The 57,671-nt window shown below is 42.4% G+C and carries 49 protein-coding genes (1 of these 49 running past the window's edge); 22 read left to right on the top strand and 27 right to left on the bottom strand.

What is annotated here, in order from left to right; genetic code table 11:
* On the bottom strand, positions 1 to 1,826 hold the 5' portion of the coding sequence (feoB, locus tag VF675_RS05140) for a ferrous iron transporter B (RefSeq protein WP_440204873.1). The gene continues 31 nt to the left of window position 1, outside the view; 1,826 of the gene's 1,857 nt are visible here — the first part of the coding sequence; it begins with the start codon at positions 1,824 to 1,826; its stop codon lies beyond the left edge, outside the window.
* On the bottom strand, positions 1,823 to 2,083 hold the full coding sequence (locus tag VF675_RS05135) for a FeoA family protein (protein ID WP_168418377.1): 261 nt from the start codon (positions 2,081 to 2,083) through the stop codon (positions 1,823 to 1,825). The genes feoB and VF675_RS05135 overlap by 4 nt, the downstream gene beginning before the upstream one ends.
* Positions 2,084 to 2,267: 184 nt before the next feature.
* On the opposite strand from VF675_RS05135, the gene xerD reads away from it, so the two are divergent.
* The 4 genes from xerD to thrC all read left to right on the top strand — a co-directional run bounded on the left by xerD (position 2,268) and on the right by thrC (position 6,849).
* Positions 2,268 to 3,185 carry a site-specific tyrosine recombinase XerD gene (gene xerD / locus VF675_RS05130; RefSeq protein ID WP_440204872.1) on the top strand — a complete coding sequence of 306 codons (918 nt, stop codon included), beginning with the start codon at positions 2,268 to 2,270 and terminating at the stop codon, positions 3,183 to 3,185.
* 147 nt (positions 3,186 to 3,332) lie between these two features.
* Positions 3,333 to 4,148, top strand: a complete 816-nt coding sequence (locus VF675_RS05125) for a DsbC family protein (protein ID WP_440204871.1) — start codon at positions 3,333 to 3,335, stop codon at positions 4,146 to 4,148.
* A gap of 199 nt (positions 4,149 to 4,347) precedes the next feature.
* Positions 4,348 to 5,652, top strand: coding sequence for a homoserine dehydrogenase (locus VF675_RS05120; protein WP_004975708.1), 1,305 nt, complete (start codon positions 4,348 to 4,350; stop codon positions 5,650 to 5,652).
* Between the two features lie 57 nt (positions 5,653 to 5,709).
* A complete protein-coding gene (gene thrC, locus VF675_RS05115) occupies positions 5,710 to 6,849 on the top strand; it encodes a threonine synthase (RefSeq protein WP_004975706.1) in 1,140 nt (379 codons plus the stop codon).
* A gap of 120 nt (positions 6,850 to 6,969) precedes the next feature.
* On the opposite strand, the gene VF675_RS05110 is transcribed toward thrC, so the two are convergent.
* Positions 6,970 to 8,061, bottom strand: a complete 1,092-nt coding sequence (locus VF675_RS05110; RefSeq protein ID WP_131260992.1) for a serine hydrolase — start codon at positions 8,059 to 8,061, stop codon at positions 6,970 to 6,972.
* Positions 8,062 to 8,276: 215 nt separating this feature from the next.
* Between VF675_RS05110 and gacA the strand changes: the two genes are divergently transcribed.
* From gacA to VF675_RS05095, 3 genes are all read left to right on the top strand, one after another.
* Positions 8,277 to 8,912, top strand: a complete 636-nt coding sequence (gene gacA, locus VF675_RS05105) for a response regulator transcription factor GacA (RefSeq protein WP_004975702.1) — start codon at positions 8,277 to 8,279, stop codon at positions 8,910 to 8,912.
* A 40-nt stretch (positions 8,913 to 8,952) separates the two neighbouring features.
* Positions 8,953 to 10,515 carry a sensor histidine kinase gene (locus tag VF675_RS05100; protein WP_180044224.1) on the top strand — a complete coding sequence of 521 codons (1,563 nt, stop codon included), beginning with the start codon at positions 8,953 to 8,955 and terminating at the stop codon, positions 10,513 to 10,515.
* Positions 10,516 to 10,584: 69 nt separating this feature from the next.
* Complete coding sequence (locus tag VF675_RS05095; RefSeq protein WP_004975695.1) at positions 10,585 to 12,018, top strand: sigma-54-dependent transcriptional regulator; 1,434 nt, start codon at positions 10,585 to 10,587, stop codon at positions 12,016 to 12,018.
* A gap of 49 nt (positions 12,019 to 12,067) precedes the next feature.
* On the opposite strand, the gene VF675_RS05090 is transcribed toward VF675_RS05095, so the two are convergent.
* From VF675_RS05090 to lptF, 4 genes are all read right to left on the bottom strand, one after another.
* Positions 12,068 to 13,231 carry a S41 family peptidase gene (locus VF675_RS05090; protein ID WP_136144310.1) on the bottom strand — a complete coding sequence of 388 codons (1,164 nt, stop codon included), beginning with the start codon at positions 13,229 to 13,231 and terminating at the stop codon, positions 12,068 to 12,070.
* A 24-nt stretch (positions 13,232 to 13,255) separates the two neighbouring features.
* Positions 13,256 to 14,803, bottom strand: coding sequence for a 2,3-bisphosphoglycerate-independent phosphoglycerate mutase (gene gpmI, locus VF675_RS05085; protein ID WP_440204870.1), 1,548 nt, complete (start codon positions 14,801 to 14,803; stop codon positions 13,256 to 13,258).
* 145 nt (positions 14,804 to 14,948) lie between these two features.
* Entirely contained in the window at positions 14,949 to 16,019 is a 1,071-nt protein-coding gene (lptG, locus tag VF675_RS05080; RefSeq protein WP_004975683.1) for an LPS export ABC transporter permease LptG, read from the bottom strand.
* 1 nt (position 16,020) lies between these two features.
* Positions 16,021 to 17,121: an LPS export ABC transporter permease LptF gene (gene lptF, locus VF675_RS05075; RefSeq protein ID WP_004975682.1), complete on the bottom strand. Its 1,101-nt coding sequence runs from the start codon at positions 17,119 to 17,121 to the stop codon at positions 16,021 to 16,023.
* A 158-nt stretch (positions 17,122 to 17,279) separates the two neighbouring features.
* Here lptF and VF675_RS05070 point away from each other — a divergent pair, with 158 nt between their 5' ends.
* The 4 genes from VF675_RS05070 to VF675_RS05055 all read left to right on the top strand — a co-directional run bounded on the left by VF675_RS05070 (position 17,280) and on the right by VF675_RS05055 (position 20,161).
* Positions 17,280 to 18,728 (top strand): leucyl aminopeptidase, encoded by a 1,449-nt coding sequence (locus VF675_RS05070; protein ID WP_154321289.1) that lies wholly within the window; start codon positions 17,280 to 17,282, stop codon positions 18,726 to 18,728.
* Positions 18,721 to 19,128, top strand: a complete 408-nt coding sequence (locus tag VF675_RS05065) for a DNA polymerase III subunit chi (protein ID WP_131260997.1) — start codon at positions 18,721 to 18,723, stop codon at positions 19,126 to 19,128. Before VF675_RS05070 ends, VF675_RS05065 begins: the two co-directional genes overlap by 8 nt.
* Before the next feature lie 48 nt (positions 19,129 to 19,176).
* Entirely contained in the window at positions 19,177 to 19,797 is a 621-nt protein-coding gene (gene blhA / locus VF675_RS05060) for a cell division protein BlhA (protein ID WP_004975677.1), read from the top strand.
* Positions 19,798 to 19,942: 145 nt separating this feature from the next.
* Positions 19,943 to 20,161 carry a hypothetical protein gene (locus tag VF675_RS05055; protein WP_096901968.1) on the top strand — a complete coding sequence of 73 codons (219 nt, stop codon included), beginning with the start codon at positions 19,943 to 19,945 and terminating at the stop codon, positions 20,159 to 20,161.
* A 109-nt stretch (positions 20,162 to 20,270) separates the two neighbouring features.
* On the opposite strand, the gene VF675_RS05050 is transcribed toward VF675_RS05055, so the two are convergent.
* The 7 genes from VF675_RS05050 to glnK all read right to left on the bottom strand — a co-directional run bounded on the left by VF675_RS05050 (position 20,271) and on the right by glnK (position 26,468).
* Entirely contained in the window at positions 20,271 to 20,816 is a 546-nt protein-coding gene (locus VF675_RS05050) for a VTT domain-containing protein (protein WP_004975673.1), read from the bottom strand.
* A 123-nt stretch (positions 20,817 to 20,939) separates the two neighbouring features.
* Positions 20,940 to 21,599: a riboflavin synthase gene (locus VF675_RS05045; protein WP_104852910.1), complete on the bottom strand. Its 660-nt coding sequence runs from the start codon at positions 21,597 to 21,599 to the stop codon at positions 20,940 to 20,942.
* A 34-nt stretch (positions 21,600 to 21,633) separates the two neighbouring features.
* Positions 21,634 to 22,926, bottom strand: coding sequence for a DNA adenine methylase (locus VF675_RS05040; protein ID WP_178318305.1), 1,293 nt, complete (start codon positions 22,924 to 22,926; stop codon positions 21,634 to 21,636).
* On the bottom strand, positions 22,923 to 24,026 hold the full coding sequence (gene ribD / locus VF675_RS05035; RefSeq protein WP_440204881.1) for a bifunctional diaminohydroxyphosphoribosylaminopyrimidine deaminase/5-amino-6-(5-phosphoribosylamino)uracil reductase RibD: 1,104 nt from the start codon (positions 24,024 to 24,026) through the stop codon (positions 22,923 to 22,925). Before ribD ends, VF675_RS05040 begins: the two co-directional genes overlap by 4 nt.
* Positions 24,027 to 24,062: 36 nt before the next feature.
* Positions 24,063 to 24,521: a transcriptional regulator NrdR gene (gene nrdR, locus VF675_RS05030; protein WP_004975665.1), complete on the bottom strand. Its 459-nt coding sequence runs from the start codon at positions 24,519 to 24,521 to the stop codon at positions 24,063 to 24,065.
* Between the two features lie 139 nt (positions 24,522 to 24,660).
* Complete coding sequence (locus VF675_RS05025; RefSeq protein ID WP_440204869.1) at positions 24,661 to 26,067, bottom strand: ammonium transporter; 1,407 nt, start codon at positions 26,065 to 26,067, stop codon at positions 24,661 to 24,663.
* Positions 26,068 to 26,129: 62 nt separating this feature from the next.
* Entirely contained in the window at positions 26,130 to 26,468 is a 339-nt protein-coding gene (gene glnK, locus VF675_RS05020) for a P-II family nitrogen regulator (RefSeq protein ID WP_004650081.1), read from the bottom strand.
* A 276-nt stretch (positions 26,469 to 26,744) separates the two neighbouring features.
* On the opposite strand from glnK, the gene VF675_RS05015 reads away from it, so the two are divergent.
* Both VF675_RS05015 and VF675_RS05010 read left to right on the top strand, forming a co-directional pair.
* Positions 26,745 to 26,972, top strand: a complete 228-nt coding sequence (locus tag VF675_RS05015; protein WP_178865925.1) for an accessory factor UbiK family protein — start codon at positions 26,745 to 26,747, stop codon at positions 26,970 to 26,972.
* A 73-nt stretch (positions 26,973 to 27,045) separates the two neighbouring features.
* Positions 27,046 to 28,533: a YifB family Mg chelatase-like AAA ATPase gene (locus tag VF675_RS05010; protein ID WP_440204868.1), complete on the top strand. Its 1,488-nt coding sequence runs from the start codon at positions 27,046 to 27,048 to the stop codon at positions 28,531 to 28,533.
* Positions 28,534 to 28,655: 122 nt separating this feature from the next.
* Here the strand turns inward: VF675_RS05010 and VF675_RS05005 are convergent, their stop codons facing one another.
* Positions 28,656 to 29,411: a TorF family putative porin gene (locus VF675_RS05005; RefSeq protein ID WP_373687280.1), complete on the bottom strand. Its 756-nt coding sequence runs from the start codon at positions 29,409 to 29,411 to the stop codon at positions 28,656 to 28,658.
* Positions 29,412 to 30,565: 1,154 nt separating this feature from the next.
* Here VF675_RS05005 and VF675_RS05000 point away from each other — a divergent pair.
* On the top strand, positions 30,566 to 31,837 hold the full coding sequence (locus VF675_RS05000; RefSeq protein ID WP_440204867.1) for an OprD family outer membrane porin: 1,272 nt from the start codon (positions 30,566 to 30,568) through the stop codon (positions 31,835 to 31,837).
* A gap of 98 nt (positions 31,838 to 31,935) precedes the next feature.
* Here VF675_RS05000 and ppa read toward each other — a convergent pair whose 3' ends face one another.
* Together ppa and VF675_RS04990 are read right to left on the bottom strand one after the other, a co-directional pair.
* Positions 31,936 to 32,472: an inorganic diphosphatase gene (gene ppa / locus VF675_RS04995; RefSeq protein WP_004975651.1), complete on the bottom strand. Its 537-nt coding sequence runs from the start codon at positions 32,470 to 32,472 to the stop codon at positions 31,936 to 31,938.
* 124 nt (positions 32,473 to 32,596) lie between these two features.
* Positions 32,597 to 32,995: an MAPEG family protein gene (locus VF675_RS04990; protein ID WP_104852906.1), complete on the bottom strand. Its 399-nt coding sequence runs from the start codon at positions 32,993 to 32,995 to the stop codon at positions 32,597 to 32,599.
* 104 nt (positions 32,996 to 33,099) lie between these two features.
* Between VF675_RS04990 and VF675_RS04985 the strand changes: the two genes are divergently transcribed.
* A complete protein-coding gene (locus VF675_RS04985; protein WP_004975646.1) occupies positions 33,100 to 33,480 on the top strand; it encodes a hypothetical protein in 381 nt (126 codons plus the stop codon).
* A 107-nt stretch (positions 33,481 to 33,587) separates the two neighbouring features.
* Here VF675_RS04985 and VF675_RS04980 read toward each other — a convergent pair whose 3' ends face one another.
* Entirely contained in the window at positions 33,588 to 35,264 is a 1,677-nt protein-coding gene (locus VF675_RS04980; RefSeq protein ID WP_179996483.1) for an AMP-binding protein, read from the bottom strand.
* Positions 35,265 to 35,412: 148 nt separating this feature from the next.
* Positions 35,413 to 37,632 (bottom strand): DNA topoisomerase IV subunit A, encoded by a 2,220-nt coding sequence (gene parC, locus VF675_RS04975; RefSeq protein WP_096902245.1) that lies wholly within the window; start codon positions 37,630 to 37,632, stop codon positions 35,413 to 35,415.
* A gap of 329 nt (positions 37,633 to 37,961) precedes the next feature.
* Here parC and VF675_RS04970 point away from each other — a divergent pair, with 329 nt between their 5' ends.
* A complete protein-coding gene (locus tag VF675_RS04970) occupies positions 37,962 to 39,698 on the top strand; it encodes a hypothetical protein (protein ID WP_440204866.1) in 1,737 nt (578 codons plus the stop codon).
* Positions 39,699 to 39,765: 67 nt separating this feature from the next.
* On the opposite strand, the gene niaP is transcribed toward VF675_RS04970, so the two are convergent.
* The 4 genes from niaP to VF675_RS04950 form a co-directional block, all read right to left on the bottom strand.
* Positions 39,766 to 41,085 (bottom strand): niacin transporter NiaP, encoded by a 1,320-nt coding sequence (gene niaP / locus VF675_RS04965; protein ID WP_440204865.1) that lies wholly within the window; start codon positions 41,083 to 41,085, stop codon positions 39,766 to 39,768.
* 156 nt (positions 41,086 to 41,241) lie between these two features.
* Entirely contained in the window at positions 41,242 to 41,886 is a 645-nt protein-coding gene (locus VF675_RS04960; RefSeq protein ID WP_004975638.1) for a trimeric intracellular cation channel family protein, read from the bottom strand.
* Positions 41,887 to 41,951: 65 nt separating this feature from the next.
* Positions 41,952 to 42,419, bottom strand: coding sequence for a YchJ family protein (locus VF675_RS04955; RefSeq protein ID WP_178865910.1), 468 nt, complete (start codon positions 42,417 to 42,419; stop codon positions 41,952 to 41,954).
* Between the two features lie 141 nt (positions 42,420 to 42,560).
* Entirely contained in the window at positions 42,561 to 44,144 is a 1,584-nt protein-coding gene (locus VF675_RS04950) for a TerC family protein (protein ID WP_440204864.1), read from the bottom strand.
* A gap of 334 nt (positions 44,145 to 44,478) precedes the next feature.
* On the opposite strand from VF675_RS04950, the gene VF675_RS04945 reads away from it, so the two are divergent.
* On the top strand, positions 44,479 to 45,099 hold the full coding sequence (locus VF675_RS04945) for a TIGR00730 family Rossman fold protein (RefSeq protein ID WP_440204863.1): 621 nt from the start codon (positions 44,479 to 44,481) through the stop codon (positions 45,097 to 45,099).
* A gap of 151 nt (positions 45,100 to 45,250) precedes the next feature.
* Here the strand turns inward: VF675_RS04945 and VF675_RS04940 are convergent, their stop codons facing one another.
* The gene (locus tag VF675_RS04940) at positions 45,251 to 47,137 is read right to left on the bottom strand and encodes a choice-of-anchor I family protein (RefSeq protein ID WP_440204862.1); all 1,887 of its coding nucleotides are present in this window, start codon (positions 47,135 to 47,137) and stop codon (positions 45,251 to 45,253) included.
* A 183-nt stretch (positions 47,138 to 47,320) separates the two neighbouring features.
* Between VF675_RS04940 and mdtD the strand changes: the two genes are divergently transcribed.
* The 5 genes from mdtD (at position 47,321) to VF675_RS04915 (ending at position 52,549) form a co-directional block, all read left to right on the top strand.
* Positions 47,321 to 48,712, top strand: a complete 1,392-nt coding sequence (gene mdtD, locus VF675_RS04935; protein WP_178865904.1) for a multidrug transporter subunit MdtD — start codon at positions 47,321 to 47,323, stop codon at positions 48,710 to 48,712.
* 79 nt (positions 48,713 to 48,791) lie between these two features.
* Positions 48,792 to 49,583 (top strand): glycoside hydrolase family 25 protein, encoded by a 792-nt coding sequence (locus VF675_RS04930; protein WP_171501113.1) that lies wholly within the window; start codon positions 48,792 to 48,794, stop codon positions 49,581 to 49,583.
* Between the two features lie 34 nt (positions 49,584 to 49,617).
* A complete protein-coding gene (locus VF675_RS04925) occupies positions 49,618 to 50,628 on the top strand; it encodes an MBL fold metallo-hydrolase (RefSeq protein ID WP_004975617.1) in 1,011 nt (336 codons plus the stop codon).
* Positions 50,629 to 50,673: 45 nt separating this feature from the next.
* The gene (gene dinB, locus VF675_RS04920; protein ID WP_167845693.1) at positions 50,674 to 51,729 is read left to right on the top strand and encodes a DNA polymerase IV; all 1,056 of its coding nucleotides are present in this window, start codon (positions 50,674 to 50,676) and stop codon (positions 51,727 to 51,729) included.
* A 463-nt stretch (positions 51,730 to 52,192) separates the two neighbouring features.
* Positions 52,193 to 52,549 carry a RidA family protein gene (locus VF675_RS04915; protein ID WP_070154775.1) on the top strand — a complete coding sequence of 119 codons (357 nt, stop codon included), beginning with the start codon at positions 52,193 to 52,195 and terminating at the stop codon, positions 52,547 to 52,549.
* Positions 52,550 to 52,661: 112 nt separating this feature from the next.
* On the opposite strand, the gene VF675_RS04910 is transcribed toward VF675_RS04915, so the two are convergent.
* From VF675_RS04910 to VF675_RS04900, 3 genes are all read right to left on the bottom strand, one after another.
* Entirely contained in the window at positions 52,662 to 53,204 is a 543-nt protein-coding gene (locus VF675_RS04910) for a DUF2726 domain-containing protein (RefSeq protein ID WP_179991331.1), read from the bottom strand.
* A 345-nt stretch (positions 53,205 to 53,549) separates the two neighbouring features.
* The gene (locus tag VF675_RS04905) at positions 53,550 to 55,922 is read right to left on the bottom strand and encodes a YgiQ family radical SAM protein (RefSeq protein WP_440204880.1); all 2,373 of its coding nucleotides are present in this window, start codon (positions 55,920 to 55,922) and stop codon (positions 53,550 to 53,552) included.
* A gap of 192 nt (positions 55,923 to 56,114) precedes the next feature.
* Complete coding sequence (locus VF675_RS04900; RefSeq protein WP_168419403.1) at positions 56,115 to 57,311, bottom strand: MFS transporter; 1,197 nt, start codon at positions 57,309 to 57,311, stop codon at positions 56,115 to 56,117.
* Positions 57,312 to 57,671: the final 360 nt, after the last annotated feature.

Here is a 57,671-nt window from a genome sequence, read left to right as displayed (position 1 = left end):
GTCAGGAATGACATAAAGTAGGCCAAACCAAATAAATACACCGTCATAAAACTGACTGTACGCCATGAACCTGTTTCACGTTTTACGGTAGCCAAAGTTGCCAAACAATGCGGTGCATAGATAAACCACACCAACAATGACAAACCTGTCGCCAATGACCAGCCAAGTTCACCACCGCCACTAATTAAAGCGGCCAAACCCTCTGACATAGCGTCTTCATCGACTGCAGACAAGGCGTAGACTGTACCCAATGCTGCCACGACTACTTCACGTGCTGCCATGGCAGGAATCAAAGCAATTACAATCTGCCAGTTAAAACCAATGGGTGCAAAAATTGGCTGTAACACATGCCCCAACATCCCTGCAAAGCTGTAATCAATCGCAGGCATGGTCGCGCCTTCAGGCGGTTGCGGGAACGTACACAAGAACCACAATAAAATCGACAGTGCAAAAATAATGCCACCGACACGCTTTAAGAAAATTTTGGCGCGATCTAGTAAACCAATCCAAACACTTTTTAGGTCTGGAAAACGGTAGCTAGGCAACTCCATCAACAAGACATGCTCAGATTTATCTTTTTGTAAAAATTTAAGCACAAAAGATACGCCCAAGGCACTCACAATGCCCGCCATATACAGACCAAATAAGACCAGACCTTGTAAATTAAACATGCCCCATACGGTTTGATTGGGAATGAATGCTGCGATGAGTAAGGCATATACAGGCAAGCGCGCAGAACAGGTCATTAACGGTGCAACCATAATCGTGGTTAAACGATCACGTGGGTCAGCAATACTACGCGTTGCCATAATGCCTGGCACTGCACAGGCAAAACTAGACAGCAATGGAATAAAGGCACGACCACTCAAACCTGCGCTAAACATCAGCTTATCGAGCAAGAATGCGGCACGTGGCAAATAGCCCGATTCTTCCAAAATTAAAATAAACAGGAACAGAATTAAAATTTGCGGCAAGAACACCACTACACCGCCTGCGCCCGCAATAATGCCATCCACAATCAAGCTGTTTAGCAAGGGATGGCTAATGTTTTCGCCAATCACTTCACCTAGCCAGCCAAATAAACTTTCGATGCCATCCATAAACGGTGCAGCCCAAGCAAATACCGCTTGGAAGACAACAAACATCATCACCGCAAGGCTGACTAAACCGAATACAGGATGTAAAAAAATTTTATCAAGGAAGTCGGAGCGTTTGTCTTCTTGATCTACAAAGTGCACCACATCATGCAAAATGGTTTGAATACGCTGATGCTGGCTGCCTTTTAAGCCTGTCAATTCAGTCTGTGGTACCGCAAACTTACCCAAATCCAAAGCATTCATTAAATTTTGAATACCGGAATCACGCACCGCAACGGTTTCCACCACAGGTACACCCAAACGCTCAGATAGCTTTTGCGTATTAATTTGCATTCCACGGCGGCGTGCTTCATCCATCATGTTGAGCACCAATAAAATTGGACGTCCCAACTCAATCATTTCAAGCACCAAACCTAAATGCAGTTTCAGGTTGGTCGCATCGACCACACACAAAAATGCATCTTGCTGACCTTCTTCAGCAATTTTACCCTGTACTACATCACGGGTAATGGCTTCATCTGGACTGGTGGCTTCTAGGCTGTAGGTACCTGGTAAATCCAGTACACGTACCGCCTGACCTGAAGGCAAGTTGAACTGACCCACTTTGCGCTCTACGGTAACACCCGCATAGTTTGCAACTTTCTGACGTGTCCCTGTCAAATGGTTAAATAAAGAAGTTTTACCGCAGTTTGGATTCCCTACAAGTGCGATACGTAAGGGATCACTCATGCAGTTACTCCCTGCTCAATTTCAACGCGATCAGCTTCCACTTTGCGCAAGGCAAAACGGGTAAATCCCACCTGAATTAAGATCGGATCTCCACCAAAAATACCTTTGGTAATCACCTGCACAGGCGTTCCAGGCACAAAGCCCAACGTTTCTAAGCGATTCGCAACCAAATCATTTAGGGATGTTCCACCATCGGCAGTCCGAAGTACCTGACGAATGATGGCTGTTTGTTTTGCTTTGAGTTCTGACAAACGCACCGTGAAATTCCTATACTATTTTGCCCATTATATACGCAAATGAGAATAATTAACAAATAAGGTCAACTTACATTTAATGGTTTTATATCACATCGACAGGCTTACTGAATTGGATTAGAGTAGGAAATAACTATGCTTATTATCGATTTTCCCAATCAACATTGGGTTTTTTCATGTGATCACTATGCTGAACAAAAAACCGCGTATTCCTGCTGCAATTCAAATTCCAGACTCCCTGAGTTTTTTGGAAGGCTATCGCAATGATTTAATTGCACAAAGTGTGAGCCCACATACACGTAATGCCTATTTATCCGATTTAATTCAGTGCAGCGAATATGTCAGCAAACCCATGCCAGACTGGCAACATGATGACATTTCTGATGTACTCATCGAACTCACCAAACAACAAAAAAGCCCCCGCTCTATTGCACGCTGCCTGTCTGCACTACGTTCTTTTTATAAATTTTTAAGAGAGCACAAACTGCGCTCTGACAACCCTGTTGCTGCGCATAAAACCCCAAAATTAGGTCGTGCCTTACCCAAAGATTTATCTGAAGCCGATGTTGAAGCCTTAATTCACGCTCCTGACATCAACACTGCACTCGGATTACGAGATCGTGCCATGCTTGAAGTCTTATATGCTTGCGGTTTACGAGTGACGGAATTGCTGAATTTACGTTTAGAATTAATCAACCTAAAACAAGGCTATTTACGAATTGTAGGTAAAGGCAATAAAGAGCGTTTGGTGCCTATGGGACAAGTCGCTTGTGAATGGATAGAAAAATATTTAACCGAGTCGCGTCCGCAACTGTATAAAAGTGCTACCGATTATCTATTTTTAACGGTGCATGGCGGCATTATGAGCCGACAAAATTTTTGGTATGCCATTAAACGCTATGCCCTGCAAGCAGGCATTCAAGCCGAGTTATCGCCACACACGTTAAGACATGCCTTTGCCACGCACTTACTCAATCATGGGGCAGATTTACGTGTGGTACAAATGCTGCTCGGGCACAGCGATTTATCCACTACACAAATTTATACCCACGTTGCACAAATCCGTATGCAGCAATTGCATGCCCAACATCATCCACGGGCTTAAAACAAAAACGACGTCGAAGCATAAGATCTACTGAAACTTCGTCTATGAACGCAAGCCATTTATGAAATGGCAACAGACCCTAACGATCACGAATATTTTTTGTTATGCTAACGCTCTATTTTTTATGCCAACAAGAAAGGGTTGTTTATGACATTTACCCGCTCGACACTTTTGATTGCCTGTTCACTGGCAAGTGCTTTTGCAATCACCGCATGTTCAAATGCAAACAATGAAGATAAAAAGCAAACCACGCTCACCGCCAGTGCGCCTGCAACGGGTGAAGCATCAACCCTGATTGAACGCAATGCACAACAGCGTTTAAGCACGACCTTGCAGCAACATTTTAAAACTGCAGGTATCAACGCCAAAATTACCGACATTAAAGCCACTGAAGTTCCAAATTTATTTTGGGTGAGTCTTGAAGGCATGTCATCGGTCTATGCCACCAGTGATGGCAAATACATTATTCAGGGCGATGTGATCCGTTTAGGTGACAAAGAACTACATAACGTCAGTGAAAACCTGCAAGCAGGCGTGAACAAGAAAATTTTTGCTGAATTAAAACAGGAAGATTTATTGGTATTCCCTGCCCAAGGCAAAACCAAACACGTCATTTATGTATTTACCGATGTCAGCTGTCCATATTGCCATCGTCTACATGAACAAATGGATGAAATGAATGGTAAAGGCATTGAAGTCCGTTACATTGCTTGGCCGCGTGGTGAACAGCACATGCCTGCTATGGAAGCAATTTGGTGTAGCGAAGATCGTCACGCTGCCTTTAATCAGGTCATGAATGGCGCACAAATTGCACCTGCCAACTGTAAAAACCCTGTTCGTGCTCAGTATCAATTGGGCTTAAATATGGGCGTCAATGGCACACCTGCGATTTATAATGCCGAAGGCGTATATTTAGGCGGCTATCTGTCTACCGCTGAATTGATCAAGCGCTTAGACAAATAAAAATAGCGGATCTGTGGATGCTGCATCATCCCAATACACCAAGACGTAGCATCTATGAAGCCAATATAAATAACGATTTTTTATGCGTTATTTTACTTTTTTTTATACTGTGAAGATAAGTGAGATCTGCCCTAGAGTCAGCGCGTTTTTTTAGCTATGATCTAGGCTTGCTTAAAGTTATTAAAATATGGAGTGTGACGTGAAACCAGTTCGTCTGGCAATCCTCGGTCTTGGTACTGTGGGTGGTGGTGCCCTTAAACTATTAAAAGAAAATGCTGCTGAGATTAGACGTCGCACCGGTCGTGAAATTGAAATCACTTATGTGGGAACACGTCGTCCGCGTCCTGACCTAAACTTGCCTGAATCGGTCAAGCAAAGCTCCGACTTGATGGACATTGTCCGTCAACCCGATGTAGACGTGGTGGTTGAAGTGATGGGCGGTATTCACCCTGCTTATGACGTGATCATGGAAGCCATGAAGCACGGCAAACAAGTAGTGACAGCCAACAAAGCCCTACTTGCAGAACACGGCAATGAGCTATTTAAAGCAGCTGAAGACAATGCCGTACAAATTGCCTATGAAGCTGCGGTTGCAGGTGGTATTCCAATTATTAAAGTCATCCGTGAAGGTTTGGCTGCCAACAAAATTGAATGGTTGGCAGGCATCATCAACGGTACAGGCAACTTCATTTTAAGTGAAATGCGTGAAAAAGGTCGTGCATTTGAAGACGTACTGAAAGAAGCACAAGAATTAGGCTATGCCGAAGCCGATCCGACTTTTGACGTCGAAGGTATTGATGCTGCTCACAAACTGACTATTTTGGCTTCATGTGCATTTGGTATTCCACTACAGTTTGACAAAGTCTTTACCGAAGGTATTGGCAAAGTGACCGCACAAGATGTGAAATATGCCGAAGAACTCGGTTTCCGCATCAAACACTTGGGGATTGCCCGTCGTACCGATAAAGGTATTGAATTGCGTGTTCACCCAACTTTAATTCCTGAAGAAGAATTGATTGCCAATGTTAATGGCGTGAAAAACGCGGTCTTGGTACAAGCCAATGCGGTTGGTCCAACGCTCTATTATGGCGCAGGTGCAGGTGCAGGCCCAACAGCCTCTGCAGTAGTTGCAGATGTTGTTGATATTGTCCGTGACATTTCTTATACCGAAGATGGCGCAGGTACAATTCCGCAATTGGCATTTGAAGCCTTAACCGACTTGCCAATTTTAAGCCGTGAAGAAATGACCACGGGTTACTACATTCGCATTAATGCCGAAGACCAAACTGGCGTACTTGCTGATGTGACCACTATTTTAAGCCGCGCGGGAATCAGTATTGATGCCATCATGCAGCAATCACGCTTAAAAGACCTTATTCCTATCGTGATTCTGACTGACCCAGTCCTAGAATCAAAAATGGATGAAGCGTTACAACAAATTCAAGCATTGCCAACCATTCATGGCGAAATTGTGCGAATTCGTTTAGAATCGCTTGATAATTAATCGGGTGGAGGGGAGTATTTCCCCTTGCCAAGCTCTACACACAATTGGAACATCATCATGTCGAATGCCAATCGTTATACTGGTTTAGTTGACCGTTATCGTGACCGTTTACCAGTGTCTGCAACCACACGTGCAATCTCTCTAGGCGAAGGAAACACGCCACTGATTAAGCTTGAGAATATTCCACGCATTATTGGTAAAGATGTTGAAATTTATGTGAAGTATGAAGGCTTAAACCCGACAGGTTCATTTAAAGACCGTGGTATGACCATGGCAGTTACTAAAGCAGTTGAAGAAGGTTCAAAAGCCATTATCTGTGCATCTACAGGTAATACTTCTGCTGCTGCTGCTGCCTATGCTGCACGTGCAGGCATCAAAGCATTCGTTTTAATTCCTGAAGGCAAAATTGCCATGGGTAAAATGGCACAAGCGATGATGTACGGTGCCATCACCATGCAAATCCGCGGTAACTTTGACGATGGTATGCGTCTAGTTAAAGAAGTTGCTGACCAAGCACCTGTGACCATTGTGAACTCGATCAACCCTTACCGCCTACAAGGTCAAAAGACCATTGCGTATGAAATTGTAGATGAGTTAGGTCGTGCACCAGATTACCACTGCTTACCTGTAGGTAACGCAGGCAACATTACTGCACACTGGATGGGTTATACCGAAGCGGTTGCCAACCAATCTGCCGATCAATTCGAGCAAGTGGTTTATGACGCAGCAACGGACAAATTCACAGGTCCAAACCCTGAAGGTCGCCCAATCATGGTGGGTTATCAAGCATCTGGCGCTGCACCATTCTTACGTGGTGCGCCTGTAGAAAACCCTGAAACTGTTGCAACTGCAATTCGTATTGGTAACCCACAAAGCTGGAATCATGCTAAAGCCGTTGTACGCGATTCAGAAGGTTGGTTTGATGAGCTAACTGATGCTGAAATCTTAGAAGCACAACGCATGCTTTCAATGTATGAAGGCGTATTTGTTGAGCCTGCATCTGCTGCGTCTATTGGTGGTGCAATGCGCGACATCAAAGCAGGTAAAATCAAAGAAGGTTCTGTGATTGTATGTACCGTAACAGGTAACGGTCTGAAAGATCCTGACACTGCAATGAAACAATGTGCAGATGCGGTGATGCTCTCTATTGATGCTACAATGCAACAAGTAAAAGACTCTATCCTTTCAAACATGTAAGTTTTGAATCGTGATCAAAAAAACCTGCATTAGCAGGTTTTTTTGTGTTTGGAATTATGCAACTTTAACGGAAGTTGAGTCATACGATTGATAACTCAACGCTCCAAGCTGAATGTGCTCTTAAATACGTTTAGGTAACTGGCTTGCCCAACTCATTAAGCGAGTTGCATCATTGGTACGTGCTTGTGAAGTATCTGCACCCAAAAGCACCACCACTGCAGGACGGTTATTCAAAGTGGTATGCATCACCACACAACGCCCTGCTTCATTGATATAGCCTGTTTTAGACAGATTAATATTCCAACCACCATTACGTACCAGTGCATTGGTATTGTTAGATTTTAAAACACGATAACCCAAGTTAAAGTCATAGGTTGGCGTGGTTGAGAATTGGCGAATCAAACCATATTGCGAAGCGGTGCTGACCAAAATACCCAAATCACGCGCAGAAGATACATTACGTGGGTCTAAGCCTGTTGCTTCGGTAAAACGGGTAGAATGCATGCCCAATTCACGCGCTTTAGCATTCATTGCGGCTACAAAGGCATTTTTCCCACCTGGATAAGTACGTGCCAACGCTGCTGCTGCAGGATTTTCAGATTTCATTAATGCAAACAGTAACGCTTCGGCACGGTTTAACTTGTCGCCCACACGCAAAGTTGAGCTTGAGTTTTTACCTGCTGCACCTGCAAAATCAATCGATTGCAAAGTGATTTGTTCAGACATATTCAAACGTGCATCAGAAGTCACCACGGCAGTCATCACCTTGGTCACAGATGCAATAGGTAATGCCACATTGGTATTTTTGCTATACAGCACTTCACCTGTTTGCGCATCCATCACCAAAGCCGCACGTGCATTAACTGATGGTTGGTTGCTATAAGCAGAGGTATCTAAAATACGGACTGTTTTAGGCGCAGTGGAAGCAGGTGCAACACCATTGCTACTACGCACTGTAGTGGTAATTTTCGTTGAACCTGGCGGAGTAGGTTCAGCAACATAGCTCTCTGGCGCAGCCTGAGCGCTCGCACTGGTACTTTCCAGATCACCATTTAAGAATTGATCGGCTTGCTCCGAAGACCAACTTAAGGTCGCCTGACCGTCGCTCCCAGAGGAAGGATTGATGACAAGTTCAGCAAAACTGACAGAACTTAGGCTGAACATCATAGATGCGACCAGCACATGCATGAACGACTTCTTAGAATTTTTCACGACTGCTTACTCAACTCAGGGAGGTAAGATACATTTGCGTATTACCTCAAATATGCCTTACATTTAAAAATACAACAATGAATCGTTTTTGACACCATATTGTGCAGAACTTTTCATTCTAGATTAAGAATAGCATTGCTAATTTTGTCGTTTCATTGCAAGCTAATTTTGCTTTATGTAACAAAAAAGATGATTTTTTCAAAGGGAGAGTGTAGGTGATCACAGTTTTAGTAGTCGACGATCATGAATTGGTACGTACTGGGATTTGCCGTATGCTCGAAGACCATGCCGATGTGCAGGTGATTGGACAAGCTGAATCGGGTGAAGAAGCGATTACCTTAGTGCGTCAGCATCATCCCAATGTGGTGTTGTTAGATGTGAACATGCCTGGGATTGGAGGCGTAGAAACCACACGTCGTCTATTGCAAACTGCACCAGACACTAAGGTCTTGGCGGTGAGTGGTTTGGCAGAAGAACCCTACCCTTCTTTATTGCTGAAAGCAGGTGCAAAAGGCTATATCACCAAAGGCGCACCTGTCAGTGAAATGGTACGTGCCATTAAAAAAGTCATGCAGGGCGGTAAATACTTCAGTGCCGACATTGCCGAACAACTGGCAAGTTCATACTTATCTGACACACAACAATCGCCTTTTGATAGTCTTTCAGAACGTGAAATGCAAGTGGCGATGATGGTGGTGAATTGTATTAGCGCACAGGAAATTGCCGATAAGTTGTTTGTCAGTGTAAAAACCGTAAATACCTATCGTTACCGTATTTTTGAAAAATTAAATATTGATAGTGATGTCAAACTGACTCACCTTGCCATTCGTTATGGACTGATTAAACCCTAAATTTTCAACGCTGTTGATGCACAAATAAGACCTTTACGATATGCCAGATTTAAAACAACATTCTGAGTTAAATCAGTATCATCTTGGCATGTGGTATGGTACTTACCGACTGCTGATTGCCTTTTGTTTGCTGCTGATTACCCTACTCACCTTTCAGCAGCTTGGCACACAATATCAGCACCCGGGTTTATATCTGTATACCTTGGTCTGCTATTTTATTTTTAGCTGCCTGCAACTGATCAGCTATAAATATATTCCTTTTAAAAGCACGCAACAACTGACCCTGTTTTTTGCAGTCGATATTATCGCGCTCAGTAGCCTGACTTTTGCCAGCGATGGCCCTAATTTATATTTAAGTCTGCTGTTTGCGATCACGATTTTTGCAGCATCACTCTTGCTGCAAAAGCGTAAAGCCTTAGCCATTACCCTCATCGCGATGATTATGGTGATTTACCAACACTTTGTTGGGAGTTTGCTGGACTTTTCATCGCTAAATAATATTGGTCAAAGTGCGCTATTGGCATTTTTATTTTGGGTGGTTTATGGCAGTGGACGTATTGCAGTACGGCGTTTCCAAATTTTAGAAAATCTAAATTTTTCGCAATCTTTGGAATTAAACCGCCTACAAAATATCAACCGTTATATTTTAGAACAAACCGAAATGGGCTATTTGGTTTTAGATGAAAATTGCTATGTCGTCCTCAGTAACCCTGCAGCCTGTCATCTGTTGGGGATTCATCCTAAATATGCGCACGCGACCTATCCATTGTATAAAATTCAGCCCGATTTATTTGATCTGTTCAAATTTGATCAATTGCAAGATGGAGAAAAATTTCAATTCGAGTCGCAACTAAGTCATTTTCATGTGCATATTCAGGTACAAAAACTCAAAGTGCCACATCAAACGCTGACTTTATTGGCGCTGCAGGATGGACGTAAAATCAATCAGCAAGTCCAGCAACTCAAATTAGCCGCCTTAGGACAACTCTCTGCCAGTATTGCGCACGAAATTCGCAACCCGTTGGCAGCCATTGTACAAGCCAACAATTTATTTACAGGCAGTGATGCTGCACAGCAACAATTGCTGTCGGACATGATCAGCAAACAAGCGACACGGATTGATAAGATTATTCACGACACGCTGAGTATGGTCAAAAATAAACAAACCACGCCTGTCGCGATTCAGCTCAATCAATTTTTGCCACAATTCATTCAGGAAGATTTACCTGATGCAGCGAGTCAAATTCAGCTTACACTGACCGAACCACTGAGCATCCAGTTTGATGAATCACAGTTTCGCCAAGTGCTGATTAACCTGATTCGTAACGCCATTCGACACAATGCTGCACAGCAGCCCATTGAGATTACGGCCTATCCGCAAGCAACTTATATTTATATTGATGTGCGGGATTTTGGTGCAGGTGTCGCCAGTCAAGATCTCCTCTATCTGTTCCAGCCATTTTTCAGTACCGAAATCAATGGAACTGGTTTAGGATTGTATCTATCGCATAGTTTTTGCGAGGCGAATCAAGCCAAGCTGAGCTATGTAGAACAAGAACAAGGCGCATGTTTCAGGATGAAATGTCTACGTGCCATTGAATAAACGCGATTGATATTGGATCAATCTTGTTGCTGTGGTTTTGATTTAATTTTGTGTGGTTTTGGGGAAAATATGCACGCTGTTCAACCTTTGGTTTTATTGGTCGATGACGAAGAAGACCTTTGTACCCTCATGCAGATGACTTTGGCACGTATGGGGATTCAAACCCATGTCGCGTATCGTTTAGCACAAGCCAAGCAATTATTGGCAGAACATCAGTACGATGCTTGCTTAACCGACTTAAACCTGCCCGATGGCAATGGCTTGCAACTGGTTGAATGGATTTCCGAACAATATCCGAATGTACCTGTTGCCGTATTGACCGCCTACGGCAATATGGATATTGCGATTGCTGCTTTAAAAGCAGGTGCATTTGACTTTGTCAGCAAGCCTGTCAATCAAATACATTTACAGCAACTCCTTGAAAAAGCACTGAATAAACCTTTCGACACCACCGATCATCACAGCCAAGATCAGCTTGAATATAAAATGTTGATTGGGCAGTCTTTGCCTATTCAACAATTGCGCAGCACCATCAAAAAAATTGCGCGCTCGCAAGCGCCTGTATTTATTACAGGCGAATCGGGTACGGGGAAAGAAGTTGTCGCCAATTTGGTTCACCGTTTAAGTAACCGCAACGAAGGACCATTTATTGCAATTAACTGTGGTGCAATCCCCACCGAACTCATGGAAAGCGAGCTATTTGGACACAAAAAAGGTAGCTTTACAGGAGCGACTCAAGACAAACAAGGTCTGATTCAATCTGCACATGGCGGCAGCTTATTTTTAGATGAAATTGCCGAACTGCCACTGAGCATGCAAGTCAAACTGCTGCGTGCCGTTCAGGAAAAGCGCATCCGTCCTGTGGGTTCAGATAGTGAAATTGATGTCGATTTTCGTGTGATCAGCGCCAGTCATCAGGACTTAGAAAGTTTGGTTCAGCAAGGACGTTTCCGTCAGGATTTATTCTTCCGTATTCACGTGATGGATTTGGTCTTGCCTGCCTTGCGTGAACGTGGACAAGATATTCTGTTATTGGCAGACCACTTCATTCAAAAAGTTGCACAAGAATGGGACATTCCTGCCAAACAACTGACACCTCGTGCCCAGCAATTTTTATTAGAACAGTACTATCCAGGTAATGTGCGTGAGTTACGCAATATTATTGAACGTGCCATTACCCTGAGTGATGATGATGTTATTGATCTCAAACACTTACAAACCGCACCCTTGCGCCAATTCAGTATGAGCAATACAGCAACCACTGAATCACAACCTACAGCAGAAACACCACAGCAGATCGTGACAGATGTATTGCTGACAGGACGCAAACTGCCTGAAGAAGGTTTAGAAGCCTACTTGGAAAAAGTAGAAAAAGACATTTTACTGAATGCGCTGCACCTGACCCACTGGAACCGTACGTTGGCAGCAAAAAAATTGGGCATGTCTTTCCGTTCTTTGCGCTATCGTCTGAAAAAGTTTGGATTAGATACTGAAGATGAGTAAACGCTAAACAATGAAGACTGTCTAAAAATACGTGTTACTCAGATGAGACTTAACGGCGGCTCAGCAGTAAATCTGCCACATGCTCAAGATAAGCCTCTTCTTTCATTTCAGGACTTTGAATATATTGCTGATTCGGCTGAATCCCAACCCCTTCAATCATTTGCTCGCGTGGGGTGTAATAATGCGAAACCGTCATTTGTAAGGCAGCACCATCGCTAAGTGGGAACAGTTTTTGCACCACCCCCTTGCCATAACTTTTTTCGCCCATCACCCAAGCGCGTGAATGGTCTTTTAAAGCACCGGTAAAGACTTCTGCCGCAGATGCAGAGCGATGATTAATCAGTACTCCGACTTTTAAATTTTGAAATTCAAAGCTAGGTAACGCCTGAAATTGTTGATCGCCTTCAGAACGACTTTTGGTCGATACAATCACACCCTGATTTAAAAATAAATCGGCAGATTCCACCGCAGCAGACAGTAAGCCTCCTGGGTTATTACGCAGATCAATCAATACGGCTTTTAAGCGTGGCGTGCTATGTTCTTCAATTAAGCGTTTAATTTCATTGGCGGTGTCTTGCTGAAACACACGTACTTTTAACAACAAGACCTGATTAGAAAGCATCTGCGCCTGAATATCGGTTTCTACTTTTTTGTTGCGTACCAACATAATTTCAGGCTGATTGGCTGCACGTTGTACGCTTACAGTCGATCCCACTGAGCCTGTGAGCAGGTTATTGACCTGATCTGCACTCAGCTTTTTCAGTTCTTGGTTATCAATTTTAAATAGGCTGTCGCCATTCTTCAGCCCTTGTTTAGCCGAGTCGGCATTGGCACTTAAATTTTGAATGACCCAATGTTGCTGGGCAGCGTCATAGCGCAAAGTAAAATCAACCGAGGCCAAGTCGCCTTCGGTATATTGTAAAAGTTGTTTATATTCTTCAGCAGTTAAATAGCGTGAATAACGATCTAAACCGCTCACCAAGCCACGAATGGCTTGCTGAAACAAGGCATCATCACTTTTTTCAGTCACATAGTTGTCTTTGACAATGCCATAGATTTGCACAAATTCCTGTATCGACTCTACAGGCACATCGACATAGTCCTGTTGTAGTGTAGGGCCATCTAACTCCAAATCTGGCGCAGCCCAAACACTCGAATGACTGGCACACAACACGCTTGCCAACACAACCGCATAAATTTTGTGAGCCGTCATTCCATCATCTACCTGTCTCGAGGGTTATGCCTGTAGGCGAATTAAGTTGCGACCTTGCATATCTGCAGGCACTGGCAATTGCATCAAATTCAATAGAGTTGGTGCAACATCTGCCAACACACCACCTTCCAAAATGGTGGCCTGAGTTGGGCCTACATAAATGAATGGCACCAATTCAGTGGTGTGCTGAGTATGTACCTGACCACTGTCATAGTCTTGCATTTGCTCGACGTTACCATGGTCAGCGGTAATAATCATGTGACCTTGTTTCGCCATCACCGCTTCATAGACACGACCCAAACAGGTATCTACTGCTTCAACTGCTTTGACTGCTGCATCAAACACACCAGTATGACCGACCATATCGCCATTGGCATAGTTCACTACCAACAAATCATATTCACCTGAATTAATGGCTGCAACCAGTTCATCAGTCACTTCATAAGCGCTCATTTCAGGTTTTAAGTCGTAGGTTGCTACGTTTGGCGATGGAATCAGGATACGTTTTTCACCCGGATATTCATCTTCACGACCACCACTAAAGAAGAACGTCACGTGTGCGTATTTTTCAGTTTCAGCAATACGCAATTGTGTTTTGCCCAAGTCTGATAAATATTCACCAATCGAGTTTTTCAAATCTTCTGGCATGTACGCCACTGGCGCAGCAATGCTGGCTTGATAACGGGTCAGCATCACAAATTTAGACAATTGCGGCACAACTTTACGTTCAAAACCAGCAAAATCCTGTTCCACAAAGGCTTTGGTCAATTCACGTGCACGGTCAGCACGGAAGTTCATAAACACCACGCTGTCGCCATCTTGAATTTTGGCAATTTCACCAATACGGGCGGCTTTAACAAACTCATCGCTTTCATCTGCCGCATAAGCCGCTGCCAAGCCTTCAACCGCAGTTGCCGCAGTGCGTACTGCCTCACCTTCGGTAAGTAGACGATAGGCTTGTTCTACACGATCCCAACGGTTGTCACGATCCATCGCATAGTAGCGACCAATCAGGCTGGCAATGCGCCCCTGATTTGGATATTGTGCAAATAATGCGTCCAGTTTTTCCAAAGAAGGCTGCGCGCTTTTTGGTGGCGTATCACGGCCATCTAAAAAGGCATGTAGATAAACTTTTGCACCACGTTTTAATGCCAATTCTGCCATCGCCACGATATGATCTTCATGCGAATGCACACCGCCTTCAGACAATAAACCAAGCAGATGCACTGCACCGTTGGCTGCTTTGGCTTTTTCTACCGCATCGACCAACACTTCATGTTCAAAGAAAGCGCCTGTACGAATGTCTTTGGTAATACGGGTAAAGTCTTGGTACAACACACGTCCTGCACCCAAGTTCATGTGACCAACTTCAGAGTTACCCATTTGACCATCTGGCAAGCCCACATCTTCACCTGAACCAGAGATCAAACCATGCGGATGCTTTTCCTGCATAGCAGTCAAATTTGGTCGTTTCGCTGCTAAAAACGCGTTGTCTTCGACCGCTTCGCGATGACCCACACCATCCATAATCACCAATACGTGAGGGATTTTGCCAGCAGTTGCATCCGCCATAATCAATACTCTTTTTCGTCTACAAATTAATCATGCTATCTTAACGAATTTTGCGTCAAGACTCTATGTTCAGAAGATGGTTTCCGCCACTGATTCAGATAGGTTTACCCAATCATACGGAAAAAGCAGCAGCATCGGCCCGCACTTAACGCGCACGATGCAGTAAGTAACCGCCGATGACAAACATCAGAATAATAGGAATAAATACGAACCACGCAGGCGATGGTGCATAGACCAAGCTGGCATAGCCCAAGAAATCCTGTAAATAAAAGAAGGTTAAGCCGACAAATAAAGCAATCACCAAACGGAAACCCATAGATTGCTGACGTAACGGCCCAAAAATAAAGGAGCAAGCAATCACCACCAAAGCAATCAGCGCAAAGGGTGCACCAAGTTTTTGCCAGAACGCCAGTTGGTAGGTTTTGGGTACTTGGCTGTATTCATGCATATAACTCATGAAACTGACCAATTGACTTGGGGATAAATCTTCAGGGTCGATGGTGACCATGTGCACATATTTCGGTTGCAATGCTAAAGCCAAAGCCTGTTCGCTGTTTTTAGCTAAAGTCGCGTTGCCCGCCTGCAAAATATCCATCTGTTCAGTTTGATTGAGCAACCAACTACCGTCTTTAACAAACTGTCCCTGATCTGCAGACAATGTACCACGCAAGCGATAATTATCATCAAAATCGACCACTTGTACATTTTTGAGCTGCCCTTGGGCATTGGCGTAGTCAATATAAATAAAACGATTGCCTTCGCGCGACCAATAGCCACGAACTTCACCCAGCTCAGCGACGCTACGGTGACTTTTAACACTTTTGGCTTGTTCATTGGTGTATGGAATCACCCATTCACTGAGCACAAAAGACAGCAGTACCAATACCATGGCGGAACGAATCACCCATCCCACAATACGCCACAGGCTAATCCCTGCAGAACGCATCACAATCAATTCGCTGTTGGATGCCAACGTACCCAAGCCTAACACTGCGCCAATCAAGGCAGAAATCGGCAAAATTTCATAGAGATAATTTGGCGCACCCCACAATACATACAGCAATGCCTGCCATGCACTATAGTTTTCATTGAGTGAACCCAATTCGCCTAAATAGGTAAACAACACCTGCAAACCAGACAAAATTGCCGTTGCACCAAACATAGCCAGTGCTGTGGTCTTGGTAACGTGTTTTGCAACTATACGACGTGCCAACATCTTAAGACCTCACTCGCTGAATTTGCTGCTTAATTTTAGGTGCCAATTTTTGTTTACGCGAGAACAAGGCTGCCGCAATCGCATAAGCCAACAACACCAACGGATAAGCAATCATGCCCATTTCTTGTTTGCTGATACGGGTTTTAACCGCCATGAGCGCCACAATCAAACTGGCGAAAATTAACAAAGCAGGAAACAGTTTTAAATAACGCCCCTGACGCGGACTAACTTCTGACAATGCCACGGCTAAAAATAATGCCACCACAATTGCAAAAGGCACAAAAATACGCCAGCCGAGTTCACTTGCGACCACAGGGTCTGCACGGTTTTTCCAAAGTTGCGAGGTGGTTAAGGCTTCTACTTCGGCACTTTCAAATTTGGCTTCTTTGTCATTTTCTAAACGTAAACGATAACTTTGGAATTCTGCCTGTGAATATTTGGCTGTGCCCGGAAATATTTCATAACGACGCCCTTCGACCAAATCCACCACATTGGCAGGATCATTTTCCAACTCTACCCGTGTCGCTTCTTTTGCCAGAATCATGACATCAGGACGACCTGCTTTTTCTGCACGTTGATAAAAGAAAATATCTTTCAGGTTTTTACGATCTTCGGACAGATCGCCTGCGTAAATGGTATATGGCCCTGAAGAAATAAATTCTTTGGGTCGCACCAAATCAAAACCTGTGCGTACTGCCTGACTGGTGGTCAATGCTTCAAACTGACGCAGTCCCCACGGTGATGCCCACAGCATTAAGAAACCTTGAACGATTAGAAATACCAAGGTCATTGGCACCAATAAACGTGCCAGTTGATGCCGACTCACACCACTACTATTGAGCACCGCCATTTCATGGTCGACATATAAACGACCAAATACCAGCATCAAACCAATAAAGAAACCCAAAGGTAAGATCAGCGTCAAAAATTCAGGCAAGCGATAGCCAATGATGCTGAATAAAATACTCGCATCCAAACGCCCTTGTGCCGCCACGCCAAAATACTTGATCAAGCGACCACCCATCATGATCAAAGTCAGTAAGGCAATCACAACCAAGGATGTCGACACAACTTGCTTGACCAAATAACGCCGAATAATCAAATTATTTCTTCCAAAATGTGAGGGAATCCAATTCGCGTTAGTTTACCTGAATGTTGAAAATATAAAACCTATCGCCTTGTTATACATTGAAACTCGACGCATAAAAATGTTTCAATGGTTGCATAGTTTGCACATTTAGATAGGCATAAAATCCAGTGATTAAATTTAGCTTAAGTCCCTCATTCCAAGAACACAGCGCGAGTGAATCTTTGTCAATTTTAGTGGCTGCAGAACAGGTGCCACAGGCAACTGCTGCTTATCAAATCAAGGATTTAGACAGCATTATTCAAGCGACACAATTTAAAGCAGGCTTTAATGAAAGTTTAAGTTTGGTGGCTAGCGTTGTTGAATGCGCCAATAGCAACCTGATCGGTTTGGGTAAAACCGAAGAGTTACCAGCCGCAAAGCTGGCAAAAATTGCACAAAGCATTATCAAATCTTCACAAAAAAAATTTAAACAGATCAGCATTGACTTGTCTGCCCTGCCTAGCGAGCTGCATTATGTATTTGCACTCAGCCTGACCCAAGCAGCCTATGCTTTTGATGAATACAAAAGCAAAAAGAATGAATTTCAGCTTGAACAAATCCATTTCATTGCCAATAACAGCCCACTCAGCGCAGATCAACTTCAATTGATTGAAGCCATGCAATCGGGTCAAAACATGGCACGTGACTTGGGCAACCGTCCGGGCAACATTTGTTTCCCTGAATATTTGGCAGAACAAGCTCAAGCACTTGCGGCAGAATATCCAGACCTACTCAAAGTCACCATTTTAGATGAAGCAGAAATGGCAGAATTAGGCATGGGCGCTTTCCTTGCAGTCAGTCAAGGTTCAGATCGTCCAGGGCGCATTATTAGCCTCGAATATCAAGCACAGCGTGATGAAGCACCTGTGGTCTTAGTCGGTAAAGGGATTACTTTTGATACAGGCGGCATTTCACTCAAACCCGGCTTAGGGATGGATGAAATGAAATTTGATATGTGTGGTTCTGCTTCAGTTTTAGGCACCATGCGCGCGCTATGTGAAGCACGTTTACCTATCCATGTGGTCGGCACGATTGCCGCTGCAGAAAATATGCCGTCAGGCAAAGCCACTCGCCCGGGTGATATTGTGACCAGTATGAGCGGCCAAACCATCGAAATTTTAAATACCGATGCCGAAGGTCGTTTGGTGCTGTGCGATACCCTAACCTATGTGAAACGCTTCAACCCTGCTTTGGTGATTGATATTGCGACTTTAACAGGCGCTTGCGTGGTTGCACTCGGTTCGGTATTGACAGGCATGTTTACCCCAGATGATGAACTTGCGGCGGAATTGGATGCTGCGGGACACACTGCATTTGACCGTGTATGGCGTATGCCCGTGATTGACGATTACCAAGAACAACTGGATTCACCATTTGCCGATATTGGCAATATTGGTGGGCCTAAAGCAGGTTCAGTTACTGCAGCATGCTTCTTGCAACGCTTTACCCGTGACTATCGCTGGGCGCATCTAGACATTGCAGGCACTGCATGGAATTCAGGCAGCAATAAAGGCGCAACAGGTCGTCCTGTACCGTTATTGATGCAGTTCCTCGCACAACGTGCAAGCAATAATGGCTAAAGTTAGCTTTTATTTGTTTGAAAAAAGTCCTGAACGGCAAGTGGAAAGCACTTGCCGTTTATGCCGCAAAATTTTGCGGCAGCAGGCACGCATTTGGCTGCATTGCCCTGATCCAGAGTTACAGCAAATATTAGATGAGCGTCTGTGGAGTTTTGATGCCAGCAGTTTTATTCCGCATGGCATTAACCAAACACAGGCCAGCGTATGTATTTCTGCCGAATTACCGCAGCAATCGGACTGGATTGTGTTTAATTTTAACAGTCAGGCACTTGAAGCCTATGCAAAATTTAGTCACATTATTGAGATTATTGAAAATCACGAAGCAGCTAAAGTGCTTGGACGTGAAAAATTTAAACAATATCGACGTTTGGGCATAGAACCACAGACGTTTAAGCTTTAATTTTAAAACGTTTTTTTAAAAATACTGCTCAAAATAAGGAGAGATGCGGTGACTTTAAATGTCGGCTCAGATTTTAAACAGCGCTGGTTAACCGCGCCTCAGGCTGTGCGCCAGACATTTATGGATGATCTGCATCGAATTTGTGAGGTCTTGCAACCTGAAACGCAATTACACAACTGGATTGCAGAAGATCAGCGCGCTCAGCAACAATCACAGGAAAAAATTGAACAAGCCTATGCTGACCTAAAAGCACGTTTGATTGAAGAAGCACGGCAACGTCGCCAATTGGCACTCGAACTCAAATTAGAACAGCAACGTGCAGAACAAGCCGCTTATGCTGCACAGCTACAGCAAGATGAAGCGCAACGCTTTGCAGAACAAACTCAAGCACTTGAGTTGATGCGTCAAAGTCTGGATCAGGAAATTTCAAACTATACTGCACGTTATGAGCAAAATCCTGAATTACCTGCAGTGACTTTTAATCAAGCCGCAACTGCGGTAAGTGATGATCAAATTGTTTCTGAACTTGAAAGTGTACGTTTGCGTTTAGAGCTAGAAGCCGAAACTCAAATTGAGCAGGCGGTAACGATCTTTCGTGCGCGACTACATGCTGCAGCCCAAGAAGAAATTGACTATATCTTAAAAAATTCAAATTTTTCTAAAGAATAATTTTACTTTTTATCCCCAATTAGCCCAAAGTCTTAAACCCAATGTCATCAAAATGAAATAATTTTGTCACATGATAATCATCCAGAAAAAGTTGAATTCTCAACTTTTATCTCCTTTAAATGACTTTTGTAATCATGGGTTTCAAATGGATATCTTGACGAAAATTTCAGGCAAAATCGACCATCTTAATGCGGGCGAACAGTGGAGTATTCGTGCTCAGGATTTATGGATCAGTCGTGCAGATTTCCAATCATTAAGCATGTACTTGTCTAAAGAAGCGGAAAAGGGTGAGTTTTCAATTCAAAGTAACGATACTTTTAGCCCGCGCTTGGGTGGCACAGAATTAATTGTCACCAAACACTAAAACTGAACAATATCAAAAGTCCACACGGTGGGCTTTTTTTGTGGCCATCAATCCACTTTTTTAGTTATCGCGGTGGATTTAGAAGAAGAAAATAGAAAAAATGAGGAATTTAAATCCAATCACCCAACCAAGACAAAATATTACCCAAGCCATAACCTATTGCCATTAAAGAAAAAATCCATACGGCAGCACCCACCACATTATAAAAACTAAAGGTCGCCAAAGGCATGTGCCCTGACCCTGCAGCAAATGGTGCAAATGAGCGTACAAACGGTATAAAACGCGCCATTAAAATAGTTTTGCCACCATGTTTCATAAAATAATGGTTGGTTTTGACAATATATTCAGGTTTGAAATAACGTGAATGTTGATGAAAATACTTCACCCCTAGAATTCGTCCAGTGTAATAGTTGACGCTATATCCCAAGACTGCCGCGACAAAAAGCAAAATCCCCATATAGTGCAAATGCACCACGTCAGTGGTGGAACACAAGGCACCAATTGCGATCAGCAAACTATCGCCTGGTAAAAAGAACATGAACACAGAACCTGTTTCTGCAAAAATAATCAGAAACAAAATGGCATAGATCCACAGACCATAATTATCGAGTAATAATGGCAGCCAGTGTTCCAAATTCATTAAAAAATCAATCATCTACATTAAACCAAAGGGGTGTTTATGATGAAAAAAACATCTTTATCTTTTTAATTATCCCTAAAAACAAAAAAACAGTCTAATTTTTCAATCAGACTGTTTAAATTTCATTCGGCTCTGTGCTTATTTTAAAAAGCCATTTTCAGCCAAGAATTCCATGCTAATTTTAGATTGCTGCGTAGTTTCTGCAGCTTTATCACCCAAGAGCAAACGCTCAATATAACGCGCCAAGACATCCACTTCTAAATTGACCTTGCTGCCAACTTTCCATGTGCCAATATTGGTACGCTCTGCCGTGTGTGGAATTAAATTCAGACTGATAACACTGCCGCGTAAATGGTTAATGGTCAGGCTGATGCCATCGACGGTCACCGAACCTTTTTCTGCCAAATATTTGGCAATTTCTGCAGGTGCAGTCACTTCATAGTAAATTGAACGTGCATCTTCACGTACCAGCGTAATTTCACCGACTGCATCAACATGCCCACTTACGATATGTCCACCAAAACGTGTGGTCGGTAACATGGCTTTTTCAACATTGACAGGCTGACCCACTTTCCATGTGCCTAAAGTGGTACGGTTTAAACTTTCACGGGACACATCTGCGGCATACCAATTGTCGCCCCATTCAATCACAGTCAGGCAAATACCATTGGTGGCAATTGAATCCCCCAAATGCACATCCGACATATCCAAATCGGTCTGAATACGCAAACGTACATCACCGCCCACACTTTGCAGGCTTTCTACTTTACCTAAACTTTCAATAATGCCTGTAAACATAATCTTTTCTCACATTCACTGAGGATTTGTGGATTTACCACAACGCCAATTGGGTACTCACGCCTGAGGTATCTACACCACCCAATTCTGCAAAATGGTAAAGTTGCCCTAACAACTGGCGAATAGGTGGGCCTGACTTAGCATGCGTATCGGTAATCACAATAAATTCCAGTACGCGCGCACGCTCAGACTGACGCTGTTTACTCACGCGATAACGCGGAACATCTTGCGTCAATAACGTCACTCGACCGCGTTTTAAATTGGCTTGCAACAAGTCTGTGGCACTAATATTACCATCGGTAGAATAACTGGTCAGAATAAAACGTGCATTAATGGTGTCCAATAAGGTTTCATACGCCTCTTTGGCGTACTTAGATGAGTTGTATGGACTTGGGCGTTCTTTGCGCCATGCGCGGTCAATACCGCTTTTAAAGCCTTTGGTGTCTGGAGTTGGTAAATCAATCTGATCCCACAAAGTTAAGGCATTTAACACATGATAGTTACTGCTATAAGCATGTTGATTATACGGTGGGTCTAAATAAGCCACATCCACCTCAAAACCACTCATTTGATTGGCAAGATGCTGTGCATCGACACACCACATTTCTGCAGCAGGTTTATTCGGTTCGCCAATGTCACAAAAACGACTTGGAGTGAGCCACAATAATGATTCAATTCGTTCGAGTGCAGTTTGGGTTTTGCCGCCCCAGCCGTGGTGGAAGCTTTTAAACACCCCGCTGGTATTGCTGACAAAACTGGCAGAGTACAACAACGGCGCCAACAATGCCGACATCTCGACATCATCAATGGCGCCCTGCGCTTGCCACGTGGCAATTTGCTGACGAATCGCATCTATGCGCATGCCGTTACGACGTTTAAAGAATAAACGGTCACGACTTGGGTCATAAATTTCGTCATTGCGCGGGCACAAGTTATGCGTCACCCAGCCTTTGACTTCAGGCAAACGGTTCAAATAATCAATGGCTTTTTGATAGCCACCTAATTCTTTAAACGCAGGTGCTTCAGTGCAGGCCAAAATCGCATGGTTTAAGGCATGGCTGTACGGTTCCCAGTCATTGGCAATCACCCGATAACCATTTTGGCGCGCCAAACGTGATACCACTCCTGAACCTGCAAAAAAATCGGCAAAAATTGGCGCACGACCATTTTTAGGATGCAGCGTTCCTGTCTGTTCAAGTGCTTCTAAAATCAGATGCAGTAAACGGCGTTTATTGCCCAAATAAGGCACTAACTGATGGAATAAGTATTCATCAGTGGTGCGTGCCGCATGGCGACGTTTGTGATAAACCGTTGACTCTGAACTCATAGTGTCTCTTGAGAAGGAATTAACCTAAGGCGCACGTCATCACCCAATTGAGTGACATCGCAAAGTTTAAATCGAAGTTGCTCTGCCATCTGTTCAAATTCTGCATTAAACATGGCACGAGCCGAGCGCCCTAACAATGTAGGTGCCACATAGCTGATCACTTCATCGACCCAACCTTCCTGTAAGAAAGCGGTCGATAAGGTTGCTCCCGCTTCAACCAATACATCATAAATTTGATGTTGCTGTACCAATTGGGCAAGTAAGATGGCTAAAGGTTGCGGTTCCAATTGTAACACGCCCAAAGCAGCCAACTCTGCACGATACGGTCCCATCACCATCACCGTTTCAGGCTGCTGCAAAATTTGTGCGCTCAAAGGCAAACGACCTTGGCGATCTAAAATAATCCGTTTAGGTTGTACTACGCTGTGGATGTCATCTACACCCTCTAAATGGCGTACATTAAGCAGACAGTCATCGGCCAGTACCGTGTCGATCCCCGTTAATACTGCAGCAGAAATTGCCCGCCAATGCTGCACATCGGCACGGGCAGCCGTGCCTGTGATCCACTTGGACTCACCTGAAGCCATTGCCGTGCGACCATCCAAACTCGAAGCTACTTTTAAACGCACATAGGGCACGCCCGTAGCCATGGCTTTTAAAAAGCCTAAATTTAACTGACGCGCTTCGGCTTCTGCCACACCGACATCAACCTGAATACCCGCATCTTTTAAAATTTGAACGCCCTTACCTGCCACCAATGGATTTGGGTCTGGACATGCCACCACCACTTTAGCCACGCCTGCATCAACCAATGCTTTGGCACAAGGTGGTGTGCGTCCATAGTGCGCACACGGCTCCAAAGTTACATAGGCAGTTGCACCACGTGCCTGTTCATCTGCCTGACGCAAAGCAAAGACTTCGGCATGCGGTTGTCCTGCACGCGGATGATAACCTTCGCCCAATAATTGCGCATCTTTAACAATCACACAGCCGACATTTGGATTAGGTTTGGTACTGTATTGCCCCAAACGTGCCAATTCAATAGCACGACGCATCCAAAAAAGATCGTCGGGTGGTAAATTGGAAGTAGATTCAGTCATATTCAGATGTTGTGTGCTTTTTGCTGACATGAGGATTTATTGCTCACGTAACTGCATTTGTTCAATTTGACGACGAAACGCTTCGACATCCTGAAAGTCTTGATACACCGAAGCAAAACGAACATACGCCACATGATCCAGTGCAAATAAGGCCTGCATGACAATTTCACCAATGGTACGCGATTTCACATCGCGCTCACCTAAACGGCGAATTTGTAATTGGATGTCGCTGAGTACAGTTTCGATTTGCTCTTGGGTCACAGGACGCTTTTGTAAAGCATGCATCAGTGAACGACGCAGCTTGGCCTCATCGAAGGGTTCACTTTTCCCATCCGATTTAATCACACGTGGCATGACGACTTCATAACTTTCAAAAGTGGTAAAGCGTTCACCACAGCCAATACACTCACGACGTCGGCGAATTTGGCAGCCTTCTGCCGCCAAACGTGAGTCAATCACTTTACTGTCTGCAGCGTTGCAAAATGGACAATGCATAGCGGTTAAATTGCACAAATTTGAATGAAAATGCAGTGTAGCAAAATTTCTAAACTTTGTAGAGTTTTACGCAATATATAGAAAAAAAACAGCCCCAAAGGGCTGTTTTACACAATATATTGATTATGTGCTGTGTGGATTATTCGACACGCTCACCATGTTGGCTTAAGTCGAGTCCCATACGCTCATCTTCTGCAGCCACACGAATACCAATGGTTAGATCAATTACTTTTAAGATGATGAAAGTCAGTACAGCAGAGTAAGCAATGGTCGCTAACACACCTTCAACTTGCACCCAAAGTTGGCTCATCAAGTTGCTTGGTGCAGCATCGCCCATAATAAACTCGCTGGCAAAGAAGGCTGTTAAAATTGCACCAACAATACCACCTACACCATGTAGTCCAAAGGCATCTAGAGAGTCATCAGCTTTCAGGGCGCGTTTTAAGGCAGTAATACCCCAGAAACATACCACACCACCAATTAAACCCATCGCTAATGCACCACCAACAGTCACAAAACCTGCTGCTGGAGTAATCACCACCAAACCTGCTACAGCACCCGATGCAGCACCTAATACAGAACCTTTACCACGTACCAGTTTTTCTGCTACAAGCCATGCAATTGCTGCGGCTGCGGCTGCCACTTGAGTCACAACTAAGGCATAACCCGCTGCACCATTGGCACCTAAAGCAGAACCACCGTTGAAACCAAACCAGCCCACCCAGAGTAAACTTGCACCCAGTACAGTCAAAGTCAGGTTGTGCGGAGCCATAGATTCACGGCCCAAGCCCATACGTTTGCCCAACATGTATGCAGCAACTAAACCTGCAACACCCGAGTTAATATGAACAACAGTACCACCAGCAAAGTCGAGAGCACCATCATTGCCTAACCAACCACCACCCCATACCCAGTGGGTAATTGGTGCGTAGACCACGACCACCCAAATCGCGATAAAGGCAACAAAGGCACCAAACTTCATTCGTTCTGCAATTGAACCACTGATAATTGCCACAGTAATGATGGCAAAGGTCATTTGAAATATCACAAATAGAATTTCAGGAATACTGCCACTGAGCGCATCGGTACCAATGCCTGCCAGCATGACTTTGTCTAGACCACCAATAAAGGCATTACCTTCACCAAAGGCAAGACTATAACCAATGATTACCCAGACAATACTGACAATGGCAGCCGCCACAAAACTATAAGCCATCGTGTTTAAAACGTTTTTCTTACGCACCATACCGCCATAAAACAGTGCCAAACCTGGAATGGTCATGAGCAGTACCAAAGCGGTAGAAACTAAAATCCAAGCGGTATCGCCTGTATCTAAGACAGCTTCTGGTGATGTGGATGTGGTGTTTTCTGTAGTGGATGTTGCAGGTACTGCAATATCTGTAGTTGTTTCAATAGGAGATGTTTCGACAGTGGTTACTGCCACATCTGAAGTTGGAGTGGTGGCTGTTGCGGCTTCTTCAGCCCAAGCAACAGAACCACCGAGGAGTGCGCTCGATAGACTCAGCGCAAGTAGCATTTTTTTCATTTGTGTCCCCCGACCTTTGTTTTTGTGAGTTATTAGGTACTCAGCAAACTTCATGCCATCTTTTAAACAGCATCTGCACCCGTTTCACCTGTACGAATACGGATGACTTGTTCGAGGTTAGTCACAAAGATTTTGCCATCACCAATCTTGCCTGTACTAGCAACACGAGTGATTGACTCAATCACCGAATCGACCATTTCATCGCTAATTGCGATTTCGATTTTAACTTTAGGCAAGAAGTCAACGACGTACTCGGCGCCACGATAAAGTTCGGTATGACCTTTTTGGCGACCGAAGCCTTTGACTTCTGTTACGGTGATCCCTTGAACACCAATTTCAGATAATGCTTCACGCACATCATCTAATTTAAAGGGTTTTACAATTGCAGTTACGAGCTTCATGTGTGTTTTCCTTCGGCTTAATTCACCAGTAAGGTTTTATGTTCAAATTCCATGCCAAAGTTCTAAGGTCGGGGGAAATTAGAAACCGTGACATGAGTTTTCTTTATACCTTATTTTATACATTTATATGGTTTTGATCTTCAAAAAATAGACATATTTACTAGAAGATTTACGATTTTACTCATCGAATAAATCCATATTTCGTCTGAAATGCTATAGTCTATTCAAGACCAGTGCTACACTGCCTCCATTTTCTCCATCTTTGTGGAAACAACAATGATTGAAACTTTATTACAGGCCATTTTGGAACAAGTTGAACAACCTAAAAAAGATTTAGAACATAATTTACGTGCTTTGCTCAATGAAGCGATCACCAAAATGGATTTGGTCTCGCAAGATGAGCTAGACCGCCAACGTACTGCGCTTAATAATGCCAACTTACGTTTAAATGAATTGTTAAAACAAGTTGAAGCACTAGAACATAAAATTCAACTCAAAAAATAAGCACCAATTGAGTGCATAAAAAACAAAAACCAAACATTATAAAAATAACGCACCAAAACGGATCATCATAAAAATGTCTTTTGCCAAAGTGTATACGCGGGGGCTGCTCGGCTTGCACGCCCCTGCAATTGAAGTCGAAGTCCATCTGAGTCAAGGTTTACCTTCTTTAACCATTGTCGGTCTAGCCGAAGCTGCCGTACGTGAGAGTAAAGATCGGGTACGCTCTGCCATTATTAACAGTGGTTTTCAATTTCCGACCAAACGTCTGACCATTAATTTAGCGCCTGCCGACTTGCCCAAAGATGGTTCGCGTTTGGACTTAGCCATTGCTTTAGGCATTTTAATTGCTTCGGGACAATTGCCCGAACAAAGCACTGAAAGTTTAGAGTTTATTGGAGAATTGGCTTTAGATGGTCAATTGCGTCCCACCACAGGCACACTCAGTATTGCGATTGCCTGCCAACAGGCACAGCATCGTTTGGTTTTACCTGAACAAAATGCACAAGAAGCTGCTCAATTGCCTGACTTTGAAGTCTTTGCCGCCACACATTTAAAACAAGTTTGCGAACATTTGGCACAAAGCCAGCCTTTAAATAAAGTCACCGCGACTGCCCAACCACAGTTATCACATTCCGCCTTTGATTTAGTCGATGTTAAAGGACAGTTGCGCCCACGACGTGCTTTGGAAATTGCGGCTGCAGGTGGACATTCATTGCTATTCAAAGGCCCACCCGGTACAGGCAAAACCTTATTGGCATCTAGGCTTTCCAGTATTTTACCGCCATTGAATATGCAGGAAAATTTAGAGGTCGCCAGCATCTATTCTGTGGCGGATAGCCCGCATACGTTTGGACAGCGTCCTTTTCGCGCCCCACATCATACCGCTTCTGCTGTAGCCTTGGTCGGTGGAGGCTCATATCCCAAACCCGGTGAAATTACCTTGGCGCATTTAGGCGTTTTATTTTTAGATGAATTACCTGAATTTGATAAAAAAGTGTTAGAAGTGCTGCGCCAACCTTTAGAGTCCAAAGAAATTGTGATCTCCCGCGCTTCTCGGCAAATTACCTTTCCAGCCAACTTTCAACTAATTGCCGCCATGAATCCCTGTCCTTGTGGTTATGCTTTTAATCAGGATGTGCGCTGCCAATGTTCTGCAGAAAGTATTAAACGCTATCAAAACCGTATTTCAGGGCCATTGTTAGACCGCATCGATTTACATATTGATGTTCCACCACTACAAGCCCATGAATTACAAGACAGTAGACCTGTTGAAGATTCAGAAACAGTGCGAAAACGTGTAATTCAAGCTTATGAATTGCAAATGCAACGACAAAAGGGCCTGAATATGTCACTCAGCCCAAAACAATTAGAACAATTTGCGCTATTAGATGGCACTGCACAGAATATTTTAACCATTGCACAACAACGGCTAAATTTGTCTGCACGCGCTTATCATCGGGTGTTACGCGTTGCACGTACTATTGCAGACTTGGCGCAAAGTGAACAAATTCAAAGTGCCCATTTAAGTGAAGCTTTGTCTTATCGTGGCAATCCAGCCTAGGTGAAAATATTGAGATATAAAAACAGCCCATTGCCATGTCTGCGCAATGGGCGAGTTATCTTGTTATTCTTTTAGATATCACTCCCAATTGGAGCTTTTTATTTATCCTGAATACAGAGGACTTAGAATGCTTTGGTCAAAGTAAACACAGCACCTGTTTCAACACCACGCTTCGCAGCGTGTGACATTCCATCGGTATCAATATCTGTACCAACAGCAGCCAATTCAGCAGATAAGCCTTCTACTGATGCAAAACTATAGCTCACACCCGCTTTCCAGTCGATATAACTGTCTTCGCCACCACCAAAATCAAAATCATCTGCTAGGGTGTAACCAATACCCGCAACACCTGAGAAACCTGTATCTGCAAACGGTACGCTATAAGTTGCATTGAAATACCAAGCATCTGTATCACCACCTAGAAAATCATTGGAGTAATTAATTGCGGTAGATAAGCTGGCATCTTTAAATCCTACATCGCTAAAGCCTAATTTGGCATAGGCTTCTAGCCAGTTTAAATCGCTTTCACTTGGGTAAAGGTAATACCATAGACCCACGTCTAATAATGGCTTGCTGGCAAAACTGTCTAAAGTAGTGGCATAACCCAAATAAGGGTCAAGTTCTAAATGCGCTGTGCCACCAAAATCGACATTGGAACCCCACACACCAGCATAAAGGCCTGAATCATGGCTCAACGCAAAACCCGCTTGCACCGCAGGATCACTCATTGTTTGTGTCATGCCACGAAAACGATAATCACTGGTCATTGCCGCAGTACCACTAAAAGACAATGCTGAAGTTGATTCTGATGCCATGCTTAGACCAGATGCTGCCATCATCGCTGCTGCAAAAAGTGTTTTAAATCCCATGTTCATGATTTTCCCCCTGCATCTGATGAGATGCTTGTGTCTATTGTTGTTTAACTCACATGGAGGATTGCAAACCGTGTGCCAACATTCAAAAAAACAAGATTTTCCATACTCAGAATAGGCTCACAACCACATCTAAATGATTGTTATTTATATTTATTTTTTAAATTAATAAATTTCTTATTTTCATCGCTATGGCCTACAACTCACTTTTGTTCATTCTTTTTACATAGATGTATAAGTCATATTTACCGTGTAAATACAGAATACATTGCAACATTTTTGATGTACCTGACTTAGAACTCAAATTTAAACTGCCTAAAAAAGTGCAATAACATTTATTCGCACATCTTTGCATATACTAAAAACTGGGACAAAGTCATTACTCATATGCTTACAGCCCCTTTCCCATTAAGGGCGAACAGCATGTTTGGCCTAGAAAAATATTGTTTGAATACGAATAATTTTTTTGCACCAAGAACATGCATATCATTCAAATTGTTAAACCGAATAGCCAATGTGAGATTTCAGCAGCATTGTGACAGGCCGATGCAATATCTTCTGAAGTTATTACACTTAAAAATTTAGCAAAAAGAGAAATGCTTACTGGGTCAAATTCATCAAAAACAGCACAAATAAAACACCGTATTTCACATGAAACACCTCATAGCTAAAAACTATTAGTTACCCCATCAACACCATTCTATTTTTTATACTTTTAGTTCAAATAAAAACCAAAATATACAACCTTATCTATTCTTAAATTTAAAACCGCACTTTTGAAGAAATACTTAACAAGATGAAATAAACATAAAATTTTAGGTTTTTACTTACTTATTTCGCCATAAACTATTAACTTAAACTGCTGAAATATTAAACAAAGATGATTTTATGGCTAAAATTTACAAAAAACTTAAAGCATTGCTCCCAAGTCATCCATTCTAGCTGTTCAGCTCATTTAAAATTATGTTTATGTTTTTACTAAAAATTAAAATAATTATTAAACTTTTAAAAATTCAATATTTTTAATGACCCTACAGTTTATCGAAAAAATGCTTAACTTTAGTGTCATAAGCACCTTAAAAATGATATTTTCGCGCCTAAATAGCGATACAATTCGGCTACGTTTCAACTACACATTTACTGCATGAGGCTCTCTCCCAATGCTGAAATCTAAAAAACTGACACTTGCGTTATTGATCAACGCAGCGCTTATTTCAACTGCATTTGCTAGCGAACAAAGTGAATCTAAAGGCTTTGTAGAAGACGCAAACGGTTCGGTTTTATTCCGTACAGGCTATTTAGCTCGTGATTATAAAGATGTAAAACCTGATACAGATACCAGTTCATTTGCACAAACAGCAATCATAAAATTAGATTCAGGCTTTACCAAAGGTGTAGTCGGTTTTGGTGCAGGGATTATTGGTGATGCTTCATTCAAGCTAGGCGAAAATGCGCATACGGGCAACGGAATGATTCCAACACATAATGATGGCTCTGCTTATGACCATTGGGCACGTGGTGGTGCTTATGTAAAAGCACGTATTTCCAATACAACAGCAACTTACGGTACACAAGTACTCGATTTACCTGTATTAGCTAGCAACACTGCCCGTTTAGTACCTGAATATTTCACGGGTGTACTCGTTCAAAGCAATGAAATTGATAACTTAAACTTGGTTGCAGGTAAATTTACTGAAAACCAATATTCAAGCCAAATCAATTCAGATGGTAATCAATTAGACCGTGCTGTGGTATGGGGCGCGAAATATACATTTAATGATGACTTAAATGCATCTTATTATGGTGTTGACGTTAAAGATAAATTAGATCGTCATTATGTCAATGCCAACTATAGCTATGCTTTGGCAAATGAAAGCACTTTAACTCATAGCTTTAGTGGTTATCATACTGAATTCGAAGCTGGTAGCTTATCAAATATTGAGACTTTGACTGAAGATAAACAGAACTCTATTTGGGCGATTTCTAGTACGTATAGTAAAGATGTACATAACGTAATGCTTGCTTATCAACAAAATACTGGCAGCTTAGGCTACGATTATGGCAACAACGCTGACGGTGCACAAAGTATTTACCTACCGAACTCTTATCTTTCAGATTTTATCGGCAAAGATGAAAAATCACTTGGCCTACAATATAATTATAACTTTAAGAATCACGGTTTAGCAGGTTTAAACTGGACTTCTGCATTTGTCTATGGATGGGATATTGATGTTCTTGGCAACGAGCAAGAAGGACAAGAACGTGAATTTTTTAATCAAGTGAAATATACAGTTCAATCTGGTTTTGCGAAAGACGCGAGCCTTCGCGTACGTCACTCATATTACCGTGCAAATGATAGCTACAAATCTATTTATATGAATGATACCAATGAATGGCGTATCTGGTTAGATATTCCAGTGAAATTATTCTAATTTCTCGGAATAGCAAACCCAATAAAAAAACCTGCACAGAATATGTGCAGGTTTTTTACATTTCAGCTTTCATTTGAACGCTGAACAGGCCACGCAAATTATGGATTTGCAGCTTTGTAGCCTTCAATTGAGTTCAATACTTCTTGTTTTGCAACATCAGCACCTTCCCAACCACTTAACTTCACCCATTTGCCTGGCTCTAAGTCTTTATAGTGCTGGAAGAAGTGTTCAATTTGGCTGATCAATAATGGTGGAAGATCCGTATATTCTTGAACATCTTTATAAATTGGGGTTAATTTTTCGTGCGGAACGGCAACCAATTTCGCATCAATACCACCATCATCTTCCATGTTCAATTTACCCACTGGGCGGCAACGAATCACAGAACCTGGCTCTACTGGGTGTGGGGTCACAACCAATACGTCTAGCGGATCACCATCCAATGAAAGTGTATTTGGCACATAACCGTAGTTCGCTGGATAGAACATTGCTGTACCCATGAAACGGTCTACAAATAATGCATCAGAATCTTTGTCAATTTCGTATTTGATTGGCGCTGCATTGGCAGGAATTTCAATGATCACATAGATGTCATTTGGTGCATCTTTACCCGCAGGGATATTGCTGTAGCTCATAGCATCACTCTTAAACAAGTTAAATCTTTTTAAAACCGCGTCAATTATAACGGTTTTCTGTCCTGAATTACTGCGCGATTATACATCTGCAAGGCAAAAATACATATTTTCAGACATGACTTGATCAGGTCAGTTTAATCACCATCAGCAAAATACAAATTGGACAAAGTAAAGACAGCATCCAAACAATTGAACGCAGCGTCGCCCAATTGGCTAAATAACAAATTCCATAAATAATGCGCAGCACAATATAAGCAATACCAAACATCATCACCACCACTTGTGGGATGACCATATATTCCGCCATGAGCACTGCAGCAATAAATAAAGGCAGGCTTTCAAAACTGTTTTGCTGAACGGCGTTAGCACGTGCAGCTAAACCTGTAGTTTTGGCTAAAAATTCACGTGGATTTTGGTTATCTTCGCGTTTAAAGCCGCCTGCCATTTTTGCGACAACAGCAAAGACATACGGCAATAAGCAAGCAATTATAATTAGATAAACAATTCCACTTATGCTTTGCATCAATTTTTTCTCATAAACTGTATTGAGAACTTATCATAACATGGCATTTCTTGAATAAATTTTGTTAAATAGCATGTTTTAAGCAATTATATAAAGGATCCATTATGGTCAGCCCAGATCAAAAGGAAATGTTAGATGTACTTGAAAAGCAGCGCCAACATCAACTGCGAGTGGATCGTGTTTTAAAAATTGTGTTGCCTATTGTGGCATTTTTATTGATGGTAATTTGCGCCAATATGAACGTATGGTCGACCATTTTTACCTTCGTTGTACTTTGGGTGGCGTTTTATGCGGTAGGGATTAAGCGCTTACCGCTCTGGCACTGGATTATTGTGATTGTGGTGTACTGCTTAATTGATAATATTTTAAGTTATGGCAGTTTTAATCAATCAGGTTTTAGTCGCCAATTTGGTGCGATGTTTATTTTCTTGGGTATTGTGGGTGTTGGGCGTCGCTACTTTGACCGTTGGTTGATGAAAGAATAAGGTCTGGTGACACTTCGTCTGTATTGAACAAGAAGCTATCTATTTTTATAAGCATATAAAAAACGCCCCTGAGTTTTCAGAGGCGTTTTTGTTCAAAGCAGCATGAATTACGCTGTTTTACGCAAATCTTTACGCAAGATTTTACCTACGTTCGATTTTGGCAATTCATCCATAAACTCCACATAACGTGGGCGTTTATAGCCAGTTAAGTTCTCTTTAGCGAATGCTAATACTTCTTCAGTGGTCAATGATGGATCTTTTTTCACCACAAATAGTTTTGGCACTTCACCTGATTTTTCATCTGGCACACCAATTGCTGCTACTTCCAAGACTTTCGGATGCTTCGCAATGACTTCTTCAATTTCAGATGGATAAACGTTAAAGCCTGATACCAAAATCATGTCTTTTTTACGGTCTACAATTTTCACATAGCCGCGTGAATCCATAACACCAATGTCACCTGTACGGAAGAAACCATTAATCATCACTTTATTGGTTTCATCTGGACGGTTCCAATAGCCTTTCATGACTTGTGGACCACGGATTGAAATTTCACCTTGCTCACCCAGTGCAACTTCATTGCCGTCATCATCCAAAATAGCCACTTCAGTTAATGGTAATGGAATACCAATTGTGCCAGTGAATTCTTCAGATGCAGGCGGGTTTGCCGTTGCAACTGGCGAAGTTTCAGACAAGCCATAACCTTCAATGATGTTAGTGCCTGTCACTTTTTTCCATGCTTCAGCAGTTGATGGTAATACTGCCATACCCCCGCCCATCGCCATTTTCAATTTGCTGTGATCAAGCTGTTTAAACTCTTCATTGTTCACAAGCGCATTGAATAAAGTATTCACCGCAGGGAAGAAAGTTGGTTGATATTTGCGTAATTCTTTCATCACCGCAGGTAAGTCACGCGGGTTTGGAATTAAGACGTTTGCCTGACCTTTGTACATGCCGTAAAGCGCACACACCATGAATGCAAAGATGTGATACAGCGGCAATGCACAGAAAATACGGTCATCTGGCTGACCATCTTGTGCACCGAATTTACTCTGGAAAATACCATCACATTGCAGCATGTTTGCCACAAGGTTGCGGTGTGTTAATTCTGCACCCTTAGATACACCTGTTGTACCACCCGTGTATTGCAACACAGCCGTATCACTTAAAGTTAAGCTTGGGCGTTTGTAGTTGCTTGGGCTTACTTTAGACATTGCTGCGTTAAATTTAACGTGACCCGGAATGTTCCATGCAGGAATTTGCTTACGCACTGAACGTAAAACAAAATTCACCAACGTGCCTTTTAATGCACCTAGCATATCGCCCACAGAAGCAACAACAACATGCTTCACAGGAGTTTTACCAATAATCGCCTGATAAACGGATGCAAAGTTTTCAATAATCACTAAAACTTCAGAACCAGAGTCATTTAATTGATGCTCTAACTCACGCGAAGTATAAAGTGGATTCACGTTCACCAAAACTAAACCTGCGCGGAACACCCCCAGTGCAACCACAGGATATTGAAGTACGTTCGGCATCATCACCGCAACACGCGAGCCAGGTGCCAAACCTAAACTTTGTAAATAAGTTGCAAATTTACGGCTAGCTTCTTCTAGTTCACTAAAGCTTAAAACCTTATCCATAAAGATAAAGGCATCACGTGAACCAAATTTTTGGAAATTACGTTCAAAAATGTCTACGAGTGACGTATTTTCTGCAGGCAGTTCTACAGTTTCTGGAATCCCTGTCTTTTGGTATTCAGCAAACCAAATCTTTTCCATAATGCCAATTTCTCCAATCAATAATCCTTAGTTTTAAACTGTTTTTCTCAATACAGGACGTCGTTCTTTGCTTGTTTATGTCCCGTATTGCATCCATTTTCACGAATACAAACCATATATAACGTATTTTGCTTAAAAAACGCTAGTATTATCTTTGAATTAACAGTTTATTTGCTTTTTGGTAACCGCGTGGTAAGAGCTGACCTTTCGTGCCGCGCTTCGCCACATACTTCAGCAAATCGTCACCTTTGAGTTTGAGTTGTTGCTGTCCTGCAAATACTTGAATTGCTTCATCTAAACTTAAAGGTAACATAGACACCAACTGATCTTTTTCCTCAAGTTGTATCAATTTATTACCTTTACCTTTATTCAAAATTGGCAATTCTGACAGCTCAATCACCAGTAAACGCCCTGCTGAACTGAGCAGTGCAACATGACTCGCGTGTTCAATCATTTGCAAGTTCATCACTGTCGATTGTTCGGGCAAAGACAGGAATGCTTTACCTGCTTTGGCATTGGTATCTAGCTGTTTGGCCTGTGTTTTAAAGCCGTAACCTTTACTGCTGGCTGCTAAAATTTCAGCTTCATCATCGGCAATCAGCAATTGTTTAAAGCCAACGCCACTGGCAGGGGCAAGTTTTGAACTTAATGGTTCTCCCAAGCCACGTGCCGAAGGCAAGCTATTAATTGGCAACGCATAACTGCGTCCCGTATCATCTAAAATATAAACGCGCTGATTAGACTTGCCTTGCGCATGACTGAGATATTGATCACCTGCACGGAAGTTTAGATTTTCCGCATCGACCTCATGCCCTTTGGCACAACGAATCCAGCCTGCTTCAGACAACACCACCGTTACAGGGTCGGCAGGTAGCATATCTTGTTCATTAATCGCAGTCGCTTCGGCACGCAATACAATTGGTGAACGACGATCATCACCAAACTTTTTCGCGTCTTCTTTCAACTCACTGATAATTAAATTTTTCAATGATTCAGGATTCGCCAATTGTTCACGAATAATGGCAGCGCGTGCTTCTAATTCTTCTTGTTCACGACGAATTTCCATTTCTTCAAGCTTAGCCAAATGACGCAGCTTTAATTCCAAAATGGCTTCAGCCTGAATTTCATCAATACCAAAATGCGCCATCAACTCGGCTTTAGGATGATCTTCTTCACGAATAATCCGAATCACGGTATCAATATCTAAATAGGCAATCAGCAAACCTGCCAAAATGTGCAATCGCTTTTCGATTTTATTGAGATGATATTGCAAACGGCGTGTGACGGTATTTTTTCGAATCTCAATCCATTCCAGCAAAATACGACGAATCGATTTCACCTGCGGACGACCATCTGCGCCAATCATGTTCATATTGACACGATAGCTCGATTCTAAATCGGTCGTGGCAAACAAGTGACTCATCACCGCTTCGGCATCAATACGGTTGGAACGCAGTACAATCACCAAACGGGTTGGGTTTTGATGGTCGGATTCATCACGCACATCGCTCACCAACGGCAGTTTTTTCGCCTGCATTTGATCGGCAATTTGGGTAATGATTTTTGAACCCGAAACCTGATACGGCAATTCGGTAATTACGATTTCATTTTTTTCGATGCTGTACACCGCACGCATACGGTAACTACCACGACCTGTACTTTGCATTTTCAGCAATTCTTCAGGCGGGGTAATAATTTCAGCTTTGGTAGGTAAATCTGGTGCAGGAATATATTCTGCGACTTTTTCATCGGTTAAATTTGGGTTGCGAATCAGGGCAATTGTGCCTTTCACCACTTCACGCAAGTTATGCGGTGGAATATCGGTCGCCATCCCCACGGCAATACCTGTGGTGCCGTTAAGCAAAATATTCGGTACACGCGCAGGCAAATTGACAGGTTCTTTTAATGAGCCATCAAAGTTATCTTGCCAATCACAAGTACCTTGCCCCAATTCCGCCAAAAGTACTTCACTATATTGCGATAGTTTGGCTTCGGTATAACGCATGGCGGCAAAGGACTTAGGATCATCGGGTGACCCCCAGTTGCCCTGCCCTTCAATAAATGGGTAACGATAACTGAACGGCTGCGCCATCAACACCATAGCTTCATAACAAGCAGAATCACCATGTGGATGGTATTTACCCAATACATCCCCTACGGTACGGGCCGATTTTTTCGGTTTGCCGCTGTGCTTGAGTCCAAGCTCACTCATGGCGTACACAATACGGCGTTGTACAGGTTTCAAACCATCGCTGATATGGGGTAATGCACGATCCATAATCACGTACATGGCATAGTTAAGGTATGCACGTTCAGTAAATTCTGCTACGGAACGGTTTTCTGTTGCATGATGCGCAAGGCTTGTCATAAAACCTGTCGTCCTAAATCATTTGTTTTTGTATCAATCGGCTTATGCTATGCCGCAGCAGCATCCTGCACAAGAGTTAGTAGGGATGCTCTGCGACAATTTGTGTCTTATGCCGTAAAAATATTCATTTTATAAAAAACAGCAATATAAAATTATAACGATTCATTCTATGAGGGTCTATTGACACGTTACAGATGTTTGAAACAATACTTATTACATAAAAATTCCTTTATTTTTATCAATGTAAATACCGTTTTTGTGATATAAAACACACTGAAGTTTTTTATTGAAAGTTTAAATTTATTGTAACGGTTCTTTTGGATTTCGCTATGCAGACCTATATTCCTTATCAGCTTCGGGTAAAGTTAAAACAAATTGATCCTATTCTTGATAATAAATGGCAGCAGCAGCTAAACGCAATTCTTTCCGCTACACCTAAAGAACTGCATGAAAAAATAGAAGAACGATACTTAAAACCCAAAAATATTCACTGGAATTATCTTACAGCAACCTTTGAATTTCATGGTTACATCCGTCTGCAAGACATTCCACAGTACACACAGCATCCAGAATTATTACAACTCGCCAAAAACGTACAAAGTAGCTTTGACTATTTAGAAACCTACCAAACCGACTTTCAAATCGCCGATTTTCTAGAAACGGTGATTCATGAAATGAATCAAATTGAATTACATGAGCCTCAGGACATTCAAGCCCAACTTTTACTCAAAAAAGCGTTTTTATATGATGCTGCTTTAATTATTCGTGATTTAGACTTCACCGTTACAACTAACCATCGTAATCTAGATCAAGCACAAATTCGTAGTTTTATCTTTGAAGTGTTTATGAAAAGTGAAATTTTGGGCAATTGGTTTGCTTATATTTTACCAAGTGAATATGCACAACAAAAACCATCAATTTTTCAGGATTACTTTGTTCATGAACTGCATGTTCGTGACTTTGAAATTATCGATACTACAGATTACTATTTTATTGTGAGTAGTTCCTACGACGGCCGTGTATCTGCTTATTCCATTCGACGCTTTTTAACAGAAGAAAACTTTGGCGTAGAAAATAAATTTTATATTAGTGGCTTAGTTCTTGATCCGAAAAAGTTAGATCAAATTAATTATATTGAAAATTTTAAACAGCAAATGACACAAATTATCGGCATTCAACGTCAAATGAATCCGCATATTGTGGAGTTGATTGAATCTTTACACCTATATAAGCAAGAGCAACTTTTACCACAAATGAAAAAAGTGGTGGATATTCAAGGTTTTTCTACAGATTATTTAGTCAAAGAGCATTTAGATTGCTTAGAAAAAGACCTTTGTTTGCAAGTGCTTGAACCATTTGCAAGAGGTTTAAAACAAAGTGTGCAACAGTCTGATGAATTAGAGTTTTGTTATTTAAATCTGAAACGTTTAATGACTGAACTCTTACATCAGTTTGAAGCTTTATCTCAAGAACCCATGTTGCAATTTAATCCCTACGCCCGCGGCTTTAAATATCGTTTGATTGCATATTTGCATTTATTGGTACAGCGTCGCGCACAAGTTTTTGTGCTCTTTGAAGATGAATATCACTATCAACAACATTTAAATGCGGTAATCGCCCCTGTTCAAAAGATCAGAGAGCATGTGAATGCTGCGATTGAACAGAGCCGCCATATACAACAACAAATACGTAGTCTCGAACGAGAAATTCAAACAAATGAAAAAGCGGGATTTTTTAAACGTTTACTGAAAAAATCTGAAAATAATCAGGTGAAAATAGAGAAGCTAAAAAAGAGCCTGATTGATATTCAAGATCGCTGTTATATTGGAATTATTAGTATTCAAAAACAGACAACCCAACAAAGTGTTTATTTAGAAGCCAAGAATCTCATTAGCAGAATTGACCCTAAAATCCGTCACTATGCTTTTGCCAATGGTGAAAATGGTATAACACGCTTACCATTATTGTTACAACTTCCTGAAGATCGGCATAGTTTTAACATGCAAAATATCGCCTTGGCTTTAAATCAGGAATTCGTTCTGACTGCTAAACCTTGGAGCCAGTAAGCGTAAATTCCTCAAACAGGTTTACGCTTACTGTCATTTCAAGTTGGAAGATGGGTTTATTTTAAGCTTACAAACCTATCGACTCTAAAGTTCTGCCTTTAGTTTCTTCACCCAACACCACAATCACCACAGCAACGGCCAATAAAACCGCTGTAAACATCATAAAAACATAACTAAAGCCATTTTGCATGACCATCATGTGTGTGACCACCATTGGGGCGACAATACCACCCATACGTCCAATCGCCGAAGCCCAACCTGAGCCAAAAGCACGAATATTGGTTGGGTATTGTTCAGGAGTATAGGTGTATAGCACCCCCCACGCGCCCAAGTTGAAGAAGGACATCAAACAGCCCCAGAACATGATCATCGCCACACTATCCGCCTGACCAAAGAAGTACGCCGATACGGCACACATGCCAATAAAACCTGCCAGTGTGGCTTTGCGCCCTAATTTTTCGACCAGCCAAGCAGCTGCAATATAACCAGGTAATTGCGCCAAAATCATGCCCAACACGTATTCAAATGATTGCACGATGCTGTAGCCTTGCTGCACCAACAGACTAGGCAACCAAGTGAAAATGCCATAATAGGAATAGACAATGCCAAACCAAATCAGCCACAGCATTAAACTACGGCGTGCAAATGGCCCCGACCACAGTTGGGTAAAAGAAATATGCTGTTTGGCGGCAACAGGCTGAACTTCAATCTGTTCAATGACCTCTACCCCACATTGGCGTTCAAATTTTTGTACCAGTGCATGTGCTTCGGCAATACGACCACGATTGATCAGATAAGGGATAGATTCAGGGACTTTTTTCCAGATGACTAAGGCATATAAAGCAGGCAAACCACCGATTAAAAATGCTGTGTGCCAATCAAATTTTGGAATCACAAAATAGGATACCAATGCCGCACATAACCAGCCCAAGCCCCAAAAACTTTCCAGCAATACAATAAAGCGCCCACGCACATGCGCAGGAATATATTCACTAACCAAAGTTACGGCAACAGGAAGCTGCCCACCCAAACCTAAGCCAACAATAAAACGAAATACCAACAACCAAGTTAAATTCGGCGCAAAAGCACAAGCGGCAGTAGCTAGACTGTAAATCACCAAGGTGGTGGCAAATACAGTTTTACGTCCAATTTTATCGGCCAGACCACCTGAAAAGACTGCACCAATGGCCATACCTACAAAGCCAATTGACACCACCATGCCTTTTTCCGCAGGGGTCATGCTCCAGTCTTCTGCCATTTTTGCCAAAATAAAGGAAATCAGTCCTGTATCCATGGCATCAAACATCCAGCCCAAACCAATCACCACCAGAAGGCTATAGTGAAATTTACCAATGGGCAGACGTTGTACACGTGAAACTAAATCCATAACACACTCTTCAGGTTGGCTAAAAGGATATGGGCTAAAACACAACTGCTGTTGTATTTTTATACTATGAGTTGACAGGATGTGGATAGCATTAAAAAACCGATCTGGTGATCGGTTCGCTTCTATTTAGATATTCAATACAATTCTTATAACCAATTAGGTTTCATCTTTAGAGGATGCTGAATGTTCATCATCGTCCTGATAAATAAATTTAGGCATTTCTAAGCCAAAATAAATCGCAATCAAACGCAAAGTAAAACCAAAAACAAGTGTTGAGATCACGGTCAATTCAAGCGACAAACCGATTTCGATACACAACCAATAGCAAATCACGGACACAAAAGAAATACTGGCATATAGCTCACGGCGGAACACTAAAGGCACATCGTTACACAGAATATCACGCAGAATCCCACCTGACACACCTGTTAAGACGCCTGCAACGGCAGACACCACAAAGCCATGCCCCATTTCCAAAGCAATTTGACAACCAATAATGGTGAAGCCAATTAAGCCTAAAGCATCGAGCACCAAGAAAATGGAACGTAAATGACGCATCCATTTGGCAATTAAAATGGTGATAAAAGCTGCAATACAGGTCAGCACCAAATATTCAGGATGTTTGACCCAAGTCAGCGGATAATGCCCCAACAATACATCTCGCACCGAACCACCGCCCAATGCGGTGACACAGGCAATTAAGGTGACACCAAACCAGTCCATGCTGCGACGCCCTGCAGACAATGCGCCTGTCATCGCTTCTGCGGTAATCGCGATTAAGTAAATGACCAACAACAACATGGACTTGCCCTTCTTTCACTAGGCCAATAGATGCGCGTTATAATAAGCGAAAAACCAAGATAAAGTTATAAAAATTGCGCACAACATTGCTTAAATTTTTTACCCGAACCACAAATACACGGCTGTTTCATGGTCGGCTGTTGCCCTGTGGTCGGATCTAGAAAATACCAGCGTGCCTGATGTTGCACAAAATGGGAAATTTCATGGTGAATTTGCGCCTGCTTAGCATCATGGTAATGGGCTTTAAATTCAACTTGGGCATGGCTTTTATCTAACTTTTCATTGCTATTCAGCACTTCGAGCTTTAACCATTGATTCGACTTGCTCCAATCTGCAATTGCGTCAACATCCAAACTTGCCTGTTGTCCTAGCGCAGTAGTTTGCACAATATAATCAATTTGTTGCAAGGCAAAAGCGCTATAGCGTGAACGCATGAGTTGGCTCGCGGTTTCTGCATGTGCCTGCCCCACGTGTAAAGGTTGGCAGCAGTATTGATAATCGCCTTGCCCGCACGGACATGCCAAGTGATGCATAGAAAATTCCAGAAATTTAAATCAATAATAGGGTCTGTTGACACTTCGTCTATATTTGCAATGGCAACAGCCCCAAAACAGCCTGACAATGCAGGCTATTTTAGCGGAAGCACAAGACTGAAATGCAGTTTGGCGTTCAGTTTATGATGCGCTTGAAGATTCCTGCTGAATCAAATGCACTTTTTCAATTTTATGTCCATCCATGGTCACAATTTCAAAAACATAACCATCGGAAAGCAGCTTTTCACCGTTTTCAGGCAAACGCCCCAAATGGAATAAAATATAGCCTGATAAAGTTGAATATTGCTCGCTTTCATCCACCAAATCACGACCTAATAATAAAGATACGTGACGAATATCAATGGAACCATCTAGCAATAATGTGCCATCTTCCAAACTTTCAGCACTGGCTTCGAGAGCATCTTCATCAGGGAATTCGCCTGCAATTGCTTCCAGAATATCAATAGGTGTGGCAACGCCTTCAATCGAGCCATATTCATTCAGCACAATCGCCATTTGCAGCGGTGCTTGACGCAATTGCTCCATCACCATCAAAACTTGGGCATTTTCATGCACAATCACGGGTTCACGCAAATGTGTTTCAAAATCCAGCACACCAGTTTCAATGTATTGATTCATCACTTTATGGGTCAGTACAATACCCGAAATATTGTCTAATTCACCACGTGCCACGATCACTCGTGAATGGGTCATACTCAATAACTGGCTACGAATAGAAGCTTCGTCTTCATCTAAATCAATCCATTCTAGCTCGGGACGTGGCGTCATCACTGACTTTACAGGACGTTCAGATAAACCCAATACCCCTTGCACCATGACACTATGATAGACCCCATTTTCTGCATCAAAGACTTCATCGGCAAAGGCGCGCGTGGCCAACACATCTTCATTCACATGGCTGCTTTCTGTGGTGTTTTGGCTTTTTCCGCCCAACATGCGCATCACCGCAGAAGCAGTACGGTAGCGTAAATCAGTCGTAGTCACAGTTTTTTCCTGATTTCTGCGGATGGTTTGGTTCAGGAATTCAATCATCACCGAGAAGCCAATCGCGGCATATAAATAGCCTTTTGGAATGTGATAACCAAAGCCTTCAACCACTAAAGAGAAGCCAATCATCATCAGGAAGCACAGGCATAGAATCACCACTGTCGGATGCTTATTGACAAAGTCCATCAGTGCTTTGGAAGCCCACAGCATAATGCCAATGGCGATAATCACCGCAATCATCATGACCGATAAATGCTGCACCATGCCCACAGCGGTAATCACGCTGTCGAGTGAGAACACTGCATCTAGCACTACAATCTGCACAATCACCATCCAGAAAGTCGCATGCACAGGGTTTTCTTCTTTTAGTGCAGGTTTGCCTTCAATACGTTCACGCAGTTCCATGGTGCCTTTAAAGAGCAGGAACACACCACCAAACAGCAGAATCAGGTCACGTCCAGAGAAAGGATGTTCAAAAATATGGAACAGTGGTTGGGTCAGCGTTACCACCCACGCGATAGAGGCGAGTAAAATCAGGCGCATCCCCAAGGCGAGAAGCAAGCCCACCACCCGTGCCGTATTGCGTTGTTCTGGCGGTAACTTTTCTGCCAAAATGGCAATAAACACCAAGTTATCAATGCCTAATACAATTTCGAGTACGATCAGGGTCAATAACCCAACCCACGCAGCGGGGTCAGACATCCATTCAAAGATCATCTGTTCTTCTCCTGAATCTCTAAAGCTGAATACGCCCAAAACGTATCCTGTATTGAAGCTAACTTGGTTTGCCCTTGCAGACTTGACATCACATTAAAAAATATTCGTTCGGTGCGACTACTGCCACTGTCCATGACGATTCTATAGTTGTAAGACAAGCCTTGAGTATAGGAAAGTTTGCGCTGAGATTCATCCCCTTTTTTAGATGCAGCGCTGCTGTGTCACGGTAGAATCACAAATCTTTGCAAATTGAAAAGAAACGATATGCGGGATTGTCATATTTCGGGACTAAGCTAGAGCCAAGAAAAAGAACATGTTATGGTGAAGAAAATAAATGAATAGCGTATCTAGAATGACCCAATATATCAATAATCCCTCTCCTCAGACGACTCAACCCTTGGTTGCCTTGTATTGCGGCTCACGTGCTGGCAATAACCCGATTTATCAGGAAAAAGCAGTGCAATTGGCCAGAAAGCTGGCAGAACAAGGTTTTGGTATGGTCTATGGCGGTGCGAGTATTGGTTTAATGGGGCTGGTTGCAGACACTGTCGTGCAACATGGTGGACAAGCTGTAGGGGTCATTCCTGAGTTTATGCTGGATTATGAAATTGCCCACAGTAATTTAACTGAATTACACGTGGTTAAAAGTATGCATGAACGCAAGGCGATGATGGCAGAGCGTGCCAGCGCCTTTGTAGCCTTGCCAGGTGGTTTAGGGACTTTTGAAGAGATTTTGGAAATTGCCACTTGGGGGCAATTGAATCAACACCAGAAACCGATGATTTTATATAACGTAAATGGCTTTTATGATGCCCTGATTCAGCAGTTAGATCATGCCGTACACGAGGGTTTTTTACCACCGCAGCACCGTGCCAAACTGATTGTTTGTAATCATTCACATAAAATTATTAATGCCTTGAAGAATTTGGATTCTCCACGTCATTTTGTGGGTTGAACTTTTTTAGCTACATGAAATAGCAATAAAAATGAAAGTGAAAGCGAGTCGGTGACTCGCTTTTTTTAATTCACTGTTCATTGGTTTTTACAGCACAAAAAAGAGAACACCAAAGTGCCCTCTTTAATAGATTTCTAATTTTGCAATGCTGTTAGTTAAGCTTGATTTGGTAGACGGCAGTAGTTCCACTGACTTCATTACCCACAACTAACAGTGGCTTGCCGTTAGGCGAGTCTTTGGCTGCAATAAAGATCAAACCTTCGGGACCGAGATTTGAATTTTCAACGGTAACCTCATTACCTTCTGCATCGAAAGATGTACGGGTTTCACCAAACTTACGATCATTAAAATACTCAACAAAAGATGCTTGTGTCGGTTGGGTAATGTCGTACACCATAATGCCACCCATACGCTCCAACCCAATAAAGGCAAAAGTTTTTTGACCAATTTTACCTAAAGCAATGCCTTCAGGCTCAGGGCCTTTATTGTCACTACGATCATCTATACTTAATTTTTCATGATTGGTATTAAAGTATTCTGGAAATAATTCAGCAGCTTTACGTTCAAAGTCATTTTTTGAGTCCCAAACAATTTTCTTGGTTTTAGGATCTACAATACTGAACGAGCGACCACCATAAGCATATAATTTGTCATAAGTCATTAAACCATTGCTGTCTAGCACAGGCTCACCATTTGCATCTTTCTTATAACCTTGCGTCCAAGTAATCGTTAAACGACCCAATTGTGAATCTTTAATTAAATTATCTGCGCAGACTTCATTGGCATCTGTAGTGGTACATGCTTTAAATATGCTTGAATCAAGTTTTGCACCTTTAACCCCTGACTTTAATAGACGTAAATGCGCAGCATAATCGCCATTGCTACGGAAGCCTTTATTATTAAATAAGTGTTTAACACGAATTTCTTCTGCATAACCCTGAGTTATTTCATCCGTACCAAAATATAAGTCTTCATCAACCAACCATTCACGCGCATCACCTTCATTGGCAGTGACCAAGTAGCTTTGTCCATTGGCTTGATATTGCGCAATTGCATCTGGCATATACATGCCATATAAGCCTGGCCAAGCTTGAATATTAATCATCCCCTCATTTTTAGCACAGGCTGTAATCGTTTTACCGTTATAGTCTTGCTTACCAACAACACAATCACGATCACCTGCATCTAAAGCATTTGCAGCTAAGCCAAAGTTTTTATAACCCAATGGGAAAATATCGACCACTTGGTCTTGAATCAAATCAATCACAGCAATAGCATTGTTTTCTTGTAGACTTGCCCAAGCAGTTTTACCATCGTCACTCACCGCAATATATTCAGGCTCTAAATCTTGTGCGACAGTCGCATTTGGCCCAAAAATACGCACGCCCGCATCAAGCAATTCCTGCTTACGTGTATTCCATGCCTGAAAATCTGCAGTTTTTACAGTAGGCTTGTTAATATCAGTCAGATTAATAATACTGATCGAACCTTCTGGATCAATCGCATAGCCTTCATTTGGCTCACCTTCATTGGCAACCAAAACTTTTTTACCATCTGGGGTAAAAGTCAACATATCAGGCAATGCACCGACTTCAACTTTGCTGATAAAGCTCAGGTCTTTGGCTTTAAAAAATGCCACGATGCCTTTATCAGTTTTAGGTGTTGCCTGAACAGCTAAAGCGACAATACCTTGATGTACCGCGACACTATTGACTTCAGAATTCGCTAAATGAGTCTTGGCATCCAAGCTGTTCAGCTTAACAGGTGCACTTGGGTTGCTTAAATCCAGTACATCGACCACGCCATTTTTCGCATTGACTACAAATAAACGTTTACTTTCAGCATCATAAGCAGAAATTTCCGCAGCACTCGCACCAAAAACTTGTGCATCGTATTCCCCTAAACGCTCCAAACTAATTGTTGTAGGTGTTGCTTCAACAACTTCTTCTTTTACAGGAATAGGATCATTATTATCATTACATCCCACCATCCCCACAGACAATAAAGCCAACATTAATGCAGAAATTTGCGTTTTCATAAATTACTCATCATTTTTCTAAATGCACCCAACTTACAAACTCAAAGTGAATAATCGGTGACAAATAGATGACAATTTCATTGCATTTCCTTGAATTTTCAAACACTTTTCATGTTTTTATAGATGCAGTCCGCTAGATTGCAAAATGGTTTAAACTAGACCAAATGTCCATTTTGCCGAGTTATGAACCAAACACCGACCCATCAAGCCCTGCATCCTGAATACCGTCTTTTGGTATTTCTGGTTTCAATTGGCTTTTTTATGCAGGCGCTCGACACCACCATTGTGAATACAGCAATCCCTGCAATGGCGAATAGCCTGCAGGAAGACCCGCTGCGGATGCACAGTGTTGTGGTGGCGTATGTGCTCTCGGTGGCAGCGTGTATTCCATTAAGTGGATGGTTGGCAGATCGTTTTGGGGTACGCAATACCTATTTTGCAGCGATTATCATTTTTACCCTTGCCTCTTTGGGTTGTGCTGCAGCAGCGAGTCTGAATGAATTACTGTTTTATCGGGTGATTCAAGGTATTGGTGGCGCATTGCTCTTGCCTGTCGGGCGCTTGGCGATGTTAAAAATCATTCCACGTACCCAGTTTTTATCTGCCATGAGCCTGATGAGTCTGGCAGGGTTGATTGGCCCCTTAATTGGCCCAACTCTGGGTGGCTGGTTGGTCGAAGTCGCCACGTGGCACTGGATTTTCCTGATCAACATTCCTATGGGCATCTTGGGCTGTTGGATTTGTATTAAAGCCATGCCGAATGTGACTGAAACTGAAGTTAAAAACTTTGATTTTCTCGGGTTTATCCTATTAGTTGTGGCGATGGCGGGCTTATCTTTAGGCATCGAAAATTTTGCCAATCCACAACATAATCTGCTTTGGAATTTAGCGTTAATCTTGGCTGGCGGTATTGCCGCAGCATGCTATGCCCGCCATGCCCATACTCATCAAAATGCCTTATTTCGCAGCGATTTATTTAAAAATCGCTTATATGCCATTGGTATTTTAGGTAACTTTTTTGCCCGCTTCGGGGGCAATGCCATGCCTTTTATCATGCCAATCATGCTGCAGGTGGCTTTTGGTTTTGAACCATTTATCACAGGTTTGATGATGATTCCAACTGTGCTTGGTTCTTTGGTATCTAAACCAATTATTCGGCCTTTAATTCAACGTTTTGGCTATCGGCAGTTTTTACTGACCAATACGTTATTGGTCGGGGCGTGTATTGCTAGTTTTGCGCTGACCACTGCTGAAACTGCGATTTGGTTACGTGCCTTGCATTTTTTTATATTTGGGGTGCTTAATTCATTGCAGTTTGTGGGTATGAATACCTTTACACTCAAAGATTTACCTCAACAAGATGCCAGCAGCGGCAATAGTTTTTTATCCATGATTATGATGCTGTCGATGAGTATTGGCGTGGCATTGGCAGGTACTTTGGTGAATATGTTTAGTGCCTATTACGGCGCAGGACAGTTAGTCAGTGCCTTTCATGCCACTTTAATTTGTTTGGGTGTACTAAATATTTTGGCATTTTTAGTGTTTTGGAATATCCCCAAACACACGGCTGTTTAAAACGCCATTACCGAAAGCGCATGGTGCTACACCGCACTGCGCGTTATGATATGACTTTGCTCCGCGAAGCTTTTTCAACATGCGCAAACCACCAAATCGAGCTAAAAACTCAGCTTTTACACCGCACTATCGTATGACCATTGCGGTGCTTGGCAGTGCTGTTTTGGCGGTTTTATTGTATTTGGATGTGTTGCGCCAACAACCTGCGGCAGCCGAAGAATATCCAATTCAAGGCTTTGACGTGTCACATCATCAAGGCGATGTTCAGTGGCAAAAAATTTCCCCACAAAAATATGCCTTTGTCTATTTAAAAGCCACCGAAGGAGGCGATTTTAAAGATCGTAAATTTCAGGATAACTGGCTCAAAGCCCGTGAACATGGCTTTTTGGTCGGCGCCTATCATTTTTATCGCTTATGCCGTGATGGAGCAATTCAGGCAGAAAACTTTATTGCGACTGTTCCAAAAAAATCTGACAGTTTGCCACCTGTAATTGACTTAGAATATGACAGCAACTGCATCAACACTTACACCAAAGAACAGTTACTGCGCGAAATTCAAATCATGCATGATGCGCTATATCAACATTATGAAAAACAACCGATTTTTTATGTATCTAAAGCCTTTTACAATATGGTATTAACTGAAAGCTTTAAGCAAACACCACTTTGGGTCAGAGAATATCAGGGTAAACCACAACTGGCAGGTCAGCCAAAATGGTTATTTTGGCAACATACCAATCAGGGTCAAATAAAAGGTATTCACACCCCAGTCGACCTAAATGTTTTTTATGGCAATACCAAACAATGGCAGCATTTTTTAACAGACAACGCAATTCAACCCACAAGACTTGAACCGAACCAGAAAAAATAACAAGATAGCTGCATCACAATAAAAAAGTACCGTCATGAAAATTATGAAAGGGCTGCTTTGGGCTGCTCTTACGCTCAGCATTTGTGCAGGATTCGCACTGCTTTACCTATTACAACCCGCAGGCAAACTAGAACAATTTTCCGCATGGCAATATTCAACAAAAACCGCAAATGCCAACTTAAAAGTACATTATTTTGGCGTATCTACCCTATTGTTTGATGATGGTGAAAACCAAATTCTGATTGATGGATTTTTTAGTCGCCCCTCTCTTGCACAAGTCATGTGGAACAAGTTAGACAGCCAACCAGCCTTATTGCACAAGTTGATTCAACAGCATCAATTACAACGCACACGTGCGATTTTGATCACCCATTCGCATTATGATCACACGCTAGATTTGCCATTTTTGGCGCAGCAACTCAAACACAGTCAAATCATCGGTTCAGAAAGTAGTTTGAACATTGCCCGTGGTGCCGCAATTCCTGAATCTCGATTAAGCCTTGTCAATCCTGCCCAACCAATACAGATTGGAAAGTTTAAGATTACGGCTATTCCATCACAGCATACCCCTGCCACCGCTGTGAATAATGATTTAGGTGAACAAATTCAACAACCATTGTCCTTACCTGCCCGTTTTTATGAATTTAAAGAAGGCGGCAGTTTTGATTATTACATTCAGCATCCTGAACAGAACATTTTAGTCAAAGCCAGTACAGGCGCGATTTCTAAACAATTACAACACTTGCAGGTAGATACTTTATTTTTAGGGATTGCACAGCTCTCTAAACAATCGGTTGCTTTTCAACAGCATTATTTAGATGAAACTGTGGGAACGTTGCGCCCTCGTGTCGTGATTCCAATTCATTGGGATAATTTTTTCCAGCCTTTAGCGCGCCCTTTAGAGTTTTTGCCCCGCATTGCCGACCATAGCCCACGGAGTTTACAGCGTTTGATCGACTATGCAGAACAGCAATCGACACAGGTGATTTTGCTGAATAGCAACACGCCTTATCCGCTTGCTCCGATGCTACAACCGACTTCCTAAACATGCGATACTGTTGAAATCTAAACGCTTCATCTAGTTTGTGCCATGCGGAAAATCATTCATATTGATATGGATGCCTTTTATGCCTCTGTTGAGCTGCGCAGTCGTCCTGAATTGCAGCATTTACCTGTGGTGATTGCTTCGCATCATCCTCGTGCTGTGATTGCCGCGGCATCCTATCCTGCGCGTGAGTTTGGTTTACGTTCTGCCATGTCGATGGCACAAGCCCGCAAACGCTGCCCGCAGGTGGTGGTACTCGAACCCAATTTTGCACTCTATCGTGAGGTTTCCACACAAATTCATCAGATTTTTCAGCGTTATACACCACTTATTGAACCCTTGTCTTTAGATGAAGCTTATTTAGATGTCACCGAAAATTTACAAGGTATTCCAAGCGCAACTGAAGTCGCAATGCGGATTCGGGCAGATATTTTTCAAAGTACAGGTTTAACGGCCTCGGCAGGTGTCGCACCGAATAAATTTTTAGCCAAAATTGCTTCGGACTGGCATAAACCCAATGGCATTTGCGTGATTAAACCCAGTCAAGTGCAGCAGTTTATTCAGGACTTACCCTTAAAGAAAATTCCAGGCGTAGGTAAAGTCACGCAGGAAAAATTAAAAAGCTTGAATTTAAATACCTTGGGCGATTTGCAACACATTGAAGAAAACCTGTTGATTCATCATTTTGGCAAATATGGAAAACGCCTGTTTTTATTTGCCCAAGGGATTGATGAACGTCCTGTGCAGGCAGAACGTGAGCGCCAGCAAATTTCCAAAGAAATCACCTTTGATGATGACTTAAACTTAGCCGAATGTGCAGCTTACTGGTCTAGCTTGATTGATCAGGTTTGGCACAGTTTAGTGAAAAAACAATATGTTGCACGTGGCGTATCGGCCAAATTGAAACTCAAAAATTTTCAGATCTTACAACATAGCAAAAGTTTTAAACAGCCTCTTGAAACTAAAAATGATCTTGAAAAAGTCCTGCAGCTTTTGCTTCACGAAATGCATATTCCCGCACAGGATCAATTCCGTTTAATTGGGGTCGGTCTGTATCAACTCAGCCCTGCCGATGAGCAAGCACAACTATCTTTACTGTAAATATCACAACTCATAAATATCACGGATTTTAAAGCGGTAAACTTCCCGCTCTACATAAAACATACCTAGCCAATACTTGCCGATGAATACTAAAGCCAACTTTTGTATAAATTTCAGCCAAAAGAATAAAAATAAGACAATTTACCCTTCACAGTTGTGCTTTTTAGAGTAATCTATGCGCGCGATGTATTTATCCGTACATACGCTGAGATGTCAAAAATCACCATTACTTTTGGCATACTTGTCCTGTGATTGGCGTGACGATCAAATCCGAAGATTACAGGACAACTCTGCGCTTGGCACTTCGCCGCTTTAATACCGCATCTCTCTTTTCCTCATATTTTCCATTCAACTACTTTTTATTTTAAGCAGACTACTGCCTGCATATTTTCCACGTGCTTGCCTGCCTCTATAATACCTCACGCTTTTTATACCTAATCGCTTGGCGCGAGGATTACACCCAATGGCTGTTCAACGTCTACATATTCAAAAACGTTATTCTGAAATTGCAATTTCTGGAAATTTAGTCCATTTGGCAGGGCAACTGGCAGAAGACACACAACAAGATATTGTGGGGCAAACCCAACAAACACTTGCCCTGATTGATCGTTTACTGGCAGATGCGGGTACAGATAAAAGTCACATCATGTCGGTGATGATTTTTCTAAAAAACATTGAGCGCGATTATGCCGCAATGAATCAAGTTTGGGATGCTTGGGTGGCAGATATACAAGCTTTACCGCGTACCTGCGTAGAAGCCAAGTTATACCATCCTGACGTTTTGGTTGAGATGACTGTGGTTGCAGTCAAACCTGAATAGCAACCCAACGTATAACAGATGTGATTGGATCAGGAACATACCCAAAAAAATCAGCATGTCATGGCGACATGCTGATTCATATTGTCTATCTAGTGATTTTAGCGGCAAGCGTTTAGCCTAATACCTTCACTTTATGGCGTACAGAATGCGCTAAAAAATCATACTTCTTTAAGGCTGTATCCAAATCTTCTAAGTCTGCATACGATGACGGTGACTGCCCAAAAGCTTCACGCAATTCGTGATATTCAGGCACATCTTCATAACGCAGCACTTTATAACCCGCCAAACGCAGCAATTCATCTTGGTATTGTGCATTGCGGCTACGTTTCAACATCAACAAATCATCTAAAGCCACAATTGCAACAACTTGATGATTGGCATCCAACACCACAAAATCGGCCATCATATTGCGGTATTTATGTCGAGTACGTGAAAATTTCGTGGTCAGCAAGGCATCAAAAGACACATGCGCCAAGATGATATGTTGAGGTAAAATTTCCTGCAAACGTGTATACGTCAGCTGTTCATTTAAGTTAAAAATTGCACGTTGCTTTAGTGCACTGTCCTGAGGTTTTTCTCTATTTTCCAAGCCCTTAACCGCCATCAAGAGAAAGAAAATCAGTATCAAAACCCCAATCAAAATATAAATGGTCATAATTCAATCCTTAAAATCATTTTTTATAGTTGTTTCGGCTTCATGCCGATTTTTTCATCAAATCAGTATATAACACGCTTTTATATTTAAACGTTCCATTTAAGAAACTACATGAAACATTGACAAAACCATCATAGAAACAGAAATTTTGTTTCACAAGCCAGCCTTTTGTCTAAGTGCTGTAGCATCTAAGCGTGTTTTTATCATTAGATACGAATACTGTATAGCATGCAAAAAAATAACAAAGCAATGCTTAACAGATTCGATTGTCGGACAATTCCGATGAAATGAAAAGCAAACAAAAAAGGCGCTGCAGCGCCTTTTGATGGATCTTAACTTCAAGTACTAAGCTTTCGATTTTGGCTTAGATTTTTTGTGTGAAAATGGACGTTTTTCACCTGTTTCACGTGGCGGCAAACCTGTGTGCTGAGTCAATATTTGCCCTTTCTTCGGACGATTACTGTTCTGAGCACGATTACCACTTTGCCCCGTACGTTTTTGTGAATCACCCGCGACAGTCGAGTTTTTCTTACGTGCCGTTTGATACTGTCCATCTGTGCCTTGCGGCTGATAGGTTGGAATCAGGTGCTGTTTAGAGTTTCCGATTAAATCTGCACGTCCCATTTCTTTTAAAGCTTCGCGTAGCAACGGCCAGTTATTCGGATCATGGTAACGCAAGAAAGCCTTATGCAAACGACGACGCTTTTCGCCTTTTACAATATCTACGTTTTCAGTATAACGCGCCACTTTAGCCAGTGGGTTTTTACCGGTGTAGTACATGGTTGAAGCCGTCGCCATTGGTGATGGATAGAAAGTTTGCACCTGATCGGCACGGAAACCATTCTTTTTCAGCCATAAGGCCAAATTCATCATGTCGTAGTCGGTGGTACCCGGATGCGCAGCAATAAAGTACGGAATCAAATATTGCTCTTTACCTGCTTCCTTACTGAAACGATCAAACATCTGTTTAAAGCGATCATAAGTTCCGATGCCCGGTTTCATCATCTTAGATAATGGACCTTTTTCGGTATGTTCAGGCGCAATTTTCAAATAACCGCCCACGTGATGCGTCACCAACTCACGAACATATTCAGGGTTCAACACCGCCAAGTCATAACGCAAGCCTGAACCAATCAGAATTTTCTTAATGCCTTTCAACTCACGCGCTTTGCGATACAACTGAGTTAATGGCGCATGGTCGGTATGTAAATTTTGGCATACGCCTGGGAATACACAGGATGGTTTACGGCAATTCTTTTCAATTTCTGGGTCTTTACAGTGCAAACGATACATATTGGCCGTTGGACCGCCCAAGTCTGAAATAATGCCTGTGAACCCAGGGGCAGTATCACGAATTTTTTCGACTTCACGCAAAATCGATTCTTCAGAACGGTTTTGAATAATCCGTCCCTCATGTTCGGTAATTGAACAGAATGTACAACCACCAAAACAACCACGCATGATATTGACCGAAAACTTGATCATGTCAAAGGCCGGGAAACGTGCATTACCATAAGCTGGATGAGGCAAACGTGCATACGGTAAATCGAACACATAGTCCATTTCTTCAGTGGTCAATGGAATAGGTGGTGCATTCAACCACACATCACGTTCACCATGCTTTTGTACCAACGCTCGGGCATTACCTGGGTTGGTTTCTAAATGCAGAATACGGTTAGCATGTGCATACAACACAGGATCTGCGCTGACTTCTTCAAAAGAAGGCAAACGAATGACAGCCAGCTCACGTGGTGGTAATTTGTGTTTAATGGCTTTAGATGCAGGTTGCAATTGTACAATCTGGGTATCTGCATCCAACTGATCGCCTTCACGCACAATCGGATTGTTCACCACATCTTTTTGGAAATTTTGATATTGGGCAAGCTTGTTGCCTTTTTCTTTTTCAATCTCACAACCGTCTAAATCTTCGGTCATCACATAAGGGTTAATGATTGGATCGACACGCCCTACGCTGTCCACATCATTCGATGCAATTTCAACAAATTTGGCTTTGGCCGCACGGTTATGCTTATTAATAATAAATGCGGTTCCACGTACGTCGGTAATGTCATGGATTTTTTCACCCTTAGCCAAACGGTGCATGACTTCAATAATGGAACGCTCGCCATTGCCGTACATCAGCAAGTCTGCTTTAGAATCCATTAAAATGGAGCGACGAACTTTGTCTGACCAATAGTCATAATGCGCAATACGACGCAAAGAGCCTTCAATCCCGCCAAGTAAAACAGGCACATCAGGAAAAGCTTCACGACAGCGCTGACAGTACACGGTTGCAGCACGGTCAGGACGTTTATTCGGTACATTGTCTGGTGAATAAGCATCGTCAGAACGGATTTTTCTGTCTGCAGTATAGCGGTTGATCATCGAATCCATATTGCCTGCGGTAACGCCCCAAGCAATGGTTGGCTTACCTAAGACCCGAAACGACTCCACATTGGTCCAGTCTGGTTGTGCGATAATGCCAACACGAAAGCCCTGTGCTTCAAGCACACGACCAATCACACCTGACACAAAAGAAGGATGGTCAATATAGGCATCGCCACAAACTAGAATAAAATCGCAGGCATCCCAACCCAGCTGATCCATTTCTTCGCGTGACATCGGCAAAAATGGCGCAGGCTCAAAACATGACGCCCAATATTTGTCGTAATCAAACAACGCTTTGGGTGCGGTCTGAGCAGTATAAGCAGTAGACATGGCTTGCAATTCTCGGCTGGCAAGTGGAAGATCGGCAGTCATCAAAGATGAAAGCCGATCATTTTAGCATGAATTCTATTCATCTTGCTTGATTAAAAAATATGCAAAATCAGGTGGCTAATTTTTATTAATTTTGTGTAGGTAAAGGATCATGATGTAATCAATAAAGTCGAAATTGCATCAAGCCATCGTTCAGACTTTTACTTTTAAACGCCATGCACCCAGCAAAGCCAAGCCTAAAACCAGACTCATCACCCAAGTTAGTCCTGTCCAACCCCATTGTTCCCAAATCAGTCCACTACCACTACCCAGCAAACTAGAACCCATGTAATAACTGAATAAGTATAAAGATGAGCCTACCGCACGATATTGCAGTGCCTGAATTGACACCCAACTGCTGGCCGTAGAATGCGCTGCAAAAAAGGCAAAGGTAAATAAGAGCAAGGCAAGTAATACTACCACCAAATGTGCAATCGACATCAGCCAAAGTGCAGCAAGCATCAGTACGATCACCACTGGCAATACCCGTTCACGCCCGATCCGATTTCCCCAACTTGCCGCACGGGGTGAACTGTAAATGCCTGCCAAGTAGGCAATTGAAATCACCCCAATCCAAACTTGAGAAAGCTCAAATGGTTTGGCTAACAAGTAGTAACTGATATAGTTAAAAATACTGACAAAACAGCCCATCAACAAAAAGCCCTGCAGAAACAGGATTCTTAACTTACGGTCTGCCAAATTGGCCACAAAGGCATCTTTAAAGCGTGATAAACGAATTGGATACGCTGTAAAGTTTTTGGATGCAGGCAAGAGTATATAAAAGATAATTGCAATGATCAGGTTTAATCCACCAATCACCAAAGTTGCCGTTTGCCAAGAAACAAAATCAACCAAGACCCCTGCAATTAAACGTCCACTCATACCACCAATGGCTGTTCCAGAAATATACAGCCCCATGGCAAAGCCAATATCTTGCTGCTGAATTTCTTCGCCAATATAGGTCATGGCGACAGCTGCAACACCACTAACAGCAATACCAATCAAAACTCGGGTACTTAAAAAGAACGGCCAAATAGGCAATAAAGCGCTCAAAATCAGCAAAATTGAAGCAAGAAATAACGCCAGTACCATAATGGGTTTTCGCCCAAAACGATCTGAAATAAAGCCTGTAAATAACAAACCTACAGCTAAGGCCACCGTAGAAAATGACAGCGGAAAACTACTTTGCGTTGGCGTAACGTTAAAAAAATCTGCCAAAATTGGCATCATCGGCTGCACGCAATACAAAATCGAAAAAGAGGCAAACCCTGCTAAAAACAGTGAAAAAAGAATTGCCTTAAACGGTTTTGAGCCATACTGAATATGAGATGCTGCAGACAAATCAGACATATTTACTCCCAGATTAGTCTCAGTATACGCCTGTTTATACACAAAAATAAGTTCAGTATTTTATCATTTGCTCAAAACTATCGGTTTCGGCTGAATCCAAACCCACATAGCCTTGTCAGTTTTTGCTTACAACGACTGCCGCCATTAGATGCTAGGCAGCCGAGTGCAGCTTTGATATTCTTAAATCATCAGGAAACAGGACGTTTCCCAAACAGAAAACAACAATAATATGTTTGCGCATCAGGATCGTGAGGTACGACAGGAGTTATACCTAAAACACGAAATACAAAGAAACCCCGTCAGGATGATGGGGTTTCTTTTTATCTGCATATTTTATCTATGCTTTTATTGGCAATTTTA

Origin of the sequence: Acinetobacter sp. Lyrl_1 (assembly GCF_051948795.1) — a bacterium.
GTDB lineage: Bacteria > Pseudomonadota > Gammaproteobacteria > Pseudomonadales > Moraxellaceae > Acinetobacter > Acinetobacter towneri.
This window is presented reverse-complemented; position numbering and strand designations above follow the sequence as displayed.

Bases quoted from the DNA above. Each gene is read 5' to 3' on its own strand.
- VF675_RS04980 (WP_179996483.1), bottom strand. From the start codon at position 35,264: ATGGAAAAGATTTGGTTTGCTGAATACCAAAAGACAGGGATTCCAGAA.
- VF675_RS05100 (WP_180044224.1), top strand. From the start codon at position 8,953: ATGCCAGATTTAAAACAACATTCTGAGTTAAATCAGTATCATCTTGGC.
- VF675_RS04945 (WP_440204863.1), top strand. From the start codon at position 44,479: ATGAATAGCGTATCTAGAATGACCCAATATATCAATAATCCCTCTCCT.
- VF675_RS04985 (WP_004975646.1), top strand. From the start codon at position 33,100: ATGGTCAGCCCAGATCAAAAGGAAATGTTAGATGTACTTGAAAAGCAG.
- lptG (WP_004975683.1), bottom strand. From the start codon at position 16,019: ATGTTGGCACGTCGTATAGTTGCAAAACACGTTACCAAGACCACAGCA.
- VF675_RS05040 (WP_178318305.1), bottom strand. From the start codon at position 22,926: ATGAGTTCAGAGTCAACGGTTTATCACAAACGTCGCCATGCGGCACGC.
- VF675_RS04955 (WP_178865910.1), bottom strand. From the start codon at position 42,419: ATGCATCACTTGGCATGTCCGTGCGGGCAAGGCGATTATCAATACTGC.
- mdtD (WP_178865904.1), top strand. From the start codon at position 47,321: ATGAACCAAACACCGACCCATCAAGCCCTGCATCCTGAATACCGTCTT.
- VF675_RS05010 (WP_440204868.1), top strand. From the start codon at position 27,046: ATGTCTTTTGCCAAAGTGTATACGCGGGGGCTGCTCGGCTTGCACGCC.
- VF675_RS05025 (WP_440204869.1), bottom strand. From the start codon at position 26,067: ATGAAAAAAATGCTACTTGCGCTGAGTCTATCGAGCGCACTCCTCGGT.
- VF675_RS04940 (WP_440204862.1), bottom strand. From the start codon at position 47,137: ATGAAAACGCAAATTTCTGCATTAATGTTGGCTTTATTGTCTGTGGGG.
- dinB (WP_167845693.1), top strand. From the start codon at position 50,674: ATGCGGAAAATCATTCATATTGATATGGATGCCTTTTATGCCTCTGTT.
- VF675_RS05055 (WP_096901968.1), top strand. From the start codon at position 19,943: ATGGATATCTTGACGAAAATTTCAGGCAAAATCGACCATCTTAATGCG.
- ribD (WP_440204881.1), bottom strand. From the start codon at position 24,026: ATGACTGAATCTACTTCCAATTTACCACCCGACGATCTTTTTTGGATG.
- VF675_RS04970 (WP_440204866.1), top strand. From the start codon at position 37,962: ATGCAGACCTATATTCCTTATCAGCTTCGGGTAAAGTTAAAACAAATT.
- VF675_RS04960 (WP_004975638.1), bottom strand. From the start codon at position 41,886: ATGTTGTTGTTGGTCATTTACTTAATCGCGATTACCGCAGAAGCGATG.
- VF675_RS05050 (WP_004975673.1), bottom strand. From the start codon at position 20,816: ATGATTGATTTTTTAATGAATTTGGAACACTGGCTGCCATTATTACTC.
- VF675_RS05045 (WP_104852910.1), bottom strand. From the start codon at position 21,599: ATGTTTACAGGCATTATTGAAAGTTTAGGTAAAGTAGAAAGCCTGCAA.
- VF675_RS04915 (WP_070154775.1), top strand. From the start codon at position 52,193: ATGGCTGTTCAACGTCTACATATTCAAAAACGTTATTCTGAAATTGCA.
- ppa (WP_004975651.1), bottom strand. From the start codon at position 32,472: ATGAGCTACAGCAATATCCCTGCGGGTAAAGATGCACCAAATGACATC.
- xerD (WP_440204872.1), top strand. From the start codon at position 2,268: ATGCTGAACAAAAAACCGCGTATTCCTGCTGCAATTCAAATTCCAGAC.
- VF675_RS04910 (WP_179991331.1), bottom strand. From the start codon at position 53,204: ATGACCATTTATATTTTGATTGGGGTTTTGATACTGATTTTCTTTCTC.
- parC (WP_096902245.1), bottom strand. From the start codon at position 37,632: ATGACAAGCCTTGCGCATCATGCAACAGAAAACCGTTCCGTAGCAGAA.
- thrC (WP_004975706.1), top strand. From the start codon at position 5,710: ATGTCGAATGCCAATCGTTATACTGGTTTAGTTGACCGTTATCGTGAC.
- VF675_RS04905 (WP_440204880.1), bottom strand. From the start codon at position 55,922: ATGTCTACTGCTTATACTGCTCAGACCGCACCCAAAGCGTTGTTTGAT.
- VF675_RS04900 (WP_168419403.1), bottom strand. From the start codon at position 57,311: ATGTCTGATTTGTCTGCAGCATCTCATATTCAGTATGGCTCAAAACCG.
- VF675_RS04930 (WP_171501113.1), top strand. From the start codon at position 48,792: ATGCGCAAACCACCAAATCGAGCTAAAAACTCAGCTTTTACACCGCAC.
- VF675_RS05015 (WP_178865925.1), top strand. From the start codon at position 26,745: ATGATTGAAACTTTATTACAGGCCATTTTGGAACAAGTTGAACAACCT.
- glnK (WP_004650081.1), bottom strand. From the start codon at position 26,468: ATGAAGCTCGTAACTGCAATTGTAAAACCCTTTAAATTAGATGATGTG.
- nrdR (WP_004975665.1), bottom strand. From the start codon at position 24,521: ATGCATTGTCCATTTTGCAACGCTGCAGACAGTAAAGTGATTGACTCA.
- niaP (WP_440204865.1), bottom strand. From the start codon at position 41,085: ATGGATTTAGTTTCACGTGTACAACGTCTGCCCATTGGTAAATTTCAC.
- VF675_RS05000 (WP_440204867.1), top strand. From the start codon at position 30,566: ATGCTGAAATCTAAAAAACTGACACTTGCGTTATTGATCAACGCAGCG.
- gpmI (WP_440204870.1), bottom strand. From the start codon at position 14,803: ATGGCGGATGCAACTGCTGGCAAAATCCCTCACGTATTGGTGATTATG.
- VF675_RS05065 (WP_131260997.1), top strand. From the start codon at position 18,721: ATGGCTAAAGTTAGCTTTTATTTGTTTGAAAAAAGTCCTGAACGGCAA.
- VF675_RS05090 (WP_136144310.1), bottom strand. From the start codon at position 13,231: ATGACGGCTCACAAAATTTATGCGGTTGTGTTGGCAAGCGTGTTGTGT.
- VF675_RS04950 (WP_440204864.1), bottom strand. From the start codon at position 44,144: ATGATCTTTGAATGGATGTCTGACCCCGCTGCGTGGGTTGGGTTATTG.
- VF675_RS05095 (WP_004975695.1), top strand. From the start codon at position 10,585: ATGCACGCTGTTCAACCTTTGGTTTTATTGGTCGATGACGAAGAAGAC.
- VF675_RS05125 (WP_440204871.1), top strand. From the start codon at position 3,333: ATGACATTTACCCGCTCGACACTTTTGATTGCCTGTTCACTGGCAAGT.
- VF675_RS04925 (WP_004975617.1), top strand. From the start codon at position 49,618: ATGAAAATTATGAAAGGGCTGCTTTGGGCTGCTCTTACGCTCAGCATT.
- VF675_RS04990 (WP_104852906.1), bottom strand. From the start codon at position 32,995: ATGCAAAGCATAAGTGGAATTGTTTATCTAATTATAATTGCTTGCTTA.